Origin of the sequence: Clostridium sp. AM34-9AC, from assembly GCF_003480225.1 — a bacterium.
Taxonomy (GTDB): Bacteria; Bacillota; Clostridia; order Lachnospirales; family Lachnospiraceae; genus Acetatifactor; species Acetatifactor acetigignens.
In genome coordinates, this window is sequence record NZ_QUIU01000008.1 from 1 (window position 1) to 57671 (window position 57671).

Here is a 57671-nt window from a genome sequence, read left to right on the forward strand (position 1 = left end):
GACCCTCTGAAAATGTATGTGGCGTTCCGTATCTGGAACAGCTATCTGCTTGCCAGAGAACCCCGTGACCGTAACGCTGCCTGTGACCGCTTCATGGATAAAATGAGCAGCCTGACCGGGGTATTCCATAACGAAACCATGAGCTTTGACAGGGAGACAGGAAAACCGAAACAATTTCAAGCTGGCAGCCTTTATTTCAAAGGCGCACCGTCAGAAGATACCCGGCTTGACCTCTGGTTCCCGGACAACCGGCGCACAGAAGAATGTGTGTCTGCCTATGCGTCCCTCTACCCGTTGATTACCTATTATCTGAACAGGCTGAATGACTGGGGGCTTTGCTTCCGGCAGTGCAAGGTCTGCGGGAAATATTTTCTGGCAAAAAGCCAGCGGTATGAGCTGTGCAGCGATAAGTGCCGAAAAGCACAGGCGCTTCAAAACAAGCGGGGATTTGACGAGAGGGCAAGAGAAAATACCTATGACCTGCTTTATAAAAACGAATGCCAGAACTGGCGCAACAAAATAAACCGGGTAAAAAATACCGCAGGCTTTCCGGCTGACCGTCTGGAAAAAATACAGGCTGTCTTTTCCGACTTTAAGAAAGAAGCCTTACAGAGAAAAAAGGCTGTAAAAACAGGAACAGCCAGCCCGAAAGACTTTACGGACTGGCTGTATCAGCAGAGTAATGTAATTGTGGAACTGACTGAATACTAAATTTTTTCTCGTTGTGAGGTTTCTGTGACATTTTGTTGATACTATAAAAAGAAAAAGGATGTGATACTATGCGAATACTGGTTGTTGAAGATGACCAGCTTTTGAATAAGACATTAAGCTATAATCTGTCGGCTGTCGGATATTCCGTGGATGGGGCTATGTCAAAAGCTGTTGCCATAAGATTTCTTGAAAAACAGGATTATGATTTAATCGTTTTGGATGTCAATCTGCCGGATGGGAACGGGTTTGATATATGCCGCGAGGTAAAAGAACGCCGTCCCGATACCGCCGTGATTTTTCTAACCGCAAATGATATGGAAAGCGATATGCTGAAAGGATTTGAATTGGGCGCAGATGATTATGTAACAAAGCCCTTTCCTATCAGCGTGTTCCAAAAGAAAGTATCTGCTTTACTGAACCGCATTTCAGCACAATCCGGCGGAGATTTCTACGATGACGGGAATTTGTATATCAATTTTTCCGAATTATCAGCGTGTCTTGCAGGACAGCCGATTACCCTTACATCATTGGAATATCGTTTACTAAAAGTGCTGACAAGAAATTCTCAAACTGTCCTGACCCGGCAGGTATTGCTTGAAAAGCTGTGGGATATAGATGAAAATTATGTGGATGAACACGCACTTACCACAACGATCAGCCGCATCCGCAGTAAAATTGAAACGAACCAGCATTCCTACATCAAAACCGTTTACGGTATGGGCTATATGTGGATTGGAGGAGCGCAAAAATGATTTCAAAAAAACTCTCCTTAAATAAAGTCTGCATAATACTGGCAACTACCATTTTACTTTTATCCGTGGTCATGTTTTCGGTTCTATATATCCTGACAAAAGAAATGTCTGTGGTATTTTGTAGCATGGCGTTTTGTCTGCTTTTTCTACTTTGTGTTACTGCTTTTGTGATACTGATACGGCGAAAGCTGACTTTGTTTTCTGAAATACTTTGCTGCACCCTAGACGAAATGATGAATGGAAAAATAGATATATCACAGGTTGCCGAAGAAGAAAACCTATTTTATAAAATCAATCATCGGCTGGTGCGCCTTTATGAGGTTATGCAGGAAAGCAAAAACAGCGTTGCCCGTGAACGAGCTGACTTACAGGAATTGATTTCCGATATTTCTCATCAGGTAAAGACACCGATAGCAAACTTAAAAATGGTAAATGCCACCTTATTAGAACAAGAAGTGCCATCGGATAAACAGCGGGAATTTCTGCTTGCCAGTGGCACACAGCTTGATAAACTGGATTTCTTAATGCAGGCTATGATAAAAACATCCCGGCTTGAAACGGGTGTTATCTCACTTGAAAAGAAACAGCAGCCCATTTATGATACTCTTGCTATGGCTCTGGGTGGTATCTTTCTGAACGCTGAAAGGAAGCACATACAAGTTGAAGTAAACTGCCCAGAAACATTGATTGTTTCGCATGACCGCAAATGGACGGCAGAAGCCCTATTTAACATATTGGATAATGCAGTTAAGTACACGCCGGAGTACGGTTCTATCCGTGTTTGCGTTGAAAGCTGGGAAATGCACCTGAAAGTCAGCGTCACTGATACCGGCAAAGGTATTCCCGAAAACCAACAGGGAGCAATTTTTAGGCGCTTTTATCGGGAAGAAAATGTCCACGATATAGAGGGAATCGGCATTGGGCTGTATCTCGCAAGGGAAATTATTAGCTTGCAGAACGGTTATATACAAGTAACTTCTCAAGTAGGAACAGGCTCAACATTCTCCGTTTTTCTTCCCCATGAATAACCTGTTTTTTTGAAATGTCACAGGATTGTGACATTTCAGGGCAATTTATTATGTCGGCTGTGACATTTCTGTGAGGATTGCCCTTTATAATGAAGCCATCACAAGAAAGGATGGTGTTCTCTATGAGCATTTTAGAAACAAAAAACTTGAAAAAATACTATGGCACCGAGCCGAATATCACAAAAGCTCTGGATGGTGTAACTCTCACTGTCGAACAGGGAGAATTCGTTGCCATTGTGGGAACTTCCGGCAGCGGCAAATCCACATTGCTCAATATGATGGGGGGCTTGGATGTTCCCACTTCCGGTAATGTAAAGGTCAAAGGAAAAGATTTGTCAGGGCTGAACGATGAACAGCTTACGATTTTCCGCAGACGCAATATCGGTTTTATTTTCCAGAACTATAACCTTGTTCCCGTTCTCAATGTATATGAAAACATTGTTTTGCCCGTAGAATTGGATGGCGATACAGTAGATAAAAATTTCATGGACGAAGTTGTGCAAATGCTGGCACTCGGCGATAAGCTGCAAAATATGCCGAACAACTTATCCGGCGGTCAGCAACAGCGTGTAGCGATTGCTCGCGCCCTTGTCTCAAAGCCTGCCATTATATTAGCCGATGAACCAACGGGCAATCTTGACAGTAAAACAAGCAACGATGTATTGGGACTGTTGAAAGTAACAAGCCAGAAATTTCATCAAACGATTGTGATGATTACCCACAATAGCGAGATCGCCCAGCTTGCAGACCGTATTGTCCGCATTGAGGACGGGAAAATTGTAGAATAAGGGGGCAAAACTATGAATGATATTTTATTTGGAAATAGCAATCGCCCTGTTATCAAAAAATTATCCAACCGTTATTTCAAAGCAGGAAAGAGTAGAAATATCATTGCAATTATTGCAATCGCTCTAACTACTATACTCTTTACAACCATTTTTACATTAGGCTCTGGTTTGATAGATACCGTTCACGACCAAAATATCAGAAAACAAGGTGGCGACGGTCAAGCGGTTTTGAATTATATAAGCGATGAGGTTTTTGATAATATAAAAGGCAATGAGATGATTGAACAGATTGCCTATACAAAGGCAGTGTCTTATCATATCAATAATCCCGGACTGGAAAAATGGCGTGCTGATATGTGGTTTATGGACGATACTGCTTTGAAGTTTGCACGGTATGAGCCAACAACGGGACACCGTCCTGAAGCAGAGAATGAAATTATGGCTGATACCAAAACGCTGGACGCACTTGGTATTCCTGCTGAAATCGGAGCAACCGTAACTTTGGACTATCAAATTAAAGGAATTTCATATTCAAAGAATTTTGTACTATGCGGATTTTGGGAAACAGACAGCCTAAGTAATATTGGACGACTTATTGTTTCTAAAGCCTTTGTTGACAATAATTCTGAACTTTTAACATACACCTACCCCGAAGATAATGACTATTCCGGCGTAGTCGCCGCTTATGTTATGTTTCATGGAAACGGAGCTATCGAATCAAAATTACATCAGCTTCTTGCTGAAACGGGCTATACTTGTGATACTATGGGCGGAAGTCCATCGGATGACAATTATGTGATCGCTCGTGTTAGTCCTGCATATCAAGGCAGTAACTTTTTAGAAAATCCAGCTTTATTGATTTCGGGGATTGTTGGCATACTTTTAATTATGATAACAGGGTATTTGATTATATATAATATTTTCCAAATCTCTGTCATTCAAGATATTCAATCCTACGGACAGCTTAAAACTTTAGGCACAACAAAACGACAAATAAAGAAACTTATCAGCAAACAGGCTATGTTACTTTCCTTTATCGGTATTCCATTCGGCTTACTAATTGGTTTCTTTGTTGGACGAGCATTAGTACCATTTTTAATGAACGGCACAGTTTATGCTTCGGACGCAGGAGTAAAAGTAACTGCCAATCCAATTATTTTTATCGGAGCTGCCTTATTTGCACTTGTTACAGTGATTATTAGTGTAAATAAGCCTGCCAAAATAGCGGGTTCAGTATCGCCTATTGAAGCAATCCGCTATACTGAAAATGACACAGCAGCATTTCAAGGCAAAAAGGCGTCTGATAAAAAGTCTATACATGGAGCCAAAATTCATCGAATGGCATTATCAAATCTTGGTCGGAACAAGAAACGTACAATTTTGGTTATTATTTCTATGACTTTGAGTTTGGTATTGTTTAATACGGTATTTACACTTGCAAGCGGCTTTGATGTGGAAAAATATGTAGAAAAATTTGTAAACAAGGATTTCATCATTTCTACTGCGGATTACTTCAATTTTAAGTTTGGGAATAGCGACAGCAAAAATGACCTTTCCACTTCTTTTATTGAAGCAGTTAAGCAAAATCCGGCATTTGATGAGGGTGGCGAGTTATATACCACAAAGATTTTGGAAGAAACATTTTCTGTCGAGAATGGAGTTACCTCAAATTACAACAAAGACGCTGAGGGAAATCCTTTGGTTCAATTATATGGAGCAGATGATTTTTTACTGAACTCAATGGATGTTATAGAGGGAACGATTGATTGGGAAGCATTAAAATCCGGGAATTATGTACTGTATGCTCTGACCGCAGATGACAATGGAAACATTATTGATGACCCTAATATTCATGTTGGAGATACACTTCACTTTAATCATGTGCAAATGGACGGACTTTCCAGTAGTATAGATAATAGTTTTGACTGCAAGGTTATGGCAAAGGTGCTAATCAATGAAAACACCGATACGATAAGAAGTACCGGATTTGCAAAATTTTATATGCCGACAGAGGTTTTCTTACCTCTTTGCGATCAACCTCATTTGGTGAGTTTCCCATTCAATGCAGTTGACGGTATGGAAGCTGATATGGAGGAATTTTTAAGCAGCTATGTTGAGGATATTGAGCCGAGTATGAATTACGACTCTAAACAAACATATATCAATTCCTTTAATGATTTAACTTCTCTGATTATTACCATAGGGGGAGCGTTAAGCATTATCATTGGCTTAATAGGGGTTACAAATTTTGTAAACTCTGTTCTTACCAGTATTATTACACGCAGAAAAGAACTTGCTATGCTTCAAAGTATTGGTATGACAGGAAAGCAGCTAAAGAAAATGCTATCATTTGAGGGCTTATACTATGCTGCGGGAACAGTTGTTGCGTCAATCGTATTTGGTTCTCTGGTATCGGTTATCATTGTAAGAGCAATTTCAAATAGCATTTGGTTTTTCACTTATAAATTTGTTATTTTCCCTATGTTTGTTATCTATCCATTTTTGATTGCGCTAACGGTTATTATTCCGGCAATCATATATCGAAAGATCGCAAAAACAAGTATAATAGAACGACTGCATCAAAACTAAATAATATAGAAAAGCTGGAAGCAAAATCAAGTCTGCTTCCAGCTTTTTTGTATTTGCTATTGTATGTGGTTGACTAAGGAATATTGTTTAAGCGTGAGTTTGTGATATTGGGTGTGGTATCTTTAACTATGGGAAACTCCATTCTCCCACCGGGATACCGCTTTGTTGGTCACCCCTAACATCCTTCCCAGTTCACTCTGGGTATAATTTTTGCGCTGTCTGGCTTCCCGGATCAGATTGCCCGTTTTCTTTTTATCCATACTAATCCCTATACCTTTCTGTACTCTGCAAACTCTCAGGTGCTTTAGCACCTTTGCTTTAGCATCTTTGCTTTAGCACCGTATGCCGGCCTATCTGTACCCTTATGGTAACAATCCTTTGGAAAATGCGCAATCCATTGTAACGAGACTGCCTGTTTTCTGTGATTTTTGCGCAAAAAATTCCCCTCGGCGAGGGGGGAGTGTACCGAGGGGGATAGAGAGAAAAGTATTTTTGAAAGAGGCGGGTTCCTTTTTCAGTTATTATAATAGCGTAATTTATTTATATTTACTGCTGTTTTTATTGCTTGTTTGTGTTGAAAATACTGTTTTTTTGTGGTATTCTGACTGTATCAATGAAAGTAGATTTAAAAAGCGAAGGAGCAGCTATGGATATCACAACCAAAAAAGGCCGACGCGGCAGAAAGGATATTGACCGTATCATCGTGGAAAAAGGCCGCAGAGGCGATTTTTCTCCGCTGCAGCCCGATCATTATCACAGCTTTTATGAAATATTCTATCTCTGGTCCGGCAGCTGCCGTTTCCTGTTAAAAGATACTGTCTATCAGATGGAAGCCGGAGATCTGGTCTTCATTGCCCCGGGGGAACTGCATCACTCTCTGTATTCTGCCGGAGAGGTCTGCGAGATCGTAATGATCTATTTCAAAGAAGAATATCTGCATTTATCGGACCGGTCTGCCGACAGCCTCACTTCCATATCCGGGCAGGGGCTACAGCTGCATTCTTTCATGGGCAGCGTTCCTACGGTATACCAGGAATATCTGCACTCTCTGCTGACCCGTATGCTCACCGAGAATTCCCGCTTCGACCAATACTCCGAACATTTTGAGCGTTGCTATCTGGAAGAGCTTCTGCTCCTGCTGATGCGGCATTCCGTCATGAATGAGAAGGAGCCGGATCTACTGAACTCCCGGGATGCGGACATCCTGCTTGCCACAAAATACATTTATAATAATTTCCGCAAGCCACTGACACTGGAAGATGTCTCCTACGTGGCTTCCTTAAGCCCCACCTATTTCAGCAAGAAATTCAAACTGATCACCGGCATGGGGTTCAAGGAATATTTAAATTACGTACGGCTCAAGCACGCCCAGACGGCGCTTCTTACCACCAACAGCTCCATCACGGATATTGCTCTGGAATACGGCTTCAACGACAGCAATTATTTTAAGGACCTGTTCAAAAAAGTATACGGAAAATCTCCTCGGGAATATCGGAAAAATCCGGATTGACGCCAGATCTACCGTGCGTCTTCCTCAAGGAATCTTCTCCAGAAGTCCTCTTCCTCTGCATGCGGAACTTCTTCCCCCTCTGCGAAGCTCTGTAAATAATTTAACACCTTCTGGTACTGGGAAGGATCCGTAAATTCCATACGCCACAGATCCTCTCCTTCCTGTCCTTCGGTGAATTTCTTACACCAGATGCCATCTTCGCTAAAGCAGGTGATATACCAGGTCTTAGGGTCACTGCCCTCTTCTGTGGTTTTCACACTCTGGGCCAGGATACTATCCACCTCATCCGGCTCTTCTGCTGTCTCCGACATACCTGTCAGTTTCTCTTCCAGCCGTTCTACCTTTTCCTTTTCGATTTTTTCCTCCAGTGCCGCCCGGGTGGCATCCTGCACACTGTCGAATTTCTCTAAGAAATGATCCCACTCCTTGATCGTAAATTCTTGATTGCCGATCTGGAACTTGGTATCCGTGTCTCCGTTCTGAAGCTTGTCGTAGATCTCCTGCATCTTCTCTTTGATCTGTGCCATGAGACTTAAATCCTCTTTTCCCGGCTCTCCGGCCGTCCCGGAAGGATCCGTTCCCGCTGCCTTGTCCGTGTCGGCGGTCTCCGATGCTTCCTCACTGTTATCCACATCATCGCCGTTCTCCATGTCATCCAGTTCTTTCTTCATCTGCTGGATCTTGTTATCCTTTGCCAGCGCCTCCAGGATCCGTTTCACATCCTCCGGCCTGAACATGCCGATGGCCTTGGACAGGGCATCAATGTTGTCCCGGTTCACCAGCAGGCTTCCGCCGCCGGACAACGGAATATTAATGCAATCCTCTTTATTGGTGGTATCCCCCAGTGTCAGGCGGTTGTGCTCATAATCACAGACGAAGGTCACCCCGTTGTATTCAATGACGCCGTCCTCAGCCATTTCTCCATAGGGCACCTTGTCCTTTCCCTCGATATGGCGGGCCAGCTGTACGCCGCGGGTCACCGGAGTCTTCACGGTGTTGTCTTCTTTTGCCAATTCCTCAATGCTCTCCGCGAAACGGGATTCTGCTGTCTCCGTCGCACTTCCCTGCGCACTCTGTACATCCCCTGCATTTACTCGCTTCTGTGCCTCATACACAAATGTCCTTCCGTAGCCGATTCCTGTTATTGCCATAGTACTCTCCCTCTCTGAGCAGTGATTGCTGCCCTGTCGCAATGCCCGTCAAATCTTCATGCAGGCATGCGATGTTCTCGCTTCACGCAAAAACGGATGGTCGCCTCACATGAGGCAGCCATCCGTAGCTATTTATCCATCCATGGTGTATGTATTTTCCTATATAAATAGTATCGACACAGCCCGGGGGAAACTTTATAGTACAAAACTCTTGTTTTTTGCATATTGCCACTTTATAATAACAGTAGTAATACCTAAAGTCAGCTTTAGATAATTTTATGCAGGGAGACGAAATCCTCTCCTCGACATGAAGCTCGGATTTTTGCTTCGCAAAAACAAGGAGGATTATATACGTACAGTATCGGACAAGTTTCCGCAATGACAAATTTACCGATTTCCTCTTTAAGATATTATGATAAAGAGGGCTTTTTCCCGAATCTGGAGAAGCAGTCCGGGATCCGCCGGTTCAGTAAGGCGGAATTGGACTCCATCCGCATGAATTCGAAATACAAAGCTAAAAATGCGAGCCATTACTTTTCGTAATCGCTCGCATTTCCTGTTTTCGTCACACTGACGGTTCGCCTTACAGTTTTCCGCCGTATACAGGGAAGCCGCTGTTGGCGCCGTAGCTTTCGATATGCTTGATTTTCCACGTTAGAGACATTTCTTACGGGATGATTTTATCATAATACCTAAAGCTAACTTTAGGTCAATAGGGGTTTTGAGAAAAATTTTCTCTTGCGGCATCTTTTCCTATATGTTATACTGGGAAAAAATCAGAAACGAAATACAGATCAGGTAACTATGTCAGCGTGGACATCTTCGGGTGTCTGCGCTTTTTCTTTTACCTGAAAACAAAGGAGGAGAATGTATATGGTAGAGCTCATAGCCAATGTGAACAATGCCATCAATGGTTTCGTATGGGGTGTTCCCATGTTGGTGCTGTTGGTGGGCACCGGTATCCTGATGACGATCCTGACGAAATTTTTCCAGTTGTCCCACATCGGACACTGGTTCAAAAATACAGTAGGCGGCATCTTTCACGACCAACACGTAACAAAGCACACGGATGCTGATGATCAGTCCATCTCCCAGTTCCAGTCGCTGTGCACCGCACTGGCTGCCACCATCGGTACCGGTAATATCGTCGGCGTGGCAAGTGCTCTGGTAGCCGGTGGTCCCGGCGCCATCTTCTGGATGTGGATTGTAGCTTTCTTCGGCATGATGACCAACTACTCAGAAAATGTACTGGGCATCTATTACCGCCGCAAGAACTTCAAAGGGGAATGGAGCGGAGGTGCCATGTACTATCTGAAGGACGGTCTCGGCTCCTATAAGGGCTGCAAACAGATCGGTGCCGTACTGGCTGTGCTGTTCTCTGCTTTCTGCCTGCTGGCTTCCTTCGGTATCGGCAACATGAGTCAGGTCAATTCCATTGCAGCCAACATGACTTCCGCCTTCTCCATTCCCGCTACGGTAACCGGCATCGTACTGGTGATCATCGGTGCACTGGTCATTGTCGGTGGGTTAAAGCGCATCGCTGCCGTCACCGAGAAGCTGGTTCCCTTTATGGCCATCGCTTATGTCATCGGTGCACTGGTGATCTTCTTTGCAAATATCGGTCACGTGGGTGCCGTATTTACCGCTATTTTCAAAGGAGCATTCGGTCTGCGCGCCGTGGGCGGCGGTATCGTAGGTTCCGGTGTGAAGCTGGCTCTGACCTGGGGCATGAAGCGCGGCGTGTTCTCCAACGAAGCCGGCCTTGGTTCCTCCGTTATGGTACATTCCAGTTCCAATGTAAAAGAACCCGTGCGTCAGGGTATGTGGGGCATCTTCGAGGTATTCGCTGACACTATGGTCGTATGTACACTGACGGCTTTCGCAGTTCTGTCCTCCGGCCTGATCGATCTGGACACCGGTGCCGTATTGGTGGATGTGTCCGGTTCCGCTCTGGTAGGTCAGGCTTTTGCTACCGTATTCGGCAGCTTCGGCCCTGCCTTCATCGCCATTGCGATCCTGCTGTTTGCATTCTCTACCGTACTGGGCTGGAGCCACTACGGATCCAAGGCCTGTGAATATTTATTCGGTACGAAATCCACCATTGTCTACAAGGTAGTGTTCGTACTGATGATCTTCATCGGCTGCACCATGAACCTTGGTCTGGCCTGGGATCTGTCCGACACCTTCAACGGATTGATGGCGATTCCCAACCTGATCGGTGTCATAGCCCTGTCTCCCGTAGTAATGAAGATCACGAAAAATTACGTGGCACGTATCATTAAAAAAGAAGACGTAAAGCCCATGTTATCTGTCTTCCCAGAGATTCAGGAAGAACAGGAAAAGGCCATGTAATTTAACTTAGAATCATACTTCTTCTCTGGTAATATTCTTCGCCCATTTACCCTCTCGGTAATGCTTAATGACCCAGGGCCACTTGACAAATTCATCGGTACATAACAGGAAATAGACCCACAGTACCGGAAGTTTCAGTACAAATGCGGCGAAGAATCCCAGAGGGATCGCATAACACCACATATCGATCGTATCGCAGATCAGTCCGAACTTCGTATCTCCGCCGGCACGGAATACTCCGGCGATCAGCGCCGTATTCACGGCAGCGCCCATAATATAATAAGTATTAATGAGCAGCATATATTTCAGATAATGCATGGCAGTGTCATTCAATGTAGCAAACCGTAACACAAAGGGTGTAATTGCCAGTACGATCAGGCCGCCTATAGCTCCGGCGATTACCGTCATCTTCAACATCCGGGAAGCGTAACTCTTTGACTTCTCCAGATCGCCTTGTCCCATAATATTTCCCAGCAATATGCTACCTGCACTGGCAATGGCAAAACAGAACACCGTACCGATATTGCGCACTACGACGACCAGTGAATTAGCAGCCACCGCATCTGTTCCCAGATGCCCCAGGATCACGGAATACATGGAAAACGCCACACTCCAGGACACATCATTGCAAAGTGCTGGCAGAGACAGACGCATGAAATCTTGTGTCAGCACCTTACTGTGAACAAACAGGTACTTCGGATGCAGTTTTACATTTTTGCTCAAGGAAGATACAATGACGCATGCCACCAGTTCCACCAGTCGGGACAGGGCTGTGGCAATGGCGACACCGGTAGCTCCCAGCTTTGGCATGCCGAACAGTCCGAAGATAAATGTGGCATTCAGAATGACATTCAATACGAAAGCCAGCATATTCAACGCCATACTGACCGTCACACGACCTACGCTTCGCAAAATGGCTAGATATACTTCCGTGATGCCCCAGCACAGGTATGTGATGCCCATGATCCGCAGATAAGAGGCGCCGATAGTGATCAGCTCCTGATCAGGAGTAAAGAGAAGCATCATCTTCTGAGGGAGGAAAAATGCAATCAGCGCAACTATACCTGAAATTGCCATAGAGAAACGAAGTGTGATTCCTTCTACAGTATGAATTGCTTCCAGGTTCCCCTTTCCATAATATTGGGCGCACAAGAGAGTGGCTCCCGTCCCCAGTCCGTAATATACCATAAACAGGACATTCGAAAAATTTGACGCCAGGGATACTGCGGATATTGCGGACTGTCCCACATAGTTTAGCATAATAACATCCGCGGAATTCACTGCTGCACTGAGCAGATTCTGTATAATGATCGGGATGGTCAGTTTGAACATCTGTCTGTAAAAATCGTCTTTTTTCATTGCTGTTATCTGCATGGTATTCCTCTGTGTTCCTCTCCATTGGATAATTTTCTGCCGTTGGATTGTATTATATGTCGTTCGCAGGAATTACGCAATATGCTAAAAGCGATCCGCCTGTAAACAAGCGGACCGCTCCTTTTAAAAAGGCTGTTTGATTATAATGTCCAGCCGGCAGCCTCCATCTGAGTGGCTTTCATATGCCGGTAAATGCCGTCTTTTGCTTCCAGTTCGGCAGGCGTTCCCTGCTCTGCCACCACGCCATCCTTCAATACAACAATCTTGTCTGCGTCCGCCACGGTACGCATGCGGTGCGCAATGATCATAACGGTCTTATTGCGGATCAGCCTGGAAAGGGATTCCTGAATCAGTGTCTCGTTATCTACATCCAGAGAAGCGGTTGCCTCATCCATGAGGATGATGGGAGCATCCTTTAAAAAGGCTCTGGCAATGGAGATCCGCTGTCTCTCACCGCCGGACAGTTCCGAACCGTTCTCACCGATCATGGTCTGCCAGCCGTTCGGAAGTTTCTCCGCGAACTCATCGCAATGCGCCAGTTTTGCCGCAGCCAGCACTTCTTCATCCGTAGCATTCTGCCTGCCGATACGGATATTTTCCATCACCGTATTATTGAACAGTGTCACATCCTGGAATACGATAGCGTACAGAGACATCAGTGTCTCCGGATCGATGGTGGAGATGTCCATGCCACCCACGGTGATCTTACCTTTATGGATATCCCAGAACCGGGAAGCCAGTCTGGACACGGTGGTCTTACCGCCGCCGGAAGGTCCGATCAATGCGGTCACTTCGCCTTGTTTTGCCGTGAAAGTGACATCGCGAAGTACGGTATCCTGACTGTCATAGGAGAATCCCACATGGGAAAATTCGATGTCATACCCCTTAGGATCCATGGTGCTGGCACCGGTCTGGATCTCATGGGACAGGATCTCGTCGAGACGGTCACACTGCACACTGGTACTGATAATAGCTGCCAGATTCTGCAGTGCCACCTGCAGGGGATCATACATTCTGGATACCAACAGGAGGAATACGAAGAAGGTCAGGATGTCGATCTCTCCCTTTACTAACAACACACCGCCGGTCAATGCCACGGTGGCGATGCCAAGCTTTAAGATCATCTGGGCACCGCCTACAAAGACTGCCGTACCAAGCTCCGTCACCAGTGCATGTTTTTCCACGGCACGGATCTTGCCCTCTAAGCCTTCCATGTACTCAGCCTGGGCATTGTTGGCCCGAAGGTCACGTACGGTCTCCAGGCATTCCTGAATGCCGTCAGCACAGTCCATTTTTAATTTCATCTGCTTCTTACTTAAGCTCTTCTGTACCCTGCCGGAACATCCCACAATGAGGAAAGACACAGGCAGTACCCACAGTGCTGCGATTGCCATTCTCCAGTTCATGAAAAAGGTACCCACAGCGATCAGTGTGGTGGAGATACAGGAACCAACCAGTTCCGGAATGAAATGGGAGGATGCAGTCTCCATGGTGGCACAGTCCGCCATAATGGTACTTGTCAGATCGGACAGATCTTTTTTTCCGAAGAAGGATAACGGGATCTTACGCAGCTGCTCTGCCAGAGCAATTCTGCGCACACCGCTCTCCACATAAGTTGCCAGGAACGTGGCACGATACTGCACCAACGTTGTCAGCGCGATCAGAAGAAGACAGAGTACGCAGCCCACAATGTAGAAAACACCTCTGCCTGCCATGGTGCCCTGTAAATAATCTCTTACCAGAAAATACAGCATCCATACCGGGAACATCAACACCAGATCGGAACATGTTACGGATACAAATGCCTTTATCATATCCTTCGCACCTTTTTCGGAAAGCGCGTATTTATGCTGCAATTTTGCCTGTAAGCTACTCATTCTATTTCTCCCCCTTTCCTACTTTCCAGCTGACGGATTTATTGTACTCTTCCCACATATGGGCATACAGTCCGTTTTGTCCCAGCAATATTTCATGGTTTCCCTGTTCCACAATTCCGCCATCCTTCAACACACAGATGCGGTCGGCATCCACAACCGAGGACAATCTGTGTGCGATCATGATCACGGTCTTGCCTGCGGAAAGCTTCGTAAATGCCTGCCGTACCTTCGCCTCATTATCCGGATCAGCAAAAGCGGTAGCTTCATCCAGGATCAGGATCGGTGCATTTTTTAACATCGCTCTCGCAACGGACAGGCGCTGTGCCTCACCTCCGGATACATAAGTACCCTGGCTTCCGATGACGGTATCCACACCGTCCGGCAGCTTTGCAATAATGTCCTCACACTGGGCATTTTTCAGAGCTTCCATGACTTCTTCTCTGGTGGCATCCTTTTTGCCCATGCGGACATTATCGTAAATGGACATCTTAAGCAATTTGCTGTCCTGAAATACGAAGGACACCATATTCATCAACTGTGCGGAAGGAATATCCTTCACATCCACGCCGCCGATGCATACCTTACCTTCTGTGGTATCATAGAAACGGGCAATGAGACTTGCCAGCGTGGTCTTACCGCCGCCGGAGGGACCGACAAATGCCACATGCTCTCCTTCTTTGATATCGAGATTGATCTGATGCAGAGCATCTCTTCCCGCATTTTCATAGCGGAAGGATACATTTTGTAACGCAATGGAATGATCCTTGATGTTCTGCTCTTTTTCTGCTTCCGGCAGAGGATTACGGCTTAAGATACCATCAGTTCTTTTCAGAGCATCCTCCACGATCATCTGATTCTCTCCGCCGTACATGATCTTGCCTAATGTAACGGTCAGTACCGGAGTGATAATGATGTAGAACAGAAGGTTGATCAGCACCTCAGGATCCCCGCCTGCTCCACCGAACCAATATGCGGCACCGATCAGAACGGCGAAGATCGCATTGATCAGTGTGGTAAAGCCTACCATGGGCCACATCAGTTCTTTGGTATAAGCGATGGTCCATTTTTCATATTTTTTAATAGAGGTCTGGAAACGCTTGAAAGAAAATACCGACTGTCCGAAGGTCTTCACTACCGGAATACCGCGGACATATTCCACTGCTTCACTGGACATCTCCTCTAACGCATTCTGGTATTCTGTCATTTTATCTTTCATGCGCTGTCCGGTCATGGCACCCATAATGAGGAACGCAAGGACGACGGGCACGAGACTTAACAGCCCCAGTTTCCAGTCAAATGCCACCAGCAATACCAACAATCCCACAGGCGTTGCCATTGCCCCTGCCTTATCCGGCATCTGGTGTGCCAGATAAGTCTCGGTGGCTGCGGTGGATTCGTTGACGATCTTACGGATCTTACCGCTGCCCTCACTGTCCATGAATCCCATGGGCAGCGTCAGAATATGACGCATCAGTGTGCTTCGCATATTCGCCTGCACGTGAAAGGCTGCAATGTGGGAGCACAACAGTGCGCAGATATAAATGATCATGGAAAGCAGTGCAAATCCCACGGCACTCCATCCAAGCCCCGACAGATTCTGCGCCTTGCTGTAATCCGGCGCTGCCAGTACAACCTCCTGCATGATCCGCCAGATATCATAAAACGGCAGTAATGCAATCAGTGCACTGACCGCGGACAGAATCCATGACGCAATGGTCAGGTACTTGTAGTTGCCCGCATGAGCGAACAGCTTCTGCATAGAGCTTTCTTTTTTCATGTGATCTTTCCCTCTTTCCCTTTGATTTAAATTAATTTTTTGGATTTAATGTAACTCTTTAATTTCTAGAATTTCTTTTCATTTTGCCCTGCTTTTCATCATTTCTCTTTTCCGGACATTTGAGGCTCTATTGTCTTTCCTATCTAACACCGCTTATTGGTAATTAGTTTCAACTAACCGTCGGTTTTTAAGATAGACTGCTACCGTAATCTTCCATAGCAGTCTTATCTTATGCTTCACCCCAGCTTGATGATGGCTCCCCATCCGCCGTAGTGATACTTCTCCAGCATATGCAGATATTTTCTGGCAGTATCCCTGTCCATGCGGTGTCTGACGACTTCGAACATACTGTCAAACATGGCTCTCGACATGATATGTAGGAACTCCTCGGTGATCATGCTGCCTTCCTGTAGGAATTGTGTGGCTTCCATATACTTGTAGGTATACTCCGTCTCAATGTCCACCAGATGTTCCACGAAATCCTGATACTTGGTACCGTAAGAGGCATCCAGCAGTAACCGGAAATCATCGAACCGATCATAGACATAGTCAAGCATTTCATCCATACCGCCTACCACATAATCCTCCATTACCTTCGGCTGTTCCTCTGCCTCTCTGGCATGAAACGCCTCCTGGGTCTTAAGGAATATCTGCGTCAGCCCTTCCGCCGCCGGTTCCACAATCGCACAAAACAATCCTTCCTTGTCCCCGAACCGGGAATAGATGGATCCGGTAGTAGTGTCTGCCTTGGCTGCGATCGTACGAAGCGACGCTTCGGAATAGCCCTTCTCCAGGAATTCTTCTCTGGCACAGACGAGAATTCTCTCTGAAACTCCTTCGATTGGTTTTGTCACTTTTTCCTCCAAAAAAATGTTCATAACAGTGTTATATAACACTGTTATGAATATAAACACATTTCATTTTTTTGTCAAGAGGGATCATAGTTTTTTCTCTGCCAAAGCTGTCAGCTCCTGTAATGTACATTCAGCCAGTTTTGCCTTTACACCGGCGATATTTCCACTGCTCATAGACAGCTTTCTCGCTCCCAGTCCCACCAGCAATTGGGCGGTCTCCGGATTCCCTGCCATTTCTCCGCAGACGGAGATTTCTTTTCCACGTTTGGAAAATTCCTGAAAGACAAACCGCAGCAGCCTAAGCATTGCCGTGGAATCACTTCTGTAATATGCCGCCACCTCCGGATTCATCCGATCCGCAGCCGACAAATACTGCGTCAGGTCATTGGATCCTATGCTTGCAAAATCCACCTCTTCCGCCGCCAGATCTGCAATCAAGGCAATCGCGGGAATCTCTATCATAATACCGATTCGGATCTGTTCATCAAACTGCTGCTTTCTCTCTTTCAGCTGCTCTTTTGCCAGATTCAGGTACTCTTTTGCCTTGCGAATATCTTCCAGACTCCCGACCATCGGAAACATGATTTGCAGAGGTCCGTAAGCAGAAGCACGCAGTGCCGCACGCAGTTGCGTTAAAAATAACTCTTTTTCCGCAAAACAAAGCCTGATTGCTCTTTTCCCCAAAAAAGGATTGTCCTCTTTTGGCAATTCCATGTAGGGCAATGTCTTATCTCCGCCGATATCCAGTGTCCGCAAAGTAATCGGATGTCCTTTTGCCTTTTGCACAACCTGCCTATAGGCTTCAAATTGTGTTTCTTCCCCCGGAAGTTCCTTCCCTTCCATATAAAGAAATTCTGTACGGAACAAGCCGATGAAATCGTACCGGTCTGTCGGAACATCAAATTCCTGCGAGCCGATATTGATTCCTATCTTTATTTCTGTTCCGTCCTTCATAATTGCAGGTTTGTTTAAAAAATTTTTTTCTGCTTCTTTTTTGCGGAAAAAAGATGTCTGTTTTTCCCTGATATCGCAAATACATTCTTCTCCCGGTGTGACAAATATTTCTCCGGTCAAACCGTCCATGGCAAGCATAGTATCTGTAGGAATTTTTTCCGTAACATTCGGAACTCCCAGAATTGCAGGAATTCCGTAACTTCTTGCCAGGATTGCGGAATGTGAATTCACTCCGCCAACCTCCGTCAGGATTCCTTTGATATGTTTTCTGTCCATGGTGGCCGTATCACTGGGTAATAGGTCATGGGCTACCAGAATTACATCTTCCGAAAACGAAGACAGCTTAGACGTTTCCTGCCCCGACAGAATCCGGAGCAGCCGGTCTCTGACATCTCTAAGATCCGCCGCGCGCTCGGCAATCAACGGATCCTCCACACCGGCCAACAATTCTGCAAATTCTGTATACACCTTACTGACCGCGCTGTCCGGATTCATGTTTTCCTCACAGATTGTCTCCCGGATCTCATCAAGGATTTCTTCATCCTGAAGTAATTCCCGATGTGCACTGAAGATTTTTGCCTTATCCGGATCCTCTTTACACATACCGTTGTACAATGTCACCAGTTCACTGTCTGCCTTTTCACAGGATTCCCTGAATTCCCGATATTTTTCCTCTTCCTGACCCTTGGGAAAAAAATCCGGAGCCTTTGTCAGTGTACCGGGAATGTAGATATAAGATTTCGCATAAGCAATTCCCTCAGATACCGGATTTCCCTGTAATCTTTCTTCCATACACATTTACCGCCTTTATTCTCCAAATCCGCTTTCCACCAAGGCTGCAAGAGACGCTGCCGCCTGCTCTTCATCTGTGCCTTCCGCAGCAATCTCTATTTTGGTTCCCTGTCCGATTCCTTCCGCCAGAATCCGTACAACGGATTTTGCATTCACCGGTACTCCGTTTTCCCTGCAAATCGTAATCTTGCTTTCATATTTTTTGGCTTCCAGTACAAAATCAGAAGCCGGTCTGGCATGCAGTCCTGTCTTATTCACAATCTCAACCTGTTTTTTTGTCATAATTTATCCTCTTTTTTATTCGTGGAAAGTACGCTGGCTCCGTTCGTCCTGATGCACTCCCGATACCAGGCAAAGGAATCTTTTTTCTTTCGTTCCAAGGTTCCTTTTCCTTCATCGTCTTTGTCCACATAGATAAAGCCATAGCGTTTTTTCATTTCACCGGTGCTTGCACTGATCAAATCGATACATCCCCACGGAGTGTATCCCAGTAACTCCACACCATCATTTACTGCTTCCCACATCTGTCTGATATGTTCGCTTAAATAAGCAATCCGGTAATCATCATGAATCTGTCCGTCTTCTGTCACACGATCCACCGCTCCCAGTCCGTTCTCTACGACCATCAGCGGAATCTGATATCTGCCGTACAGTTCATTCAGGAGGTAACGTAATCCCTTAGGATCAATGATCCATCCCCATTCGCTTGCTTCCAGATAGGGATTCGGCACACCAAGCATCATATTCCCCGCCGTCTGTATCACTTTCGGATCTGCCGTGGCACAACGGGAACTGTAATAACTGAAGCTTAAGAAATCCACTTTTCCATTCTTCAATATTTCATCATCCCCGGCCTCTTTTCGGATCTGTACCCCATTTTCCCTAAAAAAGCGTTCCGCAAAATAAGGATATGCTCCTCTTACGCACACATCTCCGCACAACCAGTTGCTGCGTTCCATCTGTGCCTGTGCTTCCACTACATCTTCCGGACTACAAGTATATGGATATACACCGGCCGCAGACAGCATACATCCCACTTTATTTTCGGGATTGATCTCGTGTGCCATTTTTACTGCCTGTGCACCGGCCAGAAACTGATGATGCAATGCAGTAAATCTGCAACTCTTTTCTGCCGCGGTCTCGGGGGATCCCAGTCGTTTTCTCCCGAACAAGTCTTCTCCGTCCTCGGGTAAAATGCCCCCTGCAAGGAGCGTTCCGAAACGGCTGACCAGTGTATTCATTTCATTAAATGTCAGCCAGTAATGAACCAGATCCTGATACTCTCTGAATACCGTCTCACAATACCGCAGGAAAAATGCAATCGTCTGTCGGTTGGTCCAGCCGCCGTAATGTTCGCACAGATAATAAGGCATTTCATAATGAGACAAGGTAACTAACGGTTCTATTCCGTATTTTTTACAGGTTTCAAATACTTTCCTGTAATACGCAATCCCGGCACGATTGGGCGATATCTCATCACCTTTGGGAAAAATACGGGTCCATGCAATCGAAATCCGGAATACTTTAAATCCCATTTCCGCAAATAGTGCAATGTCCTCCTCATATCTGTGATAGAAATCTATAGCTTCGTGACTTGGATAGTTCTCCTCAGGGCGGATCTGTTCCGTGAATCGCCGCGGGGACGTTTTTGTCCCCGCAGTAATGTGATCCGCTACAGAATCTCCTTTCCCGTCCGCCTGCCAGGCACCTTCTGCCTGATTGGCTGCCACGGCACCGCCCCATAGAAATCCCGGTGGAAATATTTTCTGCTTTTCTTCCATTATTTTTCTTCCTTTGCCTGTGCTTCTTTTGCTACCAGTTCCTTTTCATATACTTTGAAGAACGGCCAATAGCATGCAAACGCTACCGCAAATGCAATCACCGGAATAAAGATATTGGTCCAGGACAAAGTCGTCAGATACTGTGCAAATCCAACCGGAAGGTTCGCCGTAATGGAAATGTAAGCCGGTTTGAAAAATCCTATCATATATCCAAAATAACAGATGATCATGGTAATTACAGGGTTCAGGATAAAGGGAATGCACATGATCGGATTATACATAATAGGATAACCGAAGATCACAGGCTCGTTAATATTAAACAGACCGGGCACGATTGCTGCCTTGCTGACTGCTTTCAGCTGTTCGGATTTCGAGAATAATCCCATCACGCAGAGCGCCAGTGTATTGCCGGTTCCGCCACAGCAATTGATAATACCGAATAACGCGATTGGCATAAATACAAGCGCCTGACCGGCCTCATGATTGGCATAGTTGGTTGCATAATACTGCATTAACGGTGCTGCGATTGCCGCATATACCGCCACTGTTCCATGTACACCCATTGTCCATAACAGACTGGCAATGATTACGATAATAATAATTCCGGGAACACTTGTCAGTGCTGCCAGCGGCATTCCCAGCAGACCGGTAATAAGTACCGGAAGCGCTGTCTGTGTCAATGCCACACAGCCATAACCCAATACCGTCCAGATAATCGCATTTACTACCAGAGGGATCAGAGAACGGAAGGTATCCTGCAGAAATTCCGGAACCGCATCCGGCATCTTGATAACCAGATGATGCTTTTCAAAAAAATGTGTCAATTGTACGCTGGTCAGCGCTACAATAATGGCTACAAACATACCCTTCGCATCAAGCGCCATGGTATCCATTCCGGTAAAAGTTCCGCCCGCTTCCCCGGCCAGATCTACTGTTTTGATCGGCGCGGCTGCAATCAAAAAGATCAGAATCGAATTCAGTCCTGCCATCAGCGCCTGCATTTTTAAAGACTTTGCATAAGAATAGGCAATGGTAAAAGCTACATACAGCGAAATAAATCCCATAGACACCTTATACGGCACCATAAGTGCACTATAGATTCCGGAACTCTGATCGATAATACCGATCGTCTGTAATATGACTGCCAGTAATTGGAATACCGCTCCCAACAATATTACACCCATTACCATCATCATACCGGAGGAAATCGCCTGTATTCCCTTATTTCCCACTACTTTTTCCCCTGCTTTTTTCACCCATTGCATGGGCTTGCTTTCATAAAAATTTGCCATACCTTTACTCCTTCCCTGTTGAAATACCTTCTTTTTACGTTTTGCAGACTTATTGATACAAGTCTTCCACCTGCTTCATAATATTGGCCACATTACCGATTGCATAATCATATGCCGGAATCACCGCAATAGGTTTTTGCGTATTTTGCTCGATCTCACCCTTTTTATAAGATACCTGCGGTCCCAACAGAATGACATCATAATTTTTGTACACATCTTCATATGCTGACATTCCCACTGCTTCGATCTTCAGAGAAATTCCCTGTTCCTCTGCATATTTTTCCATCTTACGCATCAGAATTCCGGTAGACATCCCACCTGCGCAGATCAATAATACTTTTCGTTCCATACGATTCCTCCTTGCTTTTCCCTACTTTTGATATAAAACGATCATTTCCCGGATCAAATCCAGTGCCAGTGCACTTCCCATCAGATGATCCTGCGCATGACACAATAAAATACTTACCTGCGTCACTTCTCCGGACGCATCCATTTTCAACAGTTCTCTGTGAGATTCATGTGCTGTTTGAAGACTCTCTTCTGCCTCCTTCAGAAGTTTCTCTGCGTCTTCGAAATTTCCTTTTTTCGCCTCCTGCAGTGCAGCGAAGGCATCTGATCTTGCCTGTCCGGAATTGGCTATGATCATCATCGCGATTTCTTCCAGCTTTTCCTGCATATTTTCTTCCATTTTGTAACCTCCTATTCTTAGAGCTGATATATGATCGTCAGAATATTTGCTATCTCATCATCATTGATAATGACATGAAATGTCTTTTCCAACGGTTTTACTATTTTAAGCAGTTTTTTAAATTCCTTGTCATATTGAAGCAATATTGCTGCTTTTCTGGGATTTGTGGCAACTTCCTGTTTTGCAAGCAGCCTGTCAATACAACAGGAAATATGAATCAACAAGCCGGCTTCCGCATCCAAAGATAACTCCCTAAGCGCCGCATTGATTTCTTTCATAATATCCGGCAGTATTTTTCTCAGCTTTTCAATATCGGTGTGTGTCAGCTGTTCTCCCAGATATGCAAACATTGCATCATAATCTATCTTTGCTTTTGCCTCTTTTTCCAGTCGGAGCAATCTTGGAAGACTCTCTTTTCTGGCTCCGAATACTTCACTGATCGGCAGGAAGGGAATTGCAAACATTCCCGGATCATAGGTTCCCACAATGCACTGAACCACTCCCGTGGTCATCAGGTGTTTCAGGTTATCACGCAACAGTTCTTTGTCTGTAACCGACATCGGGATCACCTCTGTATCTTCCAACTGTCCATATTTTTCGATGTAACGTTTCAGTTCCTCTGCCCCGCCTTTCCCGGTGGTACAGAGCGTTACAATGTATTTTCTGTAACAGTCCAGACCATCTATACTCTCCACTGTGCTTTGCAATATCTTGTCGGGATCATTTTCTGTAAGGGTCCGCCTTGCAAGCTCAATTCCAAGTGTAGTTACCGGAACTCTGACCTGCCGGATTGGAATTTCCAGTTCATTTTCTATCTCCAGAAGCATTTCTCCCAAAAAACTACTATCATAGATGACCAGAATTCCCTTGCCCTGCTGCACTTTTTTCAGGAAATTTCTCAGTGTCCCATATACCTCTGCGGAGGCTCTCTCACTGGTAATTTCATAAGAAAAAATATTATCCAGCTTTGTCATGTTACTGACCGTCTGTGCTATGGAGGAAGCTATTCCCACACCGTAGAATGCAAATATCAATACCGGTCTTGCATTTTCCGTCTTTTCCTCATTTTGATAGCACAAAAACATTGTGAGAAGTAAGATTTCTTCCATGGACAATTCCACTGCGTATTCTGCTTTGATCTGTTCTGCAAGTTCTTCGCTTAGCAGATATTCTGCTCTGTGATATACCAGTATTTCTGCAATACTTTCTTTGTCCGGAGCACTTTTTTCTCTTTTTCCCGTAATCACTGCATTGAGATGAAGGCACAGCCCATATAGTACAGACGGAGAGAAATTACGTTTCAGCTGTTCCTTTGCCTTTTGCAAAAATGCTTCCACAATATTGATCAGCTTTTCTTCCACCAGGATTTCCAACTGTTTTTTATCCGTCACATCCTGTATCAGGGCTTTCCGATATTTATCAAAAGTCCTTTCTACCTCCATGCTCAGCAAAAGATTGATCTCTTCCTCCTCTATTCCTGTCTCCTTTAATGCTGCTGCCTTCCGGCTGATTCTGTCATATAGTGTTCCGTCTTCCGGCCTGCTGACCCGGATTTCTTTTCCGCTGAACGTGAATCTCTGTTCAAAATCGATCAACTCCTCTGCTTCTCTCCGGTACTTTAACATGCCTTTGCGCACATTATTGGAAAAATCGCTGATAAATAATGAAATATCTCCTGTTTTCCCATATTCTCTCACATAGGCATTGGCGCAGCCGATCTTGATATCTCCTTTGAGCTGATAATAATTTGCTTCACACTCATAGAAAAGCAGGCATGTCATCAAATCTCCTCTGACGATCAGCGGTCTCTGTATCCGCACAGCCTCTTTGGAAAAAAGGTGTTTTATCATTTCCATCCGTTCCCTCAGCGGCCGCTCCGACAATGTCGGTAACTGTAACTGTACTGAAAATTCTGCCAGGAACTCATCCGACAGCTGTTCTTTGTCTGTACAGCTTACCGCCACCGCATATTTTCTGGATGGTGACTGCAGATACTCCAGCACCCTTTTTCTGGCTCTCGGGCTTAAAAACTGAATATTATCGAAAAATACAAAGCCCTGCTCCGACTGTTTCCAGCTGTCATCCGACTCAGCACTGACTTCTCCGCCTGCTGCATAATCGTGGCAATCGATGTGAAGAAACGGAGCATTTTCCGGCAGAATCTTCTGTTCCACCGCAAAACGGTACATTCTTTGTGCCAAGCGGCTCTTACCGGTTCCACGGGCTCCCACCAATAACGTATTGAGACTTCGCTGTGGATAGAGTACTGCTGCCTTTGCCAGCTGAATGGTCTGCCTCAGACTTCCGTCCGCTCCGATCAAATCAGAAAAGCATTCTTCCAATGTGCTTTCTTCTCTTCCAACCTTATAGAGAACCGGTCTGCCGTTACATTTTTGTATCCTGCCTTCCTGTACCAGAAGATTCAGTATGCTGCTTACATTCGTTCGCTGTAGTTCCATGGCATCCGCTATGTATGCGGTGGATATTCCTCTGTCTGCCTTTTCATCTGCATGAAGTCTGATAAAGTCATATACCTTTTCTTTGTTTGATTTCATAGGGTGCATCTCCTTTTCAACGTTTGCATCTATGTGTATATCCAAAGAAAATTATACACTCTATACAATATGCAATCTATCATTTTCCGAATATTTCGTCAAAAGAAGTTGTGTATCTGTTTTTGTCATAAAAAATATATTTATTCATTGATTTTGATGATTTTTATTATGATTTTTGGGTACTTTTTTACAGAACCATAAAAAGAATCCGGATGAAGGATCATTCGGATTCTTTTTAGTGTATATGATTTTATTTTGTTTTTGAGAAGTGTATAAGTTTTTTGTTATGGTGTTGTGAATTCTATCGGCTGCGCATCTTTTCCATACGCATCCCATGCCTGCAGATACTCCTCCTCAGTACTTTCCACACTCTGTCCCCGGCTGTCCAGACGATAATAGGTTTCATTGCCGTTCTCGTCAAAGTTTTCTGTATTGGAACCGGTCAGTACCAGCTGTCCGGTCGCGGTATCAAGGTTGTACACTTCGATGCTGTGTCCGGAGGTCACGTAGAACCCAGACATTCCGACGCAGATCGGATATGCGGTTCCCTCACTTAGGAGCTCGCCGATCTGCACCGGTGTTCCATCCTCTCCGACGCCGTAGACATCACAGTACATGGCATAGGTATGCTCTCCGTCCTGATAAATCCCGTCCGACAATAACAACAGAGTCGTATCACCAAGCTTTACCTGCGCATACGCTGCATCTCCCTTTCCCGTTACAAAACCGGCGGTTGCACCGTCCTGCATATTCATCCATGTCGTAGTATTACCATTCTGTTGCATCGGAACCCAGCCGGCAGGATTCTCCGCTGCCTGTTTCTCCTGCTCTGCCGCACTTGCTTCCTTCACCGCCTCTGCCCGTTCTCTCTGTTTATCCAGCGCCTCCTGCAATGCGGTGTCCGTCTCCTGTTGTGCATTGACTTCGTCTGCGCTTGCGACATTCCCGGCATCCACACCGTTTTCGCTCTTTCCGGTCTCATTCGTCAGCAGGATTGTGGTTGTCGTCCCCTGCTTTGGATTCGTCAGAAAACATACCGCTACGATCACACAGACCGCCACCGCGGCAAGCACCACCCAAAAGGTCGGCTTCTTATAATTCAATATCTCTTTCACTCTCTTTTTCACCCCAACTTCTCCAAAGGCCAACGGGCATACCGTCACCAGCCGCCTTTGTATACTACAGGAAAGCAGTGCATAGGAATAGTCTTTTCGCTCCTGAGGATTCAGCTTCTTCACCGCGCTCTCATCGCATGCCAGTTCCAGATCGCTGCAGAACAGGATGTACGCTGCCCAGACAAAAGGATTGAACCAATGAATCGCTAAGATCAGAAATCCGAGCGGCTTCCACCACTGGTCGCCCCGTTTCAGATGCGCCTGCTCATGAGCAATGACGTAAGGGTACTGCGCTTCGTCCATGCTGGAGGACAGATAGATCTTCGGCTTATGCAGTCCCAGGATAAAAGGAGATTTTACCTCATCACAGATCCACAGGTTCTCCCTCAGCCACATAGCTTCCGCTACCTGCCTCCGCACCCTGACGTAACTGTATACCGCATAACCTGTAAAAAGGATCACACCTGCCAGCCAGAGAATGGTGAATATGGATAATAGCCGTTCCGGTATCCTCCACACTCCTATTCCAAATGCTCCCATTCCACTTCCGGTAATTCCGAACACTCCGCCCATGCCGGATCCGGCTGCGCCCATGCTGCCGTCTAAAGCTGTCTGGGAAATATTGTTGGAAAAATTAGTCCCGCTTTGCAGCGTATCAGCCCTGAACGCATTTCCTGCCGAATTGCCTATCATATTTCCGTACAAATAGCCCGACAATATTGGCAGCTTCGGCATCAGACTGAACCGGCTCTCCGGCACAAAAGGGCACACCAGCCGCAGTCCCACAAGCCCCCACAGCACAAGATTCACCCACTTCGGTGCCCGTTTCAGCAAAAGTCTGAACACCATTACGATAGGGATCATCCATGCCGCGACAATACTCATCTGTAATACATCTGAAAATATGCGGCTCATTCTTTTCCCCCTTCTGCCTCATCGATCATCTTACGGATCTTCGCAGCTTCTTCCGCGGTCAGCGCACGATCTTTCGTAAATGCGGCAAGGAACGCAGGCAATGACCCCTCAAAGGTGTCTTCCACAAACTGTCTGCTCTGCATCGCATAGAACTCATCCCTGGAGATCAGGGAAGTCACCGTTCCGTTGTCATTGCGAAACAGCCCCTTATCGCACAGTCTGCGCAGCACATTATGCGCCGTGGTGCGCTTCCAGTGAAATGCTTCCTCCGTCAGCTTCACCAGCTCCGAAGAAGACACCGGTTCGTGCTCCCAGATGATATCTGCATACCACGCCTCGACCACACCTAACTGAATCTCTGCCATGTTGTTTCCTCCTACTACTGTTTTCCTGATGACATCAATTTTGATATTTCACGTTTACTTTTGCAAAAGTATAGAGACCACATGTTGTGGTCTAACTACAGACTACAGCATGTGGTCTCTATTGTCAAGTATCTTTTCTATTGCAAATGATATGTCTGTGGCCATCCTGCCCGTTTTCCGCACTCGATCTCCCGGCCGATCCTTTCAAAGATATATTGGTTTTTGTGCTCCAGATCGATCAGCTGCAGCATTTCCTCATCCGTCAGCTCACGCTCCGGCTCATAGAACATCGCATCACTGATGCAATAGGCAAGCTCCTGTCCATCATATTCTTCCGGATCAGTTATGACCTTAATTGGTGACTCTGTATAGGCATTTTCCACTTCATACTTTTCCGTCCATTGCTCATAGCGGCTCTGTTCCTCTGCTGTCAGGTTACGACTGTCTGTTCCCCATACATCTACTGGTGCAGAAGCCAGTAAGGCATATAATTCATCAATCTCCGCATCCGTCATCTGTTCATATCTGTCAAAATAGGAAACCTCGGAATACTTCTGCTGCCATAGTTTTTCCCGAAGGCTGTAGTCCAGTTTATGCAGATACTCTATAATCTCCAGCCACTCTTCCTCTGTGAGCACAGTATCCGGCAGATAGATCAGACAACCGTATTCTTCTCCGGGAGTACTTCGGACTGCCACACCAGTGCCGGAATAGTTCTCGTCTTCGGCTAGTTCCCGGATCTGTCCCGCCGGATATTTGCCGTCCGCTTCGTATTCTCTTGTCAGCTGCTCATAAATGGTCCGTTCTCTCGCTGTCAACTCTCTACTGAATTCTGCTGTGACATTGCCCTGCTCCGCTACCATCTCCAAATGCCCCAACTCCTCGGTACCAATGTCTGTCATGCGTTCCGCCATGTACCTACGGTAACCAACGATTCCGACGGCAGCGGCCGAGACAGCTGTGGCGGAAAGTATTACTACCGCCAACAGGATGCCTGCTGCCCGGGGAAAGCTTCTGACTCTCCTGCCCGCAGGACTCTCCTGCGACGCCTGTTGTCTGATCTGTGCATAGGCTGCATCTGCCCGCTCCAACACGATCTGTGGAAGTTCTATTTCTATTTCCTGTATTCGTCTCATTTTCTTCCGCCTCCTTCCTCTGTCTCCGCATAATACTTTGCCAACTGCTCCCGTCCTCTGGCAAGCCTTGTGCGTACCGTACTGTCCGGCAGCTGCAACAGCTTTCCAATCTCTGCTGTCCGCAGTCCGTCCGCATAGAACAGCACCACGATCAGACGATATTTTTCATCCAGTCCCCGCAGGGCTTCCTTCCATTCCAGATTGGCCTCCGCCTCTACTGTACTCCCCGTTTCCTGCTCTGGCAATTCCTCCACGCAGACCATCCGCCTCCCCAGGCGCAGAATATCCTTGCATTTATTGATCAGAATACGGATCATCCAGGTCTTGAAATACCGATTTTTCTGCAACGTGTCTATTTTCTCCCAACAGGTGAGAATCGTCTCCTGCATGGCGTCCGCAATATCCGCATCCTGCGACAGGATTGCACTGGCCGTACGGTACATATCCCGTTCATGAAGCTGCATCAGCTCCGTGAAAGCATCCGGATTCCGCTTCTTCGACCTGCGCACTAGTTGTTCTACCTCTCCCATATGCCTCGTCCTTTCTTCCTCATAAGTATACGTCTTATGACTATTAGACGGAAGAGCACATGGAAATGTCCCGGGGATAAATACCAAAATCAAATTCCTACTTTAGAAAAAACTTTTCAGCCTGTTACGAGGCAAAGCTCTTTTTTTGCTACATATAGTCCGTATAATTTTCTTTTTATTCCTCTGACTACTAAATATGGTATTGTGCACTTTTTTGTTGTGGAATTATATACGAAATATTAGAATTGAAACGCCTTCACACGCATGATACACTTCTTGAGAAGCAACCGTGTTACAAGGTGATAGCCTCCCGGCTTATAGCTTTTAATGAGAAGGGAGGTGGTGCTAATGAATATGTATGAAGTATTAAACCTGTTATTTTTAGGTGGTACATTTCTCATTGCGCTGCTTGCCTACATAGACAGTAGGATAAACAAGCGAAAATAAATAAACCTACCTTGTCACTTGGCCAGTACAGGTAGGTTTACTAAACAATTACCGGGAGGCTAACCACTTGTGGGCGGTTGCTTCTCTTTATGTCTTGATTATAATATCTTTCTTTCTTTCTTTCAAGCCTTAGTTTTAAAAATTATTTTCTCACCACTTACGGTCTCTGTCCCATAGCGCCTTCCAGTGTCAGGGTCTCACCGCTCATATACTTGAAGTCGGGAGAAGCCAACTGTACGCAGACGCGGCCGATCTCCTTCTCCACGTCGCCGTAATGTCCCATAGGAGGCATCTTGACATTTGCCTTGAAAGCATCGGGATATGCCTGCTCGAATTTCTCCAGCTGTGCGGTCCATGCCAGAGGACATACAACGTTGACATTGATGCCATCGGGACCCCACTCGGTAGCTGCGACTCTGGTCAGTCCGCGGATACCTTCCTTGGCTGCCGCATAAGCGCACTGTCCGAAATTACCGAAGAGACCTGCTCCGGAGGCAAAGTTAATAACAGAACCCTTGGTCTCCTTCAGATAAGGATAGCAAGCCTTCATATAGTAGAATGCTGCATACAGACCGGAATATACCGCCAGATCAAACTGCTCGGTGGTATGATCTGCGATGGTTACGCCAGAAGCGGAAGCCTGCGCATTGTTGATCAGTACATCAATTCTGCCAAAAGTATCAATGGCCTGCTTCACCACATTCTGTACGATCGCTTCATTGTCCGAACCGGCGCTGACATCCGCCTGCACAGGAAGTACTTTGATCCCATACTTTTTCTCCAGTTCTTCCTTCGCGTCGGTCAGCTTCTGAACATTACGTCCGGTCAGCACCAGATTGGCACCTTCCTTTGCATAAGCGGTTGCAATACCGTAACCAATGGATCCGCACTCTCCGTTACTCAATACCGCTCTTCCTCCACCGGTGATGATTGCTGTCTTTCCTGTTAAAAATCCCATAAATAACCTCCCTTTCCAATCTGACGATCTGCTATTCTAAAATATACCATGCCTTCCGGAACATATGTCATTGATTTCTATTTATGATACAAGTCCATGTAAGCACTTACATTTATTATAGCACACTTGTCAGACTTTTCCACAACTTTTTTCACATATTCAGTATTTATTCCCACTACTTGAGAAAAATACTCACCAATATCCCCACGATTCCGCCAATAATCAGCGTAGCCGGCACACCGTAAGCATCTTTTTTTGCCAGCCGCTCCCACTCGATACGTGTGGGGGTCATCTTCGTATGGCTCATGCTCTGATAGCAGAGGTAAATATGTTTCCAACGGCACAGGTAGCCCACCAGATTATAGATGCCATCCAGCAATATACCCAGTGCCAGAACGCACAGCATGGTATTTCTATCCCGGAACAGTTCCGCCAGCAGTCCAGCCAGCAGAATCAGTACCGGATAGACATAACGATCCAGATATGCCAGGACACACATCACTGTGACTGAACTGTGCTTTGGCTTCTTGTCAACGATCACTTCCGTACACCCCCAGCCGTTCTGCCTCCTGCAAGAACCGGATCTCGATCTCTCCCGGTGTATGCTCCGCCAGATCCGGTACCGACAATAACTTCGGTACCTCTCGGTTCTCTTCTCCGTGAAGCAGCGTCTTCAGTTCCAGTTCCAGGATCTCATCATCAATCTGCTTCCAACGACAGCTCTCTTCTTCCGTCAGGTCATCCAGTCCGAAATGCGTGAGGATCGTTCCCATAATCTTACTTTCAATTTCCAGATAATTGGACAGGTATATCTTCACCGGGCGAATAATATCAGAAATATATCCCTCACTGGCATCATGAAGCAGACAGGCGAGCTGCTGCCTCTCCGACCACCCTCTGGCTTTCGCTTCCGCAGCACAGTTGAGAGAATGCTGTCCCACCGAATAAAAATAGGTCAGCTGTCCACCGCCCCGACACAGTAAGCTCAGCGCATGAGCGATATCCTCAATATATACATCCCCCGGTGTCATCTGCATGGGATCAAACTTTCTGCCAGAATATGTAGTCATGGTGTTCATAAGTGTCGCTCCTTATTTCTCCGCGCGGATCAGGTTCTTATAGAATCTGACAGCTCCGGGCAGACAATTATACTCAATATTTTCGTTCAATCCATGCATTCCCTTCATCTGCTCCGGTCCATAGATCACCGGTGCAAAACGGATACAGCTCTTACAGATAGGCTGATAGAACTGTGCATCTGTCGCGCCTGTCATAACATAAGGGCTGGAAGGCAGTCCCGGGAAAGTATCTGCGATGGTCTGCTCCACCAGATGGAATGCTTCTCCGTGAATATCCACAGGCGGCGTATAATCATTGGCATGCAGCACTTCGGTCTCCAGACCGTATTTGTCTGCCACTTTTTTGATGATCTCCAGGCTCTCTTTCTCTCCCTGATGGGGAATAAAACGCATGTTGGCACCCACATAAGCCTCCTGGGGCAGCACATTATAGGCATCGGATCCCTTCTGTACCGTAAACGCTATCGTGGTCTTTAACATCGCTCCTGCCTGTGCACTGAGTGATGGCATCACCGCTTTTAATAAGGGGCCAAACAGCCACAGATTTCCAAATACCAGTTTCATTCCAAACCCGGCATAAGGCGCCAGTGCTGTGAACATGGCGGATACCTCCGGCAGCATCTTTTTCCGGAACGGTGAATGCGTCTCCACTTCATTGACGAATGCCGACAATCTGGCGATAGGGGTTCCCTTTACCGGTGTGCTGGCATGGCCGCCGTTGCTCCTTGCGGTAAATTTCACATCCGCCTTGCCTTTTTCAAATACTCCCACCATGGCAAAATTACCGTGGATTCCACCGATGGGCTCCGTGATGATACCACCGCCCTCATCACATACCAGGAACAGTTCAATCCCCCTGCGCTGCAGCTCCGCTACGATCTTCGGTGCACCGTCCCCACCCCACTCTTCCGTACAGGAACTTGCCAGATAGACATCAGTGGGTGGTACGAAGCCCTCTGCCAACAATTCTTCCACTGCCTGGAAAAATGCCATCACAGAGCATTTGGTATCGGACGCGCCTCGCCCCCATACCTTTCCTTCCGCAATATCTCCGGAAAAAGGTGCATGGGTCCACTCACCCTCCGCCGGCACTACGTCCTGATGGCTCATGAGCAGGATCGGCTTCTCAGAGCTTTTTCCCTTCCAGTAAAATAACAGGTTGCCGTCAATCTCTGTCTTTTCCAGTTTCTCATGTACCAAAGGAAACAATTCCTCCAACACTTTGTGGAACCCCAGGAACTTCTCCACCTCTGCCACATTGGCATGGGAGGTGGTATCATACTGGATCATTTTGGAAAGTTTCTGTGCCAGTGCCAGGGATTCCTCCTCCGGTTCCTCTGCCACGTAGGAAGAAGTCTTCCCAGGCATCAGTAAGGTACGGATCACCGCGATCAGTAACAACAATATAATTGCAATGATCACTGCCAGTAAAATGAAACCTATATATTTCATATTTCCTCTTTTCCGGGCGCTTCCTTCTATTACTCACATAACCTGACAGGTTTGGCCCTTTTTCCATTCATCTGTTTTCTGTTCGTATAGCCTTCTGACTATTCATCCCCGGTATTTACACTATTGGGGTCAGCTTTTGTCTGTTCCGGATTCTGTGTATTCTTTTTCCGGAACAGCAGATATGCCACACCGATGGCAATAGCGCCGGAAGGAACGATCATAAAGCTGGTAGATCCGATCAGGGACGGCACCAGAATAAACAGCAGACTCATAAGGATCAGCGGCAATGCAGCGATCTTCATATTTTTCCGGTAATATTTATAAGCCATGGCTCCGAACAGCGCCGGAACCACATTTTCAAAGGCCGGCTGCAACACCTCACTCTGCAAAACGGGCTGCAGGGGCACCATCAGCAATACTCCCAGTGCCAGTACCAGGATCGTCACCAGAGAAGAGGTAGCAATAGAGATTGTGGAAATGATCTCATTCTCCGGGGTTCCTGTCTTGGCTCCCACCATATCTCTGGCATTGACGGCACAGGGAATCTTCATATTGATCAGATTACCGGTGATAAAGGCCAGATATCCACCACCGGCTCCCAGCATCGGCGTATAGATCAAAAACTCCGCGATGCTGCTGACCAGCCATACGATTCCCACAGAGAGAAACCCCTTGCCGACAGCCCCCAGATCCGGATACGCACCTAAAAGCTTACCGATGAGAAACGGTGCTCCCACTAACATTACTAATGTGACAATGCTGACTGTCCGTCCGATGATATGTGTTTTCTTCGTATAGATCTGCCAGGTATCCGAAGTCTGCCCGGTCTGCTCCTTTGTTGCTTCTACATTATTCAGTTCCTTATTATCTATTGTCATGCTATCCGTTTTCATATTAAGCTCCATTCCGCAGACGATTCCTTCCGTTGGAGGAATTGCGAATCAAATTTTAAGGTTGTCACGTCAGCCTTTACAGCAATCCCACCAGTACGGCTGCTGTCATGCCGATGATCATGCTTCCGGCAATGGAAAAGCTGTCCACCCAGGCTTTTCCTTTTTTCTCAATGAGGTATACAAATCCTGCCATCACCAGTGCCGATACCGCCATTACCACTAACGGAATGTAATCTCCGTGAAACGTAAACAATCCGTTCTCCGATACAAAACCGCCGAGATATCTTCCGATGTAGGTGCTGACCAGTCCGATGAACATGGCAGTCATTGCCATATCTCCGAAGCCCGGCTTGCCGGATTTTTTATTCGAGGTCAGCTTCTGCGTATATTTTTTATTCAGGAAAATGGACAATGTCATGCCCCAGATAATGCAGATGCTCATGAGCAGTGCGATCGTGGAAAATGCCTGCGGTGTCATTTCCGCAGCAGACAATGTGCTCATGCCCACCTGCTCTGCCGCTGCCTGCGCCACCTGGGTCTCATAATGCAGGGCACCGATCACGGACAATCGAAGCCACGGCCAGGGTGTTCCCAGACTTCCCGACAGGGCGATGACGCCCAGCAGAATCCCCACACTGGGCAGCAGGGAAAAGGTCGCGCTGGAGATGATGGTTCGCTTCATTTTTGTGGTATCCATACCGAGTGCCTGACCGGCGCGGTATGCCCTCACCAGAAAAATCACGCAGACCACCGCCACAAAAGCAATGATCCCTCCACAGATCAGGTACATCGGTACACTGTTTAACTGACTTAAGATTGACATGTCTCTTCCTCCTTCAGAATCTCTCTGATTTTATCTTCCTGTAAATGCTCTCCGATGACGATTAGCACCTCCTGCCCCACTGCGACAGACTGCATTGTATGACTGTCCGGTGTAGCATTCAATTCCATCCATTGTCCTGCTCCGTTTTTCACAAAGCCCTTGATACGGAATACTTCTCCGCAGGACTTGTCGGAAAACAGTCTGGGCACCGCCCGTTCCAAAGCCTCCGGCTTAATCTTCTCTTCCATGAAAAATAAAGAGTCGAAGCTCTGTCCATTCTCTAAATCCATCTTGCGGTAACTTTCCAGACGATAACCGCATTTGGATACTTCCTCTAAATCTTCTTTTGTCAGATCCGTGAGATTTTTCTGTAAGATGTCCTTCTTGGGGTCGATTCTCCGGTCACAGCGGATCTGTTCCAGTGCCCGGTTGAGATGTGCCACCGTGTCCTCACACTGTTCCCTGGTGGCTGCATCCGCATGGCTCAGAATCACTTTTCCGGCATTGGCAGCCTCCGATGCCAGCAGATAGTCCGCCTGCTGTGAGAGATTATCCTCCAGTCTTGCATCCAGTATGGCGATAACATTGCCGATCTCATACCACTGGTCTAGCGGCTCCTCCCGAAGTACATCAAAAAACTCATCTACATCATAGATTCCCGACGGCTCCACCAGCACCCTGTCATAACCACACATTCGCATGGAGATCAGCTTCGTACGGAAACGCCTCCTGTGGCTCTCCGCATCGCATCCTCCGGCGATCATCTCCAGTTCGCACTGATCTCCCCTGAGTTCGTGGAGCATCAGCATATCCACGTTGATGGCACCGAAATCATTTTCCAGAATACCGATATGCAATCCCTGATCCATCAGGTATTCTGCATATTTTTTCAGAAAAGTAGTCTTTCCGGATCCCAGGAAGCCTGTGATCAGATCGATCGTTACCATATATCGTCTTTCCTCTCTGTTTCATTGATTTGCATAGTAATCACTTCTATAATTCTTTCTCATAACACCAGTAGGAATGCCCGAAAAGCTCACATTCCCCTGCCGTGGTAAAATGCAATTTTTCATAAGAACGCAGGGCTTTCACATTGTCCTTTGCCACTAAAATGTGTACCGCTTTATAACCCTGTGTTTTCAATTCCGCCATGGCTTCCTGCAACAGGATCCTGGCAATGCCGCGATTCTGATATTCTACCGCCACTCCCAGTCTGGACAGCTCTGCCACCGGGGTAAGGTCCTCTGACCAACAGGACAGTGCCTTAACTTCCGGGTCATCATCCATGGAGATTGTGCCAATTAATCGTTCTCTCTCATCAGGCTCCGACATTCTCTCATGCAGACAAAACAATGCATTTCTCGACAGGTCAAATTCCACTTCCCGTTCTGTGGGATAATTTTCTGTCCAGACACAATATTCGGTTCCGATCAAAGAACGGTATAATTGCAGGATCTCTTCTGCTTCTTCTCTGCGTGCCCTGCGAAATTCCATGTGATGATCCTTCATGCTGTTCCATCCCTCTACTAACTTATCTTCTACGATTTTATTCTTTTGCTTTTTTATGATTTTCCGTTTTTGTTCATTTGCATTTCTACCGTGCTTTCATCTGACTGCACACATGCTATTTTATGTTTTACGGGTATCACCACATTTACACCTTTAATGTTTTCAGATACTCTTTCTGCTCCCGAGTGATCCGGTAGCTTTCCCTCGCCTTCTGTATAGTCTTGTTATGAGTCCATGGATCCAAGCATTTTTTCTCGATATAACAAACGGCCGCATCCCACTGTTTTGCCAGTGCCGTGGCATAGAACCACGCGATCATCATGTTCACATAATATTCCTCGGAATGTACCGCTGCCGGGATCTCCAGATATTCCACCCGGAAATCCTCATCCAGGAAATGTGTCATCAGCATTTCCATTCCAAAGCGGCAGGTATAGGGGTGGTCCGAAGCTGTCCATTCTCTTATTTTGTCTATGAGTTTGTCTTTGTTTTTGCGAAACACCTTTGGTGAAAAAATATCACACACCGCCCAGTTATCTACATAAGGCAGGAAACGCTCCACTTCTTTTACACAAACCTCGTAATCTTTGATCTCCGCCACCAGCAGCGCATGCAAAATATTTTCATCATAATAAGTGTGCGGCAGCTGTTTCAGAAACTCTACACTCTCCGGATCCTTTCCATACTCCTTCGCAAGCTTACGAATAGTGGGAATGCGGACGCCGATAATCGTCTCCGCAGGAATCGTCGGGATTAATTTGCTCTGAAAATCACGGTAACCTTTATCTTGCAATTGAAATAATAATTCCTGTGCTTTCATACAATTTTCTCCTCAAAATGCCTGCTTTCTGTTTATTGTACCACAAGCATAGAAGATATGCAAAACAGTCATGGATGGAAATTGAGAGCTGGGGCGGCGAACGCCCGCCTGTGCCCTTCTTCCGCCTCAGCGTGAATAGTTTGTGGGTATACCCTGTCAATGTTTCCTTGGTTTTAATAACTGGTAATCCATCTTTTTCTGAACATAATTCCTTATAAGTCTCTATAGATAATAATGGAACCCTAATAATAAACGTCTTTCCTACTTCATATGGCATCATATCAATTCCTCCTAATTTGCTTTTACTTTATTTCGTAACTCTTTTATTACTCCGACACTTGAATCAAATACTTAAAAGTTCTATTACCAAAACATAATAATCTTTTTCACATAACGTTATATATTTATTATTTTTTGTATTATATACTTTACATTTTGTTTGATATATCATATAATGCATATAGAAAGGAGGTTATATAAATGAAAAATATGCGTCTTAAATTAGCGCGCGTTGAGATGAAGCTTTCTCAAGAAGAACTGGCTGCCAAAGTTAATGTTACACGCCCTACTATCAACTTACTAGAAGGCGGAAAGTTTAACCCCAGTCTTCAGCTTTGTATTCGGATATGTAAAGTACTTAACAAAACATTAAACGATTTATTTTGGGAGGAGGACAACTTATGAAAACCACCATTCACTGTGATGAAAGGATCACAAATATTCGGCACACAATTTATGTTAAACTTTTTTGGGGTATAATTATAGCAAATGAACTTACTTATCTACTAGATTATTTTTTTAAAACAAGCTTAAACGGTTGGGTTATTCCATTAGCGCCTGATGTGTTAATCATTTGGATGTCAATAAAAGGAGTTCTTTTTAATGGAACCCAACATTTTCCACTCTGGTGTTGGCTATTTGCACTATGCTATTCTAGTTTAAATACTATTATCGTTTTTGTTGAGAGTTTCCAAATTGATACTGTTTTCTATCTTGAACAGATTAATCAAAGAATTATTGTCTCCTTAATATTTCTAACTGTTTATTTCCTTGTAGTATTGTTATTTTTTTACATTTCTTATCGTATTGCTATAAGAAAAATTAAAAAACTTTCTACTGACATCTAATTATGTAAAATTAAATGATTATCAATCCCACATGGGAAGCTTGTTTTGTTGCTGATACCCAAAATGTGAAAACCGGAAGGTATAACAAGGGAACTCTATATTCTAAAATGTTCGTCGTGGGTGTCCTGTATTTTGGGTCTATACAGAAAAAATGAGTTGTGAGATACTAAAATTGCTACAAATAACGCATAAAAAGATGAATATGGGTCTATAGGGAAAAAACCGGCTCTGAGGTACTCATTTTGAAGAAATTGAGTATCTGGCAGGCAAATTTTTAGCTATAGGCCCATATTGTTTAGTTTTTGTTTTTTTACCTGTCCCCAAAAGTACCTACAGGGAAATTTATCTTCTATAGACCCATGAAGGTTTTCAAGAAATCAGTAGCCCCGGCTGGGTATAAGAATAAGCAGTGCCGCGTTTCTTATACCCTGCCAAGGGCTACGGGGATTAGATACAATTTTCTTCACTAACTCTCAATTTACAACACCTTGGATCCGTTCACGGTCAGCTTAAAGGATGCCTCCAACACTTCCGCTGCGCGCTTACACATCATCATACGTCCAAGGAATATCTCAAAATACTCATACATGCTGCAGATCTTCGGATCAATCTGCAGATTCAGTGAAATCACTCTCTTCTCCACATTGATCTTAAGTCTCGTAACTATATACCAAGGAGAATGATAATCATATTCACCAAAATCCCCAGACTCATCAATAAAAATACTTAGTTCTTTCATATAGCGCCTTCTTACTTCAAATTCTGTAAAAAAAATGGCGGGGATATACCCGCCAATAATGGGGAACCTCCCCATCCGCTGATGGACCCGGGTCTTTCGACCAGCCCAAACTGTAATGCATTACAGCTTTATTCTATGCACATTATATCACGTCTATTCATAATTTTCAAGGTCAATCTCATGCTTTCTGTTTGGTAATTTAAGCTTTCCGAAATATTATACCATAATATCTCCGAATATATCAAAAATCGACATCTGTCCATCTGACTTTTTTTGTGACATATAATTCCATATAGTTTTATCTAACACACTTTCACCCACTTCTAATACAGATGCAGTCTTTCGCAATATTCTACTTGCTTCCTTATAATCGGCTGTCAAAACACCTGCTATTTCAAGAAATTGAAACATATGCCTGTCAATCGGAATCGCTTGCTGACCAGATAGTAATTTCATATAATCAATAGTCTTTCTTCCTACTCCATTAATTTCTAATAAGCTCTCCGCATTCCCATCATCCAAAATCCACTCCGCCAAATCATCTTCTGTATTTATATTACAATTATACAAATACAAAGCCAAATTACAGATTGTGTTTTGCTTTCTTTTATTTTTCCATTGTATTATTTCCTCAATTGGTATTGTCTGAAATAGTATTATAAAATCACATGTTGTCCTATAATCCGAATATTTGCTCAGAATATTATAAACTCTTGGATACACCACACTTTTGTAATTCATTCCTGCTTGCAATACTGAATCTGTCAATGTTGCTGCCATATTATAATATGGTGTTCTTTGTGTAATTTCAGCATAATTATGGGGAATTCTTTCCAAAAGGTCTATAACCTTTTGAACTGAGTTATCTATATTATCCATTAATCTTTTCCTCTAGTATATTATTTATCGCATTAATGCGATCAACACAGTTTGGACACGCTCCACATGGCATATCTGAATTTACCTGACATGAATACGTTATCTCAATAGGAGCATTTAGTTCTAATCCTAACTTTGCCACCTCTGTTTTTGTCATTTCACGAAATGGCATATTAATCCTAATAGAGCCATATTCATATAACAAACTTTCCAATTTTGTAAAAAATTCCATAGAACAATCTATCTCTTTTGCATGGTTGCTATTAATAAATGCGGTATACACATCTTTTATTCCCATAGATTGCGCATATGCAGATGCCAATGAAATAAACAAAATATTTCTATACGGGAGATACATATCCTCTGCCACAACATTATCTTCCCACAAATTGGCTTCTATTATCATTCTCGAATTTGATTCCTTATAAACATCACCAATTTTTATAACACGCACATTATCTACATATTCTTCAGGAAGTACTTGTAAAAGTGTTTGATATTCCTTATCCTTACAGTGTTGACCGTAATCAATAAATAAAATTACTACATTTTTATTTTCTTTAGCAAGCTTATATGCCAAAACGGTAGAATCCATTCCACCAGAAGCAAGCAAAAGACAATCAAAATTATTCTCCATTTTTCACCATCCTACTAACCACAGTAAATACTGCATCAATTACTTGACTCTTCGTCTTGCAATAATATGTACATGAATTCTTTAAAAACATATTATCCAGTTTGAGATACGGATCATAAAGTATTATTGGTTTTCCATTTGCTTGATAATTCCCGATTTCTACCAACGTTCCTTGGTCGTTGTAGAGTAATGTTGCTATCATTATCTTGCATTCCGATAACAATTCCATATCTTTAGCAAATATAGCACGTTCTTCATTCATGTCCATCTCTTTATTCACTTGTCCATTTTCTTGGATTGGTCTCCGAGGTTTAAAATTATGATATAAAAGAGAATCCTCTAAAATATCCAATTTCTCTGTATCTACATAATCAAAATCTGGAGCTGCCATATAAATTGGATAGTTTACTCTTTCATTCCATGGAACTCTTATTCCTTCCATTTCAACAAAATCTTCAATATTCTGAACAATGAGCTCTACATTTTCTTTAAATTTTTCTTGTTGAATTGTTTGTGCATATAAACTTGACATCCACGCTGCAAATGCCATATTACCTGCAATATTAGTTCCAACCATTTCAGACATAAATGCTATATCATATACATCTCCTACTCCCACAGAATGAATAATCTCTCCGATATGAGCAGGTGCCTCATAACTTGTTTTTTCCTTGAAATCATAAAGCCATGAACCACCTCTATTTTCCTTTATTAATAACTGACTGACATTCTTTTTGTCAAAATATTTTATTAAATTATCATAACTAATTTCTTTAAAAAACTCTTCAAATGAGGTGGATGATGTCGATAAGAATACAGTCTGAATTTTTATTGTATCTAAATCCAAAATATCATCACAGTCATAATTCATATCTATATGAATTTTTCCTTCATAATTTGAAAGGTTACTTAAAATTCCTGCATTCCCATACCTTCCCGGAAAGATAATTATATCTGTCGGATCGAAATCGTCTAATACCTGCATAAATGGTAACATGCTGACATATTCTGCTTGCCTACCTAATATGTTCTCATATAGCTGATTACCACTCTCATCCGACTGACCAATTAACATTACGTTGGGTGCCTTATCCACTTTACCTAAACGAAATATACTACTTGCTCTTAACACATCAATCCCAAACTTTTCAACATCCTTTACAAGATAATCTGGTGCATAATATGCCAATGCATATTCTATATTCAGCGCATCACAACTTCTTGCGGCATGAAAAATCCCGCCAAGTCTTGATGTACTGTATCCATTCTCTATAATATCAAGATGCTGGTCTACATATACCTCTCCAATTATCAATATTTTTCTGTTATGCATACAAATTTACCACAATAAAAGGAACAGGTGATAATCCAGACGACTTAATTTCTCCTGAATATCTTTTTCCCTTTTTTATACACAAATTCAAATAGTTATAAGATACTGGCAGATTTCCAATAACCTCTTGAGTACTGGACAAAACAACAGCCAATCTCTTGTTAACTAACTGCATTGATAATTCAACTGCTTGTCCAGTGGAAGGCACATCTTTATGATTCTGAAAATATTCTGATATAGCCACATCCTCCAATAGAATATTTTCAATAGCTAATGGACATTCATCGCCTCCATTATTTCCTCCTCTAACAATTGAACCTGCTCCACCACCACGATACGTTCCAAACATTCCATTACCAGAAGACCCCATAATACACCTCCGTAAAATATGATATTGTTATTTTACATCTCCGTTGCATTTTTGAACAGTCGGAACATATGGTCTATTCCATTACAGTTGTAGTATTTACTTTAAAATTTACTTGCGTAGTTTTTGGCACTGTTTTGGCACCGCTGACTACACTTTCACTGTTACACAGACGTAAAAAGGCTCCCGAGGAAAACCTCGGAAGCCTTTTAAATACTAGTTTTGTGAACAATCACTCGAAATTACTCAATGATGGTAGCTACACGGCCAGAACCTACGGTTCTACCACCTTCACGGATAGCGAAGGTAAGACCCTGCTCCATAGCGATAGGATGGATCAGTTCGATGGTCATTTCTACGTTATCACCAGGCATGCACATCTCAACACCAGCGGGCAGTTCGCAAACGCCGGTAACGTCGGTGGTTCTGAAGTAGAACTGAGGACGATAGTTGTTGAAGAAAGGAGTATGACGTCCACCTTCATCCTTGGTCAGAACGTAAACCTGAGCGGTAAACTTTCTGTGGCAGGTAACAGTACCGGGCTTAGCCAGAACCTGTCCTCTTTCGATTTCAGTTCTCTGGATACCACGAAGCAGAGCACCGATGTTATCACCAGCCTGTGCCTCATCCAGCATCTTACGGAACATTTCGATACCGGTTACAACAGTCTTCTTGGTCTCTTCCTTGATACCAACGATTTCAACTTCATCATTCAGATGCAGAACACCACGCTCTACACGACCGGTAGCAACGGTACCACGACCGGTAATGGTGAATACGTCCTCGACGGGCATCAGGAAAGGCTTATCAGTATCACGCTGAGGATCAGGGATATAAGAATCTACAGTATCCATCAGTTCCATGATCTTGTCGCCCCACTCGCTGCTGGGATCTTCCAGAGCCTTCAGAGCGGAACCCTTGATGATAGGGCAGTCATTGAAGTCGTACTCTTCCAGCTGCTCGGTTACTTCCATCTCAACCAGCTCGATCAGCTCGGGATCGTCAACCATATCACACTTGTTCAGGAATACGATGATGTAAGGAACGCCTACCTGACGGGACAGAAGGATGTGCTCCTTGGTCTGAGCCATAACACCATCAGTAGCAGCTACAACGAGGATAGCACCATCCATCTGTGCAGCACCGGTGATCATGTTCTTAACGTAGTCAGCATGGCCCGGGCAGTCAACGTGTGCATAGTGTCTCTTCTCGGTCTGGTACTCGATGTGAGCGGTAGAAATGGTGATACCACGCTCTCTCTCTTCGGGAGCCTTATCGATGTTATCGAAGTCAACCTTCTCGTTACCAGGTACTCTCTCGGAAAGAACCTTGGAGATTGCAGCGGTCAGAGTAGTTTTACCATGGTCAACGTGACCGATGGTACCAATGTTACAATGGGGCTTTGTTCTGTCAAATTTAGCTTTAGCCATTATTTAAGTCCTCCTTAAAATAATTAAACAGTTTCGTAGTTTTATTTTTTTAACTCGCTACCTCTGATTATATTAAATAATCAGAGGTTTTTCAAGTTATTTTTATTGATTTAGCGCTTATTTTGCTTTTGCAGCAAGAACCTTTTCCTGAACGTTCTTAGGAACGGGCTCATACTTTTCGAAGAACATGGAGTAGTTACCACGACCCTGGGTCTTGGAACGCAGGTCTGTGGAGTAACCGAACATCTCAGCAAGGGGAACGAAAGCCTTAACCATCTTACCACCGCCGATGTCTTCCATACCTTCTACACGACCACGACGGGAGTTCAGGTCACCGATTACATCGCCCATGTATTCCTCGGGCATGGTAACCTCAACCTTCATGATCGGCTCAAGCAGTACAGGAGCTGCCTTCTGCATTGCTTCCTTGAATGCCATGGAACCTGCAATGTGGAATGCCATCTCGGAGGAATCGACCTCATGATAGGATCCATCATATACATTCGCATGAACACCCAGTACAGGGAATCCACCCAAGATACCAGCCTGAGCTGCTTCCTGAATACCTTCACCTACTGCGGGGATGTATTCCTTAGGAATGGAACCACCAACTACAGTAGATTCGAATAACAGAGTAGGAGGATCGTTGATCAGAATGTTTGCCTTAGGATCAAATTCAAACTTCTCACAGTTAGCCTCCAGGGGCTCAAACTTAACTTTACAATGTCCATACTGTCCACGACCACCGGACTGCTTAGCATACTTGGAATCCACTTCGACAGCCTTGGTAAACGCTTCCTTATAAGCAACCTGAGGAGCACCTACGTTAGCTTCTACATGGAACTCACGAAGCAGACGGTCAACGATGATCTCCAGATGCAACTCACCCATACCGGCGATGATGGTCTGACCGGTTTCCTGATTGGTATGAGCACGGAAAGTAGGATCTTCTTCTGCCAGTTTTGCAAGAGCTTCACCCATCTTGCCCTGACCGGCTTTGGTCTTAGGCTCGATAGCCAGCTCGATAACGGGCTCAGGGAACTCCATGGACTCAAGGATTACAGGATGCTGCTCATCACAGATGGTATCACCGGTAGTGGTGAACTTGAAACCAACTGCTGCTGCGATGTCACCGGAGTAAACCTTTTCCAGCTCTGCACGCTTGTTCGCATGCATCTGCAGGATACGTCCTACACGTTCCTTCTTGTCCTTAGTAGCATTGAGTACATAAGAACCGGAATTCAGAGTACCGGAATATACACGGAAGTAAGCAAGCTTACCTACGAACGGGTCAGTCATGATCTTGAATGCAAGTGCGGCGAAAGGCTCTTCATCGGAAGACTTTCTCTCTACTTCATTACCGTCAAGGTCAACACCCTTAATAGCCGGTACATCCAGAGGAGAAGGCATATACTCGATAATAGCATCCAGAAGCTTCTGAACACCCTTATTTCTGTAAGCAGTACCGCAGCATACGGGAACGGCTCTGCACTCACAGGTAGCTTTTCTCAAAGCAGCCTTCATCTCTTCAACGGAAGGAATTTCACCTTCCAGATACATCATTGTCAGATCATCATCCAGCTCACAAACCTTTTCAATGAGCTCGTCATGATATAAAGCAGCCTCATCAGCCATATCTCCAAGATCATCGGTAACAGTGATATCGTCACCCTTCTCATCATTGTAGATATATGCTTTCATCTCGAACAGATCGATGATTCCCTTGAATTCATCTTCCTTACCGATAGGCAGCTGAAGGCAGATTGCATTCTTGCCAAGTCTGGTACGGATCTGATCTACTGCTGCGTAGAAGTTTGCACCAAGGATATCCATCTTATTGATGAATGCCATACGAGGTACATTGTAGGTATCAGCCTGACGCCATACGTTCTCGGACTGAGGCTCTACACCACCCTTTGCACAGAAGACACCAACGGCGCCATCCAGTACACGAAGGGAACGCTCAACTTCAACGGTGAAGTCTACGTGACCCGGGGTATCAATAATGTTGATACGATGCTCCAGAGCACCGGGCATGGGTTTGGTCTCTTTTTCCAGAGTCCAGTGACAGGTCGTAGCTGCAGATGTAATGGTAATACCTCTCTCCTGCTCCTGAGCCATCCAGTCCATGGTAGCAGTACCTTCGTGAGTATCACCGATCTTGTAGTTAACACCTGTGTAATACAGAATACGCTCGGTAGTAGTGGTCTTACCGGCATCGATATGAGCCATAATTCCGATATTTCTGGTTCTCTCTAACGGATATTCTCTTCCAGCCAAGTTTTTTCCCTCCTACTAGAATCTGTAATGAGCAAAAGCCTTGTTTGCCTCTGCCATCTTGTGCATGTCTTCTTTTCTCTTAACTGCAGATCCGGTATTGTTGGCTGCGTCAAGAATTTCGTTAGCAAGTCTGTCTTCCATGGTCTTCTCACTTCTCTTACGAGAGAACATGGTCAACCAACGAAGGCCCAGAGCCTGACGTCTCTCAGGTCTGACCTCGATAGGTACCTGATAGGTAGCACCACCGATACGTCTTGCTTTTACTTCCAGAACAGGCATGATGTTGTTCATAGCCTCTTCGAATACTTCCAGAGCAGGCTTGCCGCTCTTCTCTTCAACCTTAGCAAATGCTCCGTATACGATCTTCTGGGCTACACCCTTCTTGCCATCCAGCATGATGTTGTTGACAAGCTTGGTAACCACTTTGTTGTTGTATAAAGGATCTGCTAATACATCTCTTTTCTGAATATGTCCTTTACGTGGCACGGTTCTTCCCTCCTTAACAAATTGTTCTCGTGAGATCCGTTATCTCGGCATCAAAGATGCCTCGATGTCGGCTGTTCGCCGACCAATCCCTCCATAAAAAGTTCGCTCGTAAGCAAGCTTACGCTCTCTTTTCATGTCGGTCTTGTCTTCTCACTAGTTACGTTAAATCATCGGTACTCACATGTGTTTCCCCAAGTGTTCGCGCTGTTATATCTGTATCACAGAATTCCAACACTTTTCTTAGTTTCGTTTTTGTGGTACAAAGATGTCTCGCTGACATCTCCAAAAATCCTCGCGGATTTTCATCGAACTCTCGGTCCGATGTTCAAAACGCCCCGGATACTACTTATTTCTTAGCATCCTTAGGTCTCTTAGCGCCGTACTTGGAACGAGCCTGTTTTCTGTTAGCGACACCGGCGGTATCAAGGGTACCACGGATGATGTGGTATCTGGTACCGGGCAGGTCCTTAACACGACCACCACGGATCAAAACAACGCTGTGCTCCTGCAGATTGTGACCTTCACCGGGAATGTAGCTGGTAACTTCGATTCCGTTGGAAAGACGTACTCTGGCGATCTTTCTAAGAGCAGAGTTAGGCTTTTTAGGAGTTGCTGTCTTAACAGCGGTACATACACCACGCTTCTGGGGAGCAGAAACGTCTGTTGCTTTCTTGTGAAGAGAGTTGTAACCCTTCTGGAGAGCAGGTGCAGTAGACTTCTTAACAGAAGTCTGACGTCCTTTTCTTACTAACTGGTTAAATGTTGGCATTCTGTTTCACCTCTTTCTTAATAGTATAATAGACGCACCTTTTCTGGCACGCTTTAACAGTATACTTGTTCCGACTTCCGTTGTCAACAGGTTTTTCGTGAAATTTACAGGGTTTTTCATGACTTTTTCATATATTATAAGTCGAGTAGGCTGGCTCCTACTCGATTTGTATACTTTGTACACCATCTCGCTTAAAAGCTCGATGATGTACATTCGCCAAAATGGGAGCCGTACCGTTTCCGATACCGCTCCCTGAAGTATTTCCCGTTATTTTCCTGCTTACACAAAGTCTGTTTACAGGATTTCTTTCAGATATCTCTCTAACGCATCCTGCCAGGAGGGAAGCCTTACGAATCCGTTCTCTGTCAGCTTGGCTTTGCTCATGCGGCTGTTCTCCGGTCGCTTGGCTTTCGTCGGATACTCGGAAGCCGGTACAGGAGCCACATCCACTTTCATGCCAGCCTGGCGGAATATCTCGCAGGCAAATTCATACCAGTTACAGATACCTTCGTTGGTAGCATGATAGATACCGTATTTATCCGTCAGGATCATATCCACCAGAAGCCTTGCCAGATCATAAGTATAGGTAGGAGATCCGAACTGGTCATTCACCACTGTGAGATGATCATGGGTCTTGCCCAGATTCAGCATGGTCTTGATGAAGTTCTTGCCGTTGACTCCGAATACCCAGGAGATTCTTACGATAAAATATTTCTCCAGTGTCTTCTGTACTGCCAGTTCTCCTTCGTATTTGGTCTGTCCGTATACATTCAGCGGATGACGCTCGTCCTCTGGCTCCCAGGGTCTGGTGCCCTCGCCGTCAAACACATAATCGGTACTGATATAGACCATCTTGCAGTCCAGCTTCTTGCAGACATTCGCAATGTTCTGTGTGCCGTCCGCATTGACCTTACGGCAGATTTCCACGTTATCCTCCGCTGCATCCACTGCGGTATAGGCTGCACAGTGTACCACAGCGTCCGGTGCCGCCTCTCCGATCACCTTTTCCACGCTGGCCGCATCTGTGATATCCATCTCCTGAATATCCACGCCGACAGCCTCAATTCCGCACTTTGTCAACTCATTTACCACATCATATCCCAACTGGCCTTTTACGCCTGTTACCAAGACTTTCATAGATTGCCTTCCTTTTCTTTCCTATGCTTGTGGCACAGGTCTCTGAACCGGCCACATACATGATTATAACATTCCCGGCAGACATCAGCAACGAAATACTTCACTTTTATAAATCTGGTGTAAAAAATCCGGGGATGATCCCCGGATCTTTCTGATTAAATTTAAACAGTCATATAGCTTTGCGCTGCCCGCCGGATATCCTCGACAATTCCTTCTGCCTTTTTATCCTCCAGTTCGGTTACCTGCTTTCTAAGCTTCCACCAGTTCCAGCCGGGATGTGCATTTTCCTGCAATTCTATGATTCTTTTCTGGTATTTTCTGCATAATATAAAATAAATCACCAAGAGTAATAAAACACCAATGCCCAGCATTCCGGCTACTGTGTCACCGTAATATCCACTCTTTGCTGCCTGTGCAAGCGGTGTCGCTTCATCTTCAATTTGTACGATTCGATAACCTGTCAAAATCACAGGTATGGAATATAGCATGCCGCTCATCTCGACCGCCTCCGTTATTTCTTAGTCTCTATCTATAAAGACTACTTATCCATGAAAAACGGCTCACATTTTTCGATATTTTTTTCAGGAATTCCTACCGGTCTGCTTCCGGAAATTTTTATCGCATAAATTTACTTTTTATGTGAAATCCGATATAATGGTGATATAGATTTTCACACGGCTATTTGTGCTGCAGGCGTCACAAAGCAGCCCTTATCGCAGAATCAAATTTGAAATTTGATTCGCGATTTCTCCGACGGAAGGAATCGTCTGCAGAATGGAGATTATTATGAAAAAAATTTTCATACGACATATTTTTGCTGTAAGTATATTGTCCTGTTGTCTGTTATTCGGAGGATGCAGTCAGAATTCTGACAGAGAGGATACATCCTCCGCCACGACTGCTTCCACCTCCCCGTCTGAGACTGTTGCCGCCCAGCCTGCCGATGTTTCCCCGGATTCCGATTCGTCTGCCATAGAATCCACTTCGGAGGATACCAGGGCACTCACTCTGTCAGTAGTCAATATGTGCGGCATCGAAATCGGTATGGTAGCGGTCATTGATCCCGTGACCGGGGAACAGGTAAATATGGATTCCCTGTCGGATCAGGAATCGATCTCTATGGAAGCAGACTGGCCCTCCTCTGTCAATGAGTTCCAATGGGCTCTCTACAATACTGACGGTGAATTATGCGTTGAGGGGACAACCGATATCAGCAGTGCCCAGGCCACAGTGACTCTTCTTCTGACCGGAGACGGTAATCTGGAAAAAGTTGAAGAGCTCTTCGAGTAATCCGCTTTCCAAGGTCTAAAAAACGACATCCACCGGGAAAATCCCAATGGATGTCTTTTTTGTTATCTTTTATTCTTCGATATCTCCTGCATTTTCTGCCTGAGCCTTCAGCTTCTTCTCATTGTGCTTCTTGTACATTTCATATCCGGTTGCACCGAGGATCAGAATGATCAGCCACCACCACCAGGACATCTTTGCCTGTTCGCTCTCTACGGCAACATCTGCCAGGGGAACAGCCTCTTCTTCGATATTTACGGCTTCCTTGGTCTCTTCCTTATCGGAACCTGCCTGAACGGTTTCCTGTGTATTTGCAGGAGCTGCTTCTGCAAGAGGTGCTGCTTCGTCAGCGATCTGTACAACGGGTGCTGCTGCCTGGTTCTGTGCCACTACGGTTGCCTGTGCTGCGGGTGCTGCTGCCAGTGCAACAGGTGTAACAACTGTTGCTGCCTCTCCGGCGCCGCCTTCCTCTGTATCACCAGCACCCCCGGTCTCACCTTCTCCACCTGCAGGTGTTCCGGGTGTAGGTGCGGGAGTCAGACGCTCGATCGCCTTATCCAACTCTCCGCCTGCCTCATCCAGGCTGTCCAGAATCTCCTTCAGAGTATCTTCTGCATCCTTTTTGTTCTGTTCAGCCACGGTCAGCTTTCCTTCCAGTTCCTCCAGAGCTCCAAGGTTACTGGTTCTGTTACTCTTCAGAGCTTCGATCTCTGCCTTCAGCTCTTCTACCTTGCCCTGTGCATCTTCCACCTTACCCTGTGCGTCCTGTGCATCCTGTAACAGCTTCTGATACTTTTGGGTCAGAGCCTTGGCATCATCTACGAATTTACGATAGGCTTCATCCTTTTGGGTGAGCTTAATGTTGCCCTGAATGTAATTCAGGTTCTGGATGATCTGGCCGGTCAGCACTTCTGCATTTTCATAAGTCTCAGTTCTGACAGCAGTATTGGTTGTGGTCTCTCCGGTTTTCTCCAGATAATCAATCTCATAGGAATAGCTGGTATGAGCAATGGTATCGGTATCTGTAGTCTTCACATTGTACACACCGGTTGCGCCACTTGCTTTTGCCTGTGCCAGTGCTGCATCCTGTACCGCATTCTGTGCCTCCTCAGCAGAGGTCTTCTCATCGGTCTTAACGCTGACACCTGCCACATAGCGGATGGTTGCCTTGCCGAACTTCCAGTCATCCCAGTTGGCACTTACGAAAATACCGCCTTCTGCCTCGACTGCCTTTCTGGCTGCATCTTCCAGCTTCTTGTTCGTAGCTTCTCCATTACCAAACAGGGCTTTGATATCATTCCAAAGAGAACCGAAGGTACTCTGATCGACAGTTTTCTTGGTAACCTTTGCGTAGGTTGCGGATACAGTGCCGGATACGAGGAAGTCGGAATCATCATACCAGTGATCTTCTGTATAGCCGGTTACCTTAAGATCACTGCTTACACCGATCAGGTATAAGTCGTCATCATCGTTAATCTTATTGCTTAACGCCTTCTCCTGCTCTTTCGTAACCTTTGCTACTGCTTCTTCCTCTGTTCTTACACCATAATCCGTCTTTTTATCTGTATGCTTCCATTCAACCTCTTCATCCTTCACATTCACAGTCTTCGTAAAGGTAGGAATGTAGGTTCCGTTACCGGTATAAGTATAATCCGTTTTTTCTGTTCCTGTAACGGTTGCTTCCTTACCGTTATTGGCATTTTCCAATTCCTTTTCCTTTTCAGCAGCTGCAGCATCTCTCTCTGCCACTGTCTGATACTGTTCGGAAGAAGTGAATTTTGCATCGGTATAGGTGATGGTGGTCACATCAGCGGTCACGGTCTTGACCAGGTTGCCGTTCTCATCCAGTTTCCAGGATTCCTTCTCGGTAACCTCATTTACATCAGTATCAACCTCGCCGTTTTCGGTCTTCTGGTTATTGTCAGAAATAATGATACTCTCGGTTCCGTCGTTCTTGATCACTTTCTTTCCATCTACTGCAATAATGGTTCCGTCTTTCAGACCTTTTTCCACTTCGGAAACAGTGATAGTATCCCCGTTTTCCTTCACATACTGATCCGGATTGGTCTCCTGCGCCGTCTTCCAGTTTACTTCCTCAATTCGCTTCTCAAAGATCACGATATTGTCCTTGGAAGTCTGTTTGTCATCCATCACATAGTTGTAATACTTTGTCTGCTTATTACCATTCTCATCGGTATAGGTTACTTCAAAATAATTCTTGGTATTATTGTCTTCACCCTGTCTGCGGACAACCTTAATATCATCGGCAGTGATCTTCAGTACCTCGGGCAGATAATAATTCTGCATAATGGAAATAAAAAGCTTATCCTCATTTTTCCAGTTAAGTCCCTGATCTCCCTGTGTCAGAGCTTCCTTATCTGCAATATCCATGGCACCTGCTGCGGAGGTATCCACTGCGCTCTTGGCAGCTTCCAGAGCCTTTGCCAGTGCTTCTGCATTTTCCTGCGCTGCTTTCAACTCAGTAGCTGCGGCATCTGCATTGGCATCTGCACTGTTTACCGCATCCTCATATGCCTTTTCATAATCCGCCAGTTTCTTTGCGGCTTCTTCATAAGCTGCCTTGGCGGTATTGTACTCCCCGAGCTTTGCATCAAAATCTGCCTGTGCCTGATCCACGGTAGTCTTTACTTCTTCATAGGCAGCATTGGCATCGGTGATAGAAGCAGCATCCTTGATATTCTCGATCTGTCCATTTACCTTATCCTGGGAAGCCTGCATGGCATCCTTTGCTTCTGCCGCAGTCTGTCCTGCATTTGCCGCAGCATCAGCTGCCTTATTCAGTTCTGCGTCGGACAGCTTGTCATTGGCTTCCGCAACCCCCAGCGCAGTATCTGCATTCTCTACGGCAGACTCTGCATCCTTCAGGGATGAACCGTCTTCAACAGTCTTATCCTCTACTTTGGCATTGGCATCCAGAATGTCCTGAGACAGATCCTTTCCCCCGGCATCCTTCACATCTCCGGCTGCCACCTTGTCAACCACTTCCGCCTTCACATCAGCGGCACTCTTTTCGGCGCCCTCTACAGCCTTGTCAGCATCTTTTGCGGCTGCTTCCGCCTGATCGCATACACCGGCTTCCGGTGTCACTGTAATGTTCTTATCCTCGTTTCCTTCGGAAGAATTCCCCTCTCCTTCTGCTGCCAGTGCAGTCAACGGTGAAGATGCCATCAGCATTGCGGAAATGCCGATCGCCATAGCACGAATCACTTTTTCGTTCTTACTGTTTTTTCTCATATGATTTTTCCTCTCCATTCTATGTTTCAACAATATGTTCAAATAAATACTGCAGCACCTCCGGCGTGAACTTCTTTGCCGAAATAGCTACTTTAAAATTTCCGTCTTCTTGCTCCTCCTGTCTGGTGACATCTGCATACATGATCATCGTATCCGCTACGATTATGATGTCTTTCCCCTTAAGGTCAGGAGATCCTGCCGGCATCGTAAAGGCTATGCCCAGCGGACTGACATTCCGGGTCTCCACAAAAATGCTTTCCCCGGTATCACATACCACGATAACACTCTTTGCCTGGTAGCCCACACGGTCGATCCGTCTTCGTTCTTCCATGTCCCCTTTTGCTCCTTTCTTCCAGAGATGCCTGTTAAAACGCCCCTTTTATTCTGTCTTATCTATTAAGACTCTCCGTCTCAGAAAAAAGGTTCAGAAAAACAGAAATATTTTTCTTTTTTTTTACATTTTTTTCAAAACATTGTATTCTTAGCATTTTTCCCATCCCTTTTCCTTACACTCACCTCCATGGCCAGCAGATCCGCAAGCAGGATCATCCCTCCCAGCACCGCCGCCAACGGTTCTCTCCACCATCCATATCCAAACAATACCACGGCACCGGTCATTCCTACCCAGTTCACCCGGGTTCCATGCATCTTCATTCCACCTCTTCTGCCTCTCTTTCTAATACGCATCCGCATGCTTTAACAACACTGTCACCGTCTTGCACAAAATCCGGATATCCTCCATCAGTGACCAGTTATCAATATATTCCACATCCAGCTCCACAATCTTTTCGAAATCCGTCACCAGACTCCTGCCGTTCACCTGCCACATGCCCGTCAAGCCCGGCTTGATACTGATCCGCCGCCACTGCCTTGTGCCGTATTTCTCCACCTCGTCCGGGGTCGGCGGTCTCGTTCCCACCAGACTCATGGAACCTCCCAACACATTAAAAAACTGTGGCAGCTCATCAATGCTTAAATTCCGCAGGATCCTGCCCACCCGGGTGATCCGGGGATCCTCCCGGATCTTGAACATTACGCCCCCCGCGATCTCATTTTGCGACAGCAGCTCTGACTTTCTCTCTTCCGCATCCACATACATGCTACGGAATTTATAGATCTGAAATGTCCTGCCGTTTTTCCCGACCCGGGTCTGCCGGAAGATCACAGGACCGGGGGAATCCAGCTTAATGGCCAGCGCCGCCAATAACATCACCGGAGAAAACAAAACGATCCCTGCCAGGCCTCCTGCCACATCCATGATCCGTTTTATCACCTGTTCTCCGGTATTCAACGTCACCGTATGGTAGGTGATGACCGGATAGGTTCCCACACAGCTTACATAACTGTCGGCTCTGCGCCTCTTATAGAAATCCACCACCATCCGTACCGTCACCCCCATATCAATGCACAGATCCACATATTTCTGCATGGAAAAAAGCTGTTCCTCGCGCTTTTGCAGAATATAGATCTGATCCAGATGGTACCGGCGGATCAGCATTTCCAGATCTTCCAGACTTCCCAGATATTCTCCTGCATCTCCTTCTGAAATCTGTGCCAGTTCCTGTGCCGATGCCGCAATATACCCCACAAGCTCCATGGGGATGCTGGTCTTCTTCAAAAAATACCGAAACTTGTTGTACTGCGCCCTTCTTCCCACAAATGCGGTACGCGGCACTTCCCCGCGATTTCTTTCCATGTCTCTGCAGCATCTGCCGTGTCGCAGCAACGGTACGCTTTCCAGACTGTACGCCAGGATCAGAAACAGAAAATATCCCCTCTGATCCTCTGTAATATATGGCAGCAGGACCACGGTTGCCGCTGTTGCCACCAGAAACGATCCTGTTCTGCGCCGCTGTATCCTGTCCGGATAACCGAACAGGGTCACATTATACAGATATTGCTCTTCCTTTCCCAATACATAAAGCAGCACGAATATCGCTGCCAGCCCTGTCATACCCCCAAGTGTCCGAAGGCTCCATGCTCTTCCCATAAATAACACAGCCACTCCATAAGCCACCAGAAGCCGCAGCATATCCTTTACTATGTGTCCGATATCCTTATTTGCACTCGTATTTGACCGATTCATTTTTCTCCCCCTTCTCGTGTCACTTTTTCATCCGGTCTGTCGTTTTCCGCTGTCCTTTGTCTCTCTCTGTCGACCTTCCTTTGGTGACAATCGTTTTTCCCCCATGCTAAAATAGCACCAGCAAAGGAGGTAAGATAATACTATGTTCAAGCTTGTGCTGATCGATGATGATGCCGAAGTGCTGGCGATCAATCAGAAATATCTCACCGGTGCGGGATTCACCGTGTATACTGCCATCTCCCCCCGGGAAGGCGTCTTATCCATTCGAAAGAATCTTCCGGATTGTATCTTACTGGATGTTATGCTGCCCGAAGCCGACGGTTACCGGGTGTGCCGTTACATCCGCTCTTTTTCCTCTGTGCCGATCCTGTTTCTCACTGCCAGAAGTTCCGAGGAAGATGTGATCCGGGGACTTACCTGCGGCGGGGACGATTATCTGGTCAAACCCTACAGTCTCCGGGAGCTGAAAGCCCGGGTGGACCTCCTGATCCGCAGGCGCAGACAACTGGCGCAGGCTTCTTCCGATCTGGTACTGACGATCGGAAATCTTTCCATCGACAGGGTAGCCCACAAGGCCTTCTACCGGGAACAGGATCTGTGTCTCGCCAACCGGGAATATGAAGTCCTGCTGTATCTGGCAGAACACCCGGACCGGGACATCACCTTCGAGGAACTGGGAACGGCTCTCTTCGGTGTCTACCGGGAAAGTGACAGACGCAGCGTTATGGTCAATGTCAGCCGTCTCCGCAAACGTTTCGAGGGCAATTACGAATTGGAGAACCGCATCGAGACCGTCTGGTCCAAAGGGTATCGTTTTCTGAAAGGAGGTATCTGACCATGGCACAAAATTCCCGCCCCGTTTTCCGTTCTCCCTCTCTCGAACAGGAGACCGTGGAAGAACTGTCCCGCAGGCTGCTGGAAATCACCGCGCAGTTAAATGCCAGCAATCGCTCCCTGCAACACCTGCAACAGGAACGTACGGAAATGCTGGCCAATCTCTCCCATGATCTGCGGGCTCCCCTCACTGCCATCCGCAGTGCCGTGGATTATCTTACTTCCGGACAGTCTCTGTCTGCACAGGATATCGAAGGTGCCCTCACCCTGATCGATCACCGGACTGGGACACTGGAACATCTGATCCGGGATATGTACGAGTTGTTCACTCTGGAGGATCCTTCCCACGCCTTTTCCTTTCAGGAACTGGATGCCCCGGCCTTTCTGGAAGAATATTTCTATACCGCACTTCCGGACAGCCACTATGCCGGTCATCTTCTCTGTTTATCTGTATCGCAGGATCTCCATGCCACCCTTTTTGCAGATCCCGGAAAACTGATACGGATTCTGGACAATCTGCTCAGCAATGCCGCAAAATATGCTCCCGCCGGAACGAAAATCACTCTGTCTGCCGCGCCTTCCGCTGACCTTACTTCTCTCCGGATCTCCGTGACCGATGAGGGGCCCGGCATTCCGCCGGAGGACCTCGAGCGGATCTTTAACCGCACCTACACCGTCTCCTCCGCCAGAACTCCCGGTTCTGCCACCGGCAGTGGTCTGGGACTGGCCATTGTAAAGACGATCACAGAACGTCACGGCGGAACCGTGTCCTGCGAAAATGCCCCCGGTGCAGGCAGTATCTTTTCTGTGACACTTCCTGCAAAATTCTTACAATCATGATACATTTCTTTACTTCCGCCCCTGTGTTCCCTATGCTGTAGTCACACAGGGACTTTCCCCGTGTACATCTCTGCATAAGGCAGACGGAAAGGAGAATTCTTATGAAGCATTGGACACAACCTGAACTGATGGAACTGAAGGTATCCGAGACCGCCTGTGGATGGTTTCCCTGGTACCCCGGACATCCCGGCGGAGGAGGACATCATCCCGGACACCATCCCGGTGGCGGCGACTGTCAGCCCCCGCAGCCTTCTGAGGAACCGGAAGAGTTCTTAAGCTGACACGACGTTTCGCAGTGCGTGTACTTCCGCTGCCACCTCGGCAGTGGAATCACCTGCTGCCGGTCTCCTTATCCAAAAGACCGGTATCTGCTCCGCTATTTTCAGGCAGTTCTGCCAGATTTCCATTCCCGGATCCTGTTTTTTCCACAGATGTCTTAAGAACAGATTGTCTTTATACACGATCATGCTGTCGGGACCTGTGATTTTTTCTGCTTTTATCTTCCCGGACTTATCTTCCGCCTCTTTTTTCCATCGGATTCCCAGAAAAACAAATCGTTCCAGTCTGGCCTTTTCCCTTTGAAATACCCCGGTACAGGGCACCAGAAATTTGTCCTTTTTTTCATCAATATACAAAAGTTCTTCCGGGGGATATCCCTGCCTCAGCACCACATCCCTGCACAGCTTCATATAAGGAAAAGCCGGATACACCCACACCCCTTCTTTTCCGGAAATGTCCACCACTGCCATATCGTCTGCCAGAAAACGATACCCCCGTTTCAGCAGTTCTGCCGTCAGTGTGGACTTGCCCGCGCCACTCTCTCCGGCGATCAGGATCGCACCACCTTCCGGAGTTGCCAGCGCACTGCAATGGATGGGAAGTTTTCCCTGCTGAATGCTGAGCATTGCTATTCCAAAGCCCAGCAGATAGGTTCGTACCGCTCCGGGATCTCCTCCCTTCCGGATGTGATACCGGATCACCTGTCCCCGCTCCACACTCATGGCCAGCGTACGATTACACAACCAGCCTTTTTCTGTACCCAAAAAACTTCCGCAGACGCAGTCTCCGTGTTCTTTCCGAAACTGTGCTTCCTCCTCTTCGTCCATCGCCCGGATCCGGACCTTTTCCCGTCCGAAGTCCCTGTCATCCTCCGGTAAACGCACCGGATCCAGCTGTACAAAGTCCAGATCCGCTGTTACCCTCATGCCGTACAGATAGTAGTGGTACTGCATTCTTCCGTCACACTCCCTTCCCGGATGCAAAGTTCTCTGTCACAATATTTTAAAACACCCTTCCTGTGGGTGATAAGCAGGCAGGT

Annotated in this window: 59 protein-coding genes (1 of these 59 running past the window's edge); 15 read left to right on the forward strand and 44 right to left on the reverse strand. The window is 45.8% G+C overall.

All coding sequences use genetic code 11. The features are described from left to right. The 5 genes from DW835_RS06185 to DW835_RS06205 form a co-directional block, all read left to right on the forward strand. Positions 1-711, forward strand: a 711-nt coding sequence (locus tag DW835_RS06185) for a DUF6076 domain-containing protein (RefSeq protein ID WP_243037073.1), incomplete at its 5' end; no start/stop codon positions are given. Positions 712-779: 68 nt separating this feature from the next. Further along, positions 780-1463 carry a response regulator transcription factor gene (locus tag DW835_RS06190; protein ID WP_117440179.1) on the forward strand — a complete coding sequence of 228 codons (684 nt, stop codon included), beginning with the start codon at positions 780-782 and terminating at the stop codon, positions 1461-1463. Continuing rightward, complete coding sequence (locus DW835_RS06195; protein WP_118730856.1) at positions 1460-2491, forward strand: HAMP domain-containing sensor histidine kinase; 1032 nt, start codon at positions 1460-1462, stop codon at positions 2489-2491. The genes DW835_RS06190 and DW835_RS06195 overlap by 4 nt, the downstream gene beginning before the upstream one ends. 122 nt (positions 2492-2613) lie before the next feature. Next, positions 2614-3279 carry an ABC transporter ATP-binding protein gene (locus tag DW835_RS06200; protein WP_054356775.1) on the forward strand — a complete coding sequence of 222 codons (666 nt, stop codon included), beginning with the start codon at positions 2614-2616 and terminating at the stop codon, positions 3277-3279. A gap of 12 nt (positions 3280-3291) precedes the next feature. Then, on the forward strand, positions 3292-5868 hold the full coding sequence (locus tag DW835_RS06205) for an ABC transporter permease (RefSeq protein WP_054356776.1): 2577 nt from the start codon (positions 3292-3294) through the stop codon (positions 5866-5868). A gap of 122 nt (positions 5869-5990) precedes the next feature. Here the strand turns inward: DW835_RS06205 and DW835_RS06210 are convergent, their stop codons facing one another. Further along, on the reverse strand, positions 5991-6128 hold the full coding sequence (locus tag DW835_RS06210) for a helix-turn-helix transcriptional regulator (RefSeq protein ID WP_118730857.1): 138 nt from the start codon (positions 6126-6128) through the stop codon (positions 5991-5993). A gap of 353 nt (positions 6129-6481) precedes the next feature. Between DW835_RS06210 and DW835_RS06215 the strand changes: the two genes are divergently transcribed. Further along, positions 6482-7378: an AraC family transcriptional regulator gene (locus DW835_RS06215; RefSeq protein ID WP_118537792.1), complete on the forward strand. Its 897-nt coding sequence runs from the start codon at positions 6482-6484 to the stop codon at positions 7376-7378. An 8-nt stretch (positions 7379-7386) separates the two neighbouring features. Here DW835_RS06215 and DW835_RS06220 read toward each other — a convergent pair whose 3' ends face one another. Beyond that, on the reverse strand, positions 7387-8529 hold the full coding sequence (locus DW835_RS06220) for a hypothetical protein (protein WP_118537793.1): 1143 nt from the start codon (positions 8527-8529) through the stop codon (positions 7387-7389). Positions 8530-8889: 360 nt separating this feature from the next. Here DW835_RS06220 and DW835_RS06225 point away from each other — a divergent pair, with 360 nt between their 5' ends. Further along, positions 8890-9072, forward strand: a complete 183-nt coding sequence (locus DW835_RS06225) for a MerR family DNA-binding transcriptional regulator (RefSeq protein WP_334303217.1) — start codon at positions 8890-8892, stop codon at positions 9070-9072. Between the two features lie 330 nt (positions 9073-9402). Next, on the forward strand, positions 9403-10881 hold the full coding sequence (locus DW835_RS06230) for an alanine/glycine:cation symporter family protein (protein WP_118730858.1): 1479 nt from the start codon (positions 9403-9405) through the stop codon (positions 10879-10881). A 12-nt stretch (positions 10882-10893) separates the two neighbouring features. Here the strand turns inward: DW835_RS06230 and DW835_RS06235 are convergent, their stop codons facing one another. From DW835_RS06235 to DW835_RS06305, 15 genes are all read right to left on the reverse strand, one after another. Beyond that, on the reverse strand, positions 10894-12255 hold the full coding sequence (locus DW835_RS06235) for an MATE family efflux transporter (protein ID WP_118730859.1): 1362 nt from the start codon (positions 12253-12255) through the stop codon (positions 10894-10896). A 140-nt stretch (positions 12256-12395) separates the two neighbouring features. Continuing rightward, positions 12396-14132 (reverse strand): ABC transporter ATP-binding protein, encoded by a 1737-nt coding sequence (locus DW835_RS06240; RefSeq protein WP_118730860.1) that lies wholly within the window; start codon positions 14130-14132, stop codon positions 12396-12398. A 1-nt stretch (position 14133) separates the two neighbouring features. Further along, a complete protein-coding gene (locus tag DW835_RS06245) occupies positions 14134-15909 on the reverse strand; it encodes an ABC transporter ATP-binding protein (protein ID WP_118730861.1) in 1776 nt (591 codons plus the stop codon). A gap of 236 nt (positions 15910-16145) precedes the next feature. After that, a complete protein-coding gene (locus DW835_RS06250; RefSeq protein WP_172594789.1) occupies positions 16146-16763 on the reverse strand; it encodes a TetR/AcrR family transcriptional regulator in 618 nt (205 codons plus the stop codon). Positions 16764-16847: 84 nt separating this feature from the next. Then, positions 16848-18509, reverse strand: a complete 1662-nt coding sequence (gene ptsP / locus DW835_RS06255) for a phosphoenolpyruvate--protein phosphotransferase (RefSeq protein ID WP_172594790.1) — start codon at positions 18507-18509, stop codon at positions 16848-16850. Positions 18510-18524: 15 nt separating this feature from the next. Next, entirely contained in the window at positions 18525-18791 is a 267-nt protein-coding gene (locus DW835_RS06260) for an HPr family phosphocarrier protein (protein WP_118537800.1), read from the reverse strand. Next, a complete protein-coding gene (gene ascB, locus DW835_RS06265) occupies positions 18788-20290 on the reverse strand; it encodes a 6-phospho-beta-glucosidase (RefSeq protein ID WP_118730864.1) in 1503 nt (500 codons plus the stop codon). Before ascB ends, DW835_RS06260 begins: the two co-directional genes overlap by 4 nt. Beyond that, on the reverse strand, positions 20290-21582 hold the full coding sequence (locus tag DW835_RS06270) for a PTS transporter subunit EIIC (protein ID WP_118537802.1): 1293 nt from the start codon (positions 21580-21582) through the stop codon (positions 20290-20292). Before DW835_RS06270 ends, ascB begins: the two co-directional genes overlap by 1 nt. Before the next feature lie 49 nt (positions 21583-21631). Beyond that, on the reverse strand, positions 21632-21931 hold the full coding sequence (locus DW835_RS06275; protein WP_118537803.1) for a PTS sugar transporter subunit IIB: 300 nt from the start codon (positions 21929-21931) through the stop codon (positions 21632-21634). Positions 21932-21952: 21 nt separating this feature from the next. Then, positions 21953-22270, reverse strand: coding sequence for a PTS lactose/cellobiose transporter subunit IIA (locus DW835_RS06280; RefSeq protein WP_118503411.1), 318 nt, complete (start codon positions 22268-22270; stop codon positions 21953-21955). A gap of 17 nt (positions 22271-22287) precedes the next feature. Next, complete coding sequence (locus DW835_RS06285; protein ID WP_172594791.1) at positions 22288-24825, reverse strand: PRD domain-containing protein; 2538 nt, start codon at positions 24823-24825, stop codon at positions 22288-22290. Positions 24826-25109: 284 nt separating this feature from the next. After that, positions 25110-26855, reverse strand: a complete 1746-nt coding sequence (locus DW835_RS06290; protein WP_118730866.1) for a M56 family metallopeptidase — start codon at positions 26853-26855, stop codon at positions 25110-25112. Then, on the reverse strand, positions 26852-27220 hold the full coding sequence (locus DW835_RS06295; RefSeq protein WP_118730867.1) for a BlaI/MecI/CopY family transcriptional regulator: 369 nt from the start codon (positions 27218-27220) through the stop codon (positions 26852-26854). The genes DW835_RS06290 and DW835_RS06295 overlap by 4 nt, the downstream gene beginning before the upstream one ends. A 137-nt stretch (positions 27221-27357) precedes the next feature. Next, positions 27358-28356 carry a hypothetical protein gene (locus DW835_RS06300; protein ID WP_118730868.1) on the reverse strand — a complete coding sequence of 333 codons (999 nt, stop codon included), beginning with the start codon at positions 28354-28356 and terminating at the stop codon, positions 27358-27360. Continuing rightward, positions 28353-28886, reverse strand: a complete 534-nt coding sequence (locus tag DW835_RS06305) for a sigma-70 family RNA polymerase sigma factor (protein ID WP_118537807.1) — start codon at positions 28884-28886, stop codon at positions 28353-28355. Before DW835_RS06305 ends, DW835_RS06300 begins: the two co-directional genes overlap by 4 nt. A gap of 354 nt (positions 28887-29240) precedes the next feature. On the opposite strand from DW835_RS06305, the gene DW835_RS18375 reads away from it, so the two are divergent. After that, the gene (locus DW835_RS18375; RefSeq protein WP_227061454.1) at positions 29241-29333 is read left to right on the forward strand and encodes a putative holin-like toxin; all 93 of its coding nucleotides are present in this window, start codon (positions 29241-29243) and stop codon (positions 29331-29333) included. A 157-nt stretch (positions 29334-29490) separates the two neighbouring features. Here DW835_RS18375 and DW835_RS06310 read toward each other — a convergent pair whose 3' ends face one another. From DW835_RS06310 to DW835_RS06355, 10 genes are all read right to left on the reverse strand, one after another. Beyond that, positions 29491-30291, reverse strand: coding sequence for an SDR family oxidoreductase (locus DW835_RS06310; RefSeq protein WP_118503401.1), 801 nt, complete (start codon positions 30289-30291; stop codon positions 29491-29493). A 175-nt stretch (positions 30292-30466) separates the two neighbouring features. Further along, positions 30467-30832, reverse strand: coding sequence for a hypothetical protein (locus DW835_RS06315; protein WP_118668934.1), 366 nt, complete (start codon positions 30830-30832; stop codon positions 30467-30469). Beyond that, positions 30822-31370: a phosphohydrolase gene (locus tag DW835_RS06320; RefSeq protein ID WP_118537809.1), complete on the reverse strand. Its 549-nt coding sequence runs from the start codon at positions 31368-31370 to the stop codon at positions 30822-30824. Before DW835_RS06320 ends, DW835_RS06315 begins: the two co-directional genes overlap by 11 nt. 12 nt (positions 31371-31382) lie before the next feature. Next, positions 31383-32822 (reverse strand): M20/M25/M40 family metallo-hydrolase, encoded by a 1440-nt coding sequence (locus DW835_RS06325; protein ID WP_118537810.1) that lies wholly within the window; start codon positions 32820-32822, stop codon positions 31383-31385. Between the two features lie 98 nt (positions 32823-32920). Continuing rightward, entirely contained in the window at positions 32921-33727 is an 807-nt protein-coding gene (locus DW835_RS06330) for a hypothetical protein (protein WP_118537811.1), read from the reverse strand. A 64-nt stretch (positions 33728-33791) separates the two neighbouring features. Beyond that, complete coding sequence (locus DW835_RS06335; protein ID WP_118730869.1) at positions 33792-34538, reverse strand: DUF5058 family protein; 747 nt, start codon at positions 34536-34538, stop codon at positions 33792-33794. Next, on the reverse strand, positions 34526-35485 hold the full coding sequence (locus DW835_RS06340) for a GTP-binding protein (RefSeq protein WP_118730870.1): 960 nt from the start codon (positions 35483-35485) through the stop codon (positions 34526-34528). The genes DW835_RS06335 and DW835_RS06340 overlap by 13 nt, the downstream gene beginning before the upstream one ends. Positions 35486-35531: 46 nt before the next feature. Beyond that, complete coding sequence (locus DW835_RS06345; RefSeq protein WP_243037074.1) at positions 35532-36047, reverse strand: GNAT family N-acetyltransferase; 516 nt, start codon at positions 36045-36047, stop codon at positions 35532-35534. 145 nt (positions 36048-36192) lie between these two features. Beyond that, positions 36193-36867: a DNA alkylation repair protein gene (locus DW835_RS06350; RefSeq protein WP_118730871.1), complete on the reverse strand. Its 675-nt coding sequence runs from the start codon at positions 36865-36867 to the stop codon at positions 36193-36195. Then, positions 36830-37147 (reverse strand): hypothetical protein, encoded by a 318-nt coding sequence (locus tag DW835_RS06355; RefSeq protein WP_118730872.1) that lies wholly within the window; start codon positions 37145-37147, stop codon positions 36830-36832. Before DW835_RS06355 ends, DW835_RS06350 begins: the two co-directional genes overlap by 38 nt. Positions 37148-37347: 200 nt before the next feature. On the opposite strand from DW835_RS06355, the gene DW835_RS06360 reads away from it, so the two are divergent. Together DW835_RS06360 and DW835_RS06365 are read left to right on the forward strand one after the other, a co-directional pair. Beyond that, entirely contained in the window at positions 37348-37551 is a 204-nt protein-coding gene (locus DW835_RS06360) for a helix-turn-helix transcriptional regulator (protein ID WP_118730873.1), read from the forward strand. Further along, complete coding sequence (locus DW835_RS06365) at positions 37548-37994, forward strand: hypothetical protein (RefSeq protein WP_118372532.1); 447 nt, start codon at positions 37548-37550, stop codon at positions 37992-37994. The genes DW835_RS06360 and DW835_RS06365 overlap by 4 nt, the downstream gene beginning before the upstream one ends. Positions 37995-38472: 478 nt before the next feature. Here DW835_RS06365 and DW835_RS06370 read toward each other — a convergent pair whose 3' ends face one another. The 11 genes from DW835_RS06370 to DW835_RS06420 all read right to left on the reverse strand — a co-directional run bounded on the left by DW835_RS06370 (position 38473) and on the right by DW835_RS06420 (position 48548). Further along, positions 38473-38733, reverse strand: coding sequence for a hypothetical protein (locus DW835_RS06370; protein ID WP_347559358.1), 261 nt, complete (start codon positions 38731-38733; stop codon positions 38473-38475). Positions 38734-38949: 216 nt separating this feature from the next. Further along, positions 38950-39612: a hypothetical protein gene (locus DW835_RS06375; protein ID WP_118097652.1), complete on the reverse strand. Its 663-nt coding sequence runs from the start codon at positions 39610-39612 to the stop codon at positions 38950-38952. After that, complete coding sequence (locus DW835_RS06380) at positions 39605-40249, reverse strand: 7-cyano-7-deazaguanine synthase (protein WP_118097651.1); 645 nt, start codon at positions 40247-40249, stop codon at positions 39605-39607. Before DW835_RS06380 ends, DW835_RS06375 begins: the two co-directional genes overlap by 8 nt. Then, positions 40239-41564 (reverse strand): nucleoside 2-deoxyribosyltransferase, encoded by a 1326-nt coding sequence (locus DW835_RS06385; RefSeq protein WP_182430261.1) that lies wholly within the window; start codon positions 41562-41564, stop codon positions 40239-40241. The genes DW835_RS06380 and DW835_RS06385 overlap by 11 nt, the downstream gene beginning before the upstream one ends. Positions 41565-41574: 10 nt before the next feature. Then, a complete protein-coding gene (locus DW835_RS06390) occupies positions 41575-41952 on the reverse strand; it encodes a hypothetical protein (protein WP_118669247.1) in 378 nt (125 codons plus the stop codon). 239 nt (positions 41953-42191) lie between these two features. Continuing rightward, complete coding sequence (gene tuf, locus DW835_RS06395) at positions 42192-43379, reverse strand: elongation factor Tu (protein WP_117465564.1); 1188 nt, start codon at positions 43377-43379, stop codon at positions 42192-42194. Positions 43380-43496: 117 nt separating this feature from the next. Beyond that, positions 43497-45659, reverse strand: a complete 2163-nt coding sequence (gene fusA / locus DW835_RS06400; protein ID WP_117465565.1) for an elongation factor G — start codon at positions 45657-45659, stop codon at positions 43497-43499. 15 nt (positions 45660-45674) lie between these two features. Continuing rightward, positions 45675-46145 carry a 30S ribosomal protein S7 gene (rpsG, locus tag DW835_RS06405; RefSeq protein WP_118545676.1) on the reverse strand — a complete coding sequence of 157 codons (471 nt, stop codon included), beginning with the start codon at positions 46143-46145 and terminating at the stop codon, positions 45675-45677. Between the two features lie 346 nt (positions 46146-46491). After that, a complete protein-coding gene (gene rpsL, locus DW835_RS06410) occupies positions 46492-46914 on the reverse strand; it encodes a 30S ribosomal protein S12 (protein ID WP_022153693.1) in 423 nt (140 codons plus the stop codon). A gap of 294 nt (positions 46915-47208) precedes the next feature. Then, a complete protein-coding gene (gene rfbD, locus DW835_RS06415) occupies positions 47209-48051 on the reverse strand; it encodes a dTDP-4-dehydrorhamnose reductase (RefSeq protein ID WP_118730874.1) in 843 nt (280 codons plus the stop codon). Positions 48052-48212: 161 nt separating this feature from the next. After that, positions 48213-48548, reverse strand: coding sequence for a hypothetical protein (locus DW835_RS06420; protein ID WP_117465569.1), 336 nt, complete (start codon positions 48546-48548; stop codon positions 48213-48215). Between the two features lie 289 nt (positions 48549-48837). Between DW835_RS06420 and DW835_RS06425 the strand changes: the two genes are divergently transcribed. Then, the gene (locus tag DW835_RS06425) at positions 48838-49341 is read left to right on the forward strand and encodes a hypothetical protein (protein WP_145985618.1); all 504 of its coding nucleotides are present in this window, start codon (positions 48838-48840) and stop codon (positions 49339-49341) included. A gap of 69 nt (positions 49342-49410) precedes the next feature. Here DW835_RS06425 and DW835_RS06430 read toward each other — a convergent pair whose 3' ends face one another. The 4 genes from DW835_RS06430 to DW835_RS06445 form a co-directional block, all read right to left on the reverse strand. Beyond that, on the reverse strand, positions 49411-52593 hold the full coding sequence (locus DW835_RS06430) for a hypothetical protein (protein WP_118730876.1): 3183 nt from the start codon (positions 52591-52593) through the stop codon (positions 49411-49413). Positions 52594-52612: 19 nt separating this feature from the next. Further along, on the reverse strand, positions 52613-52924 hold the full coding sequence (locus DW835_RS06435; protein ID WP_118669244.1) for a PilZ domain-containing protein: 312 nt from the start codon (positions 52922-52924) through the stop codon (positions 52613-52615). A 134-nt stretch (positions 52925-53058) separates the two neighbouring features. Further along, a complete protein-coding gene (locus DW835_RS06440) occupies positions 53059-53247 on the reverse strand; it encodes a hypothetical protein (RefSeq protein WP_118503888.1) in 189 nt (62 codons plus the stop codon). A 22-nt stretch (positions 53248-53269) separates the two neighbouring features. Further along, positions 53270-54679: a sugar transferase gene (locus DW835_RS06445; protein ID WP_022312388.1), complete on the reverse strand. Its 1410-nt coding sequence runs from the start codon at positions 54677-54679 to the stop codon at positions 53270-53272. Positions 54680-54821: 142 nt separating this feature from the next. Between DW835_RS06445 and DW835_RS06450 the strand changes: the two genes are divergently transcribed. The 3 genes from DW835_RS06450 (at position 54822) to DW835_RS06460 (ending at position 56634) form a co-directional block, all read left to right on the forward strand. Continuing rightward, positions 54822-55514 carry a response regulator transcription factor gene (locus DW835_RS06450; protein WP_118538238.1) on the forward strand — a complete coding sequence of 231 codons (693 nt, stop codon included), beginning with the start codon at positions 54822-54824 and terminating at the stop codon, positions 55512-55514. Positions 55515-55516: 2 nt separating this feature from the next. Further along, on the forward strand, positions 55517-56353 hold the full coding sequence (locus DW835_RS06455) for a HAMP domain-containing sensor histidine kinase (protein WP_118669243.1): 837 nt from the start codon (positions 55517-55519) through the stop codon (positions 56351-56353). Positions 56354-56454: 101 nt separating this feature from the next. Next, entirely contained in the window at positions 56455-56634 is a 180-nt protein-coding gene (locus DW835_RS06460; RefSeq protein WP_022312385.1) for a hypothetical protein, read from the forward strand. Here the strand turns inward: DW835_RS06460 and DW835_RS06465 are convergent. Beyond that, complete coding sequence (locus DW835_RS06465) at positions 56626-57585, reverse strand: hypothetical protein (protein WP_118669242.1); 960 nt, start codon at positions 57583-57585, stop codon at positions 56626-56628. The two genes, DW835_RS06460 and DW835_RS06465, sit on opposite strands and share 9 nt — an antisense overlap. Continuing rightward, positions 57555-57671, reverse strand: partial view of an ABC transporter ATP-binding protein gene (locus DW835_RS06470; RefSeq protein WP_118669241.1) — the final stretch only. The gene runs 1563 nt beyond the window's last position; the window shows 117 of its 1680 coding nt (coding positions 1564-1680); its start codon lies beyond the right edge, outside the window; it ends in the stop codon at positions 57555-57557. The genes DW835_RS06465 and DW835_RS06470 overlap by 31 nt, the downstream gene beginning before the upstream one ends.

Excerpts from the sequence above, each read along its gene's own strand:
- DW835_RS06190 (WP_117440179.1), top strand. The coding sequence starts at position 780 with ATGCGAATACTGGTTGTTGAAGATGACCAGCTTTTGAATAAGACATTA.
- DW835_RS06195 (WP_118730856.1), top strand. The coding sequence starts at position 1,460 with ATGATTTCAAAAAAACTCTCCTTAAATAAAGTCTGCATAATACTGGCA.
- DW835_RS06200 (WP_054356775.1), top strand. The coding sequence starts at position 2,614 with ATGAGCATTTTAGAAACAAAAAACTTGAAAAAATACTATGGCACCGAG.
- DW835_RS06205 (WP_054356776.1), top strand. The coding sequence starts at position 3,292 with ATGAATGATATTTTATTTGGAAATAGCAATCGCCCTGTTATCAAAAAA.
- DW835_RS06210 (WP_118730857.1), bottom strand. The coding sequence starts at position 6,128 with ATGGATAAAAAGAAAACGGGCAATCTGATCCGGGAAGCCAGACAGCGC.
- DW835_RS06215 (WP_118537792.1), top strand. The coding sequence starts at position 6,482 with ATGAAAGTAGATTTAAAAAGCGAAGGAGCAGCTATGGATATCACAACC.
- DW835_RS06220 (WP_118537793.1), bottom strand. The coding sequence starts at position 8,529 with ATGGCAATAACAGGAATCGGCTACGGAAGGACATTTGTGTATGAGGCA.
- DW835_RS06230 (WP_118730858.1), top strand. The coding sequence starts at position 9,403 with ATGGTAGAGCTCATAGCCAATGTGAACAATGCCATCAATGGTTTCGTA.
- DW835_RS06235 (WP_118730859.1), bottom strand. The coding sequence starts at position 12,255 with ATGCAGATAACAGCAATGAAAAAAGACGATTTTTACAGACAGATGTTC.
- DW835_RS06240 (WP_118730860.1), bottom strand. The coding sequence starts at position 14,132 with ATGAGTAGCTTACAGGCAAAATTGCAGCATAAATACGCGCTTTCCGAA.
- DW835_RS06245 (WP_118730861.1), bottom strand. The coding sequence starts at position 15,909 with ATGAAAAAAGAAAGCTCTATGCAGAAGCTGTTCGCTCATGCGGGCAAC.
- ptsP (WP_172594790.1), bottom strand. The coding sequence starts at position 18,509 with ATGGAAGAAAGATTACAGGGAAATCCGGTATCTGAGGGAATTGCTTAT.
- DW835_RS06260 (WP_118537800.1), bottom strand. The coding sequence starts at position 18,791 with ATGACAAAAAAACAGGTTGAGATTGTGAATAAGACAGGACTGCATGCC.
- ascB (WP_118730864.1), bottom strand. The coding sequence starts at position 20,290 with ATGGAAGAAAAGCAGAAAATATTTCCACCGGGATTTCTATGGGGCGGT.
- DW835_RS06270 (WP_118537802.1), bottom strand. The coding sequence starts at position 21,582 with ATGGCAAATTTTTATGAAAGCAAGCCCATGCAATGGGTGAAAAAAGCA.
- DW835_RS06275 (WP_118537803.1), bottom strand. The coding sequence starts at position 21,931 with ATGGAACGAAAAGTATTATTGATCTGCGCAGGTGGGATGTCTACCGGA.
- DW835_RS06280 (WP_118503411.1), bottom strand. The coding sequence starts at position 22,270 with ATGGAAGAAAATATGCAGGAAAAGCTGGAAGAAATCGCGATGATGATC.
- DW835_RS06285 (WP_172594791.1), bottom strand. The coding sequence starts at position 24,825 with ATGAAATCAAACAAAGAAAAGGTATATGACTTTATCAGACTTCATGCA.
- DW835_RS06290 (WP_118730866.1), bottom strand. The coding sequence starts at position 26,855 with ATGAGCCGCATATTTTCAGATGTATTACAGATGAGTATTGTCGCGGCA.
- DW835_RS06295 (WP_118730867.1), bottom strand. The coding sequence starts at position 27,220 with ATGGCAGAGATTCAGTTAGGTGTGGTCGAGGCGTGGTATGCAGATATC.
- DW835_RS06300 (WP_118730868.1), bottom strand. The coding sequence starts at position 28,356 with ATGAGACGAATACAGGAAATAGAAATAGAACTTCCACAGATCGTGTTG.
- DW835_RS06305 (WP_118537807.1), bottom strand. The coding sequence starts at position 28,886 with ATGGGAGAGGTAGAACAACTAGTGCGCAGGTCGAAGAAGCGGAATCCG.
- DW835_RS18375 (WP_227061454.1), top strand. The coding sequence starts at position 29,241 with ATGTATGAAGTATTAAACCTGTTATTTTTAGGTGGTACATTTCTCATT.
- DW835_RS06310 (WP_118503401.1), bottom strand. The coding sequence starts at position 30,291 with ATGGGATTTTTAACAGGAAAGACAGCAATCATCACCGGTGGAGGAAGA.
- DW835_RS06320 (WP_118537809.1), bottom strand. The coding sequence starts at position 31,370 with ATGAACACCATGACTACATATTCTGGCAGAAAGTTTGATCCCATGCAG.
- DW835_RS06325 (WP_118537810.1), bottom strand. The coding sequence starts at position 32,822 with ATGAAATATATAGGTTTCATTTTACTGGCAGTGATCATTGCAATTATA.
- DW835_RS06330 (WP_118537811.1), bottom strand. The coding sequence starts at position 33,727 with ATGGAGCTTAATATGAAAACGGATAGCATGACAATAGATAATAAGGAA.
- DW835_RS06335 (WP_118730869.1), bottom strand. The coding sequence starts at position 34,538 with ATGTCAATCTTAAGTCAGTTAAACAGTGTACCGATGTACCTGATCTGT.
- DW835_RS06340 (WP_118730870.1), bottom strand. The coding sequence starts at position 35,485 with ATGGTAACGATCGATCTGATCACAGGCTTCCTGGGATCCGGAAAGACT.
- DW835_RS06345 (WP_243037074.1), bottom strand. The coding sequence starts at position 36,047 with ATGAAGGATCATCACATGGAATTTCGCAGGGCACGCAGAGAAGAAGCA.
- DW835_RS06350 (WP_118730871.1), bottom strand. The coding sequence starts at position 36,867 with ATGAAAGCACAGGAATTATTATTTCAATTGCAAGATAAAGGTTACCGT.
- DW835_RS06355 (WP_118730872.1), bottom strand. The coding sequence starts at position 37,147 with ATGATGCCATATGAAGTAGGAAAGACGTTTATTATTAGGGTTCCATTA.
- DW835_RS06360 (WP_118730873.1), top strand. The coding sequence starts at position 37,348 with ATGAAAAATATGCGTCTTAAATTAGCGCGCGTTGAGATGAAGCTTTCT.
- DW835_RS06365 (WP_118372532.1), top strand. The coding sequence starts at position 37,548 with ATGAAAACCACCATTCACTGTGATGAAAGGATCACAAATATTCGGCAC.
- DW835_RS06370 (WP_347559358.1), bottom strand. The coding sequence starts at position 38,733 with ATGAAAGAACTAAGTATTTTTATTGATGAGTCTGGGGATTTTGGTGAA.
- DW835_RS06375 (WP_118097652.1), bottom strand. The coding sequence starts at position 39,612 with ATGGATAATATAGATAACTCAGTTCAAAAGGTTATAGACCTTTTGGAA.
- DW835_RS06380 (WP_118097651.1), bottom strand. The coding sequence starts at position 40,249 with ATGGAGAATAATTTTGATTGTCTTTTGCTTGCTTCTGGTGGAATGGAT.
- DW835_RS06390 (WP_118669247.1), bottom strand. The coding sequence starts at position 41,952 with ATGGGGTCTTCTGGTAATGGAATGTTTGGAACGTATCGTGGTGGTGGA.
- tuf (WP_117465564.1), bottom strand. The coding sequence starts at position 43,379 with ATGGCTAAAGCTAAATTTGACAGAACAAAGCCCCATTGTAACATTGGT.
- rpsL (WP_022153693.1), bottom strand. The coding sequence starts at position 46,914 with ATGCCAACATTTAACCAGTTAGTAAGAAAAGGACGTCAGACTTCTGTT.
- rfbD (WP_118730874.1), bottom strand. The coding sequence starts at position 48,051 with ATGAAAGTCTTGGTAACAGGCGTAAAAGGCCAGTTGGGATATGATGTG.
- DW835_RS06420 (WP_117465569.1), bottom strand. The coding sequence starts at position 48,548 with ATGAGCGGCATGCTATATTCCATACCTGTGATTTTGACAGGTTATCGA.
- DW835_RS06425 (WP_145985618.1), top strand. The coding sequence starts at position 48,838 with ATGAAAAAAATTTTCATACGACATATTTTTGCTGTAAGTATATTGTCC.
- DW835_RS06430 (WP_118730876.1), bottom strand. The coding sequence starts at position 52,593 with ATGAGAAAAAACAGTAAGAACGAAAAAGTGATTCGTGCTATGGCGATC.
- DW835_RS06435 (WP_118669244.1), bottom strand. The coding sequence starts at position 52,924 with ATGGAAGAACGAAGACGGATCGACCGTGTGGGCTACCAGGCAAAGAGT.
- DW835_RS06440 (WP_118503888.1), bottom strand. The coding sequence starts at position 53,247 with ATGAAGATGCATGGAACCCGGGTGAACTGGGTAGGAATGACCGGTGCC.
- DW835_RS06445 (WP_022312388.1), bottom strand. The coding sequence starts at position 54,679 with ATGAATCGGTCAAATACGAGTGCAAATAAGGATATCGGACACATAGTA.
- DW835_RS06450 (WP_118538238.1), top strand. The coding sequence starts at position 54,822 with ATGTTCAAGCTTGTGCTGATCGATGATGATGCCGAAGTGCTGGCGATC.
- DW835_RS06455 (WP_118669243.1), top strand. The coding sequence starts at position 55,517 with ATGGCACAAAATTCCCGCCCCGTTTTCCGTTCTCCCTCTCTCGAACAG.
- DW835_RS06460 (WP_022312385.1), top strand. The coding sequence starts at position 56,455 with ATGAAGCATTGGACACAACCTGAACTGATGGAACTGAAGGTATCCGAG.
- DW835_RS06465 (WP_118669242.1), bottom strand. The coding sequence starts at position 57,585 with ATGCAGTACCACTACTATCTGTACGGCATGAGGGTAACAGCGGATCTG.